The organism is Porphyromonas circumdentaria, assembly GCF_900167105.1.
GTDB classification, from domain to species: Bacteria; Bacteroidota; Bacteroidia; order Bacteroidales; family Porphyromonadaceae; genus Porphyromonas; species Porphyromonas circumdentaria.
The window spans coordinates 1-57,671 of the sequence record NZ_FUXE01000008.1; the positions used below are offsets into that span (position 1 = coordinate 1).

At 42.7% G+C, this 57,671-nt stretch carries 46 protein-coding genes and 1 tRNA gene (1 of these 47 running past the window's edge); 22 read left to right on the top strand and 25 right to left on the bottom strand.

The annotated features are described in order from the left end of the window. A partial coding sequence (locus B5D06_RS04510; RefSeq protein WP_143742612.1) for a transposase family protein occupies positions 1-242 on the bottom strand: 242 nt, incomplete at its 3' end. A gap of 177 nt (positions 243-419) precedes the next feature. Here B5D06_RS04510 and mutS point away from each other — a divergent pair. Beyond that, positions 420-3,068 (top strand): DNA mismatch repair protein MutS, encoded by a 2,649-nt coding sequence (gene mutS / locus B5D06_RS04515; protein ID WP_184227913.1) that lies wholly within the window; start codon positions 420-422, stop codon positions 3,066-3,068. A 216-nt stretch (positions 3,069-3,284) separates the two neighbouring features. On the opposite strand, the gene fsa is transcribed toward mutS, so the two are convergent. From fsa to B5D06_RS04545, 6 genes are read right to left on the bottom strand one after another with little or no spacing between them, the layout of a single operon-like run. Beyond that, positions 3,285-3,953 carry a fructose-6-phosphate aldolase gene (gene fsa / locus B5D06_RS04520; protein WP_078736832.1) on the bottom strand — a complete coding sequence of 223 codons (669 nt, stop codon included), beginning with the start codon at positions 3,951-3,953 and terminating at the stop codon, positions 3,285-3,287. Positions 3,954-3,993: 40 nt separating this feature from the next. Next, complete coding sequence (locus B5D06_RS04525) at positions 3,994-4,551, bottom strand: gamma carbonic anhydrase family protein (protein ID WP_078736833.1); 558 nt, start codon at positions 4,549-4,551, stop codon at positions 3,994-3,996. 3 nt (positions 4,552-4,554) lie between these two features. Next, complete coding sequence (locus B5D06_RS04530; protein WP_078736834.1) at positions 4,555-6,354, bottom strand: aminopeptidase P family protein; 1,800 nt, start codon at positions 6,352-6,354, stop codon at positions 4,555-4,557. A 26-nt stretch (positions 6,355-6,380) separates the two neighbouring features. Beyond that, positions 6,381-7,964, bottom strand: a complete 1,584-nt coding sequence (locus B5D06_RS04535; protein WP_078736835.1) for a DUF4301 family protein — start codon at positions 7,962-7,964, stop codon at positions 6,381-6,383. A gap of 29 nt (positions 7,965-7,993) precedes the next feature. After that, entirely contained in the window at positions 7,994-8,923 is a 930-nt protein-coding gene (locus B5D06_RS04540) for a hypothetical protein (RefSeq protein WP_078736836.1), read from the bottom strand. A 36-nt stretch (positions 8,924-8,959) separates the two neighbouring features. Next, a complete protein-coding gene (locus tag B5D06_RS04545; protein ID WP_078736837.1) occupies positions 8,960-9,616 on the bottom strand; it encodes a DUF3256 family protein in 657 nt (218 codons plus the stop codon). 198 nt (positions 9,617-9,814) lie between these two features. Between B5D06_RS04545 and B5D06_RS04550 the strand changes: the two genes are divergently transcribed. From B5D06_RS04550 to B5D06_RS04565, 4 genes are all read left to right on the top strand, one after another. Then, positions 9,815-10,117 carry a GNAT family N-acetyltransferase gene (locus tag B5D06_RS04550; RefSeq protein WP_078736838.1) on the top strand — a complete coding sequence of 101 codons (303 nt, stop codon included), beginning with the start codon at positions 9,815-9,817 and terminating at the stop codon, positions 10,115-10,117. A 291-nt stretch (positions 10,118-10,408) separates the two neighbouring features. Further along, positions 10,409-11,257 carry a 1-acyl-sn-glycerol-3-phosphate acyltransferase gene (locus B5D06_RS04555; protein WP_078736839.1) on the top strand — a complete coding sequence of 283 codons (849 nt, stop codon included), beginning with the start codon at positions 10,409-10,411 and terminating at the stop codon, positions 11,255-11,257. Between the two features lie 14 nt (positions 11,258-11,271). Further along, entirely contained in the window at positions 11,272-12,207 is a 936-nt protein-coding gene (locus B5D06_RS04560) for a glycine N(alpha)-acyltransferase GlsB (RefSeq protein WP_078736840.1), read from the top strand. An 8-nt stretch (positions 12,208-12,215) separates the two neighbouring features. Beyond that, positions 12,216-12,596, top strand: a complete 381-nt coding sequence (locus B5D06_RS04565; protein ID WP_078736841.1) for a YraN family protein — start codon at positions 12,216-12,218, stop codon at positions 12,594-12,596. Positions 12,597-12,865: 269 nt separating this feature from the next. Here B5D06_RS04565 and porT read toward each other — a convergent pair whose 3' ends face one another. Continuing rightward, positions 12,866-13,624 (bottom strand): type IX secretion/gliding motility protein PorT/SprT, encoded by a 759-nt coding sequence (porT, locus tag B5D06_RS04570; protein WP_234989556.1) that lies wholly within the window; start codon positions 13,622-13,624, stop codon positions 12,866-12,868. A 96-nt stretch (positions 13,625-13,720) separates the two neighbouring features. On the opposite strand from porT, the gene upp reads away from it, so the two are divergent. From upp to B5D06_RS04585, 3 genes are all read left to right on the top strand, one after another. Next, positions 13,721-14,380: a uracil phosphoribosyltransferase gene (upp, locus tag B5D06_RS04575; RefSeq protein WP_078736842.1), complete on the top strand. Its 660-nt coding sequence runs from the start codon at positions 13,721-13,723 to the stop codon at positions 14,378-14,380. A gap of 30 nt (positions 14,381-14,410) precedes the next feature. Next, a complete protein-coding gene (locus tag B5D06_RS04580; RefSeq protein ID WP_078736843.1) occupies positions 14,411-16,261 on the top strand; it encodes a peptidase U32 family protein in 1,851 nt (616 codons plus the stop codon). Positions 16,262-16,395: 134 nt separating this feature from the next. Next, entirely contained in the window at positions 16,396-17,127 is a 732-nt protein-coding gene (locus B5D06_RS04585; RefSeq protein ID WP_078736844.1) for a glycosyltransferase family 2 protein, read from the top strand. Positions 17,128-17,244: 117 nt separating this feature from the next. Here B5D06_RS04585 and B5D06_RS04590 read toward each other — a convergent pair whose 3' ends face one another. From B5D06_RS04590 to B5D06_RS04625, 8 genes are all read right to left on the bottom strand, one after another. Further along, positions 17,245-20,136, bottom strand: coding sequence for a T9SS type A sorting domain-containing protein (locus B5D06_RS04590; protein ID WP_078736845.1), 2,892 nt, complete (start codon positions 20,134-20,136; stop codon positions 17,245-17,247). A gap of 351 nt (positions 20,137-20,487) precedes the next feature. Beyond that, a complete protein-coding gene (locus B5D06_RS04595; protein WP_078736912.1) occupies positions 20,488-21,651 on the bottom strand; it encodes a cytochrome d ubiquinol oxidase subunit II in 1,164 nt (387 codons plus the stop codon). A gap of 49 nt (positions 21,652-21,700) precedes the next feature. Beyond that, positions 21,701-23,293, bottom strand: a complete 1,593-nt coding sequence (locus B5D06_RS04600) for a cytochrome ubiquinol oxidase subunit I (protein WP_078736846.1) — start codon at positions 23,291-23,293, stop codon at positions 21,701-21,703. A 73-nt stretch (positions 23,294-23,366) separates the two neighbouring features. Then, a complete protein-coding gene (locus B5D06_RS04605) occupies positions 23,367-23,615 on the bottom strand; it encodes a DUF4492 domain-containing protein (RefSeq protein WP_078736913.1) in 249 nt (82 codons plus the stop codon). A 196-nt stretch (positions 23,616-23,811) separates the two neighbouring features. After that, positions 23,812-26,286: a replication restart helicase PriA gene (gene priA / locus B5D06_RS04610; RefSeq protein ID WP_078736847.1), complete on the bottom strand. Its 2,475-nt coding sequence runs from the start codon at positions 26,284-26,286 to the stop codon at positions 23,812-23,814. Between the two features lie 10 nt (positions 26,287-26,296). Further along, a complete protein-coding gene (gene gltA, locus B5D06_RS04615; RefSeq protein ID WP_078736848.1) occupies positions 26,297-27,778 on the bottom strand; it encodes an NADPH-dependent glutamate synthase in 1,482 nt (493 codons plus the stop codon). A 35-nt stretch (positions 27,779-27,813) separates the two neighbouring features. Then, the gene (locus tag B5D06_RS04620) at positions 27,814-28,608 is read right to left on the bottom strand and encodes a sulfide/dihydroorotate dehydrogenase-like FAD/NAD-binding protein (RefSeq protein WP_078736849.1); all 795 of its coding nucleotides are present in this window, start codon (positions 28,606-28,608) and stop codon (positions 27,814-27,816) included. A 50-nt stretch (positions 28,609-28,658) separates the two neighbouring features. Next, positions 28,659-29,852: a DNA/RNA non-specific endonuclease gene (locus B5D06_RS04625; RefSeq protein ID WP_078736850.1), complete on the bottom strand. Its 1,194-nt coding sequence runs from the start codon at positions 29,850-29,852 to the stop codon at positions 28,659-28,661. A gap of 399 nt (positions 29,853-30,251) precedes the next feature. On the opposite strand from B5D06_RS04625, the gene B5D06_RS04630 reads away from it, so the two are divergent. From B5D06_RS04630 to B5D06_RS04670, 9 genes are all read left to right on the top strand, one after another. After that, a complete protein-coding gene (locus B5D06_RS04630; RefSeq protein ID WP_078736851.1) occupies positions 30,252-32,060 on the top strand; it encodes a leucine-rich repeat domain-containing protein in 1,809 nt (602 codons plus the stop codon). A 775-nt stretch (positions 32,061-32,835) separates the two neighbouring features. After that, positions 32,836-32,906 (top strand) — tRNA-Cys (locus B5D06_RS04635). Between the two features lie 372 nt (positions 32,907-33,278). Then, a complete protein-coding gene (locus B5D06_RS04640) occupies positions 33,279-34,421 on the top strand; it encodes a DUF2027 domain-containing protein (RefSeq protein WP_078736852.1) in 1,143 nt (380 codons plus the stop codon). A gap of 18 nt (positions 34,422-34,439) precedes the next feature. After that, positions 34,440-34,913, top strand: a complete 474-nt coding sequence (locus tag B5D06_RS04645) for a CYTH domain-containing protein (RefSeq protein ID WP_078736853.1) — start codon at positions 34,440-34,442, stop codon at positions 34,911-34,913. Between the two features lie 41 nt (positions 34,914-34,954). Further along, the gene (locus B5D06_RS04650) at positions 34,955-37,105 is read left to right on the top strand and encodes a S46 family peptidase (RefSeq protein ID WP_078736854.1); all 2,151 of its coding nucleotides are present in this window, start codon (positions 34,955-34,957) and stop codon (positions 37,103-37,105) included. Between the two features lie 7 nt (positions 37,106-37,112). Continuing rightward, on the top strand, positions 37,113-37,430 hold the full coding sequence (locus tag B5D06_RS04655; protein WP_078736855.1) for an iron-sulfur cluster assembly protein: 318 nt from the start codon (positions 37,113-37,115) through the stop codon (positions 37,428-37,430). Between the two features lie 242 nt (positions 37,431-37,672). After that, positions 37,673-38,149, top strand: coding sequence for an arginine repressor (locus tag B5D06_RS04660; RefSeq protein WP_078736856.1), 477 nt, complete (start codon positions 37,673-37,675; stop codon positions 38,147-38,149). A 28-nt stretch (positions 38,150-38,177) separates the two neighbouring features. Next, positions 38,178-39,896 carry an alkaline phosphatase gene (locus B5D06_RS04665; protein ID WP_078736857.1) on the top strand — a complete coding sequence of 573 codons (1,719 nt, stop codon included), beginning with the start codon at positions 38,178-38,180 and terminating at the stop codon, positions 39,894-39,896. Positions 39,897-39,904: 8 nt separating this feature from the next. Beyond that, entirely contained in the window at positions 39,905-40,624 is a 720-nt protein-coding gene (locus tag B5D06_RS04670; protein WP_394364846.1) for a DNA alkylation repair protein, read from the top strand. A 148-nt stretch (positions 40,625-40,772) separates the two neighbouring features. Here the strand turns inward: B5D06_RS04670 and B5D06_RS04675 are convergent, their stop codons facing one another. The 4 genes from B5D06_RS04675 to rocD all read right to left on the bottom strand — a co-directional run bounded on the left by B5D06_RS04675 (position 40,773) and on the right by rocD (position 45,006). Next, positions 40,773-41,057: a DUF3784 domain-containing protein gene (locus tag B5D06_RS04675; RefSeq protein WP_143742613.1), complete on the bottom strand. Its 285-nt coding sequence runs from the start codon at positions 41,055-41,057 to the stop codon at positions 40,773-40,775. A gap of 103 nt (positions 41,058-41,160) precedes the next feature. Next, on the bottom strand, positions 41,161-42,786 hold the full coding sequence (pruA, locus tag B5D06_RS04680) for an L-glutamate gamma-semialdehyde dehydrogenase (protein ID WP_078736860.1): 1,626 nt from the start codon (positions 42,784-42,786) through the stop codon (positions 41,161-41,163). 24 nt (positions 42,787-42,810) lie between these two features. Further along, the gene (gene ctlX / locus B5D06_RS04685; RefSeq protein ID WP_078736861.1) at positions 42,811-43,770 is read right to left on the bottom strand and encodes a citrulline utilization hydrolase CtlX; all 960 of its coding nucleotides are present in this window, start codon (positions 43,768-43,770) and stop codon (positions 42,811-42,813) included. A 3-nt stretch (positions 43,771-43,773) separates the two neighbouring features. Next, a complete protein-coding gene (rocD, locus tag B5D06_RS04690; protein WP_078736862.1) occupies positions 43,774-45,006 on the bottom strand; it encodes an ornithine--oxo-acid transaminase in 1,233 nt (410 codons plus the stop codon). 353 nt (positions 45,007-45,359) lie between these two features. Between rocD and B5D06_RS04695 the strand changes: the two genes are divergently transcribed. Next, entirely contained in the window at positions 45,360-47,042 is a 1,683-nt protein-coding gene (locus B5D06_RS04695; protein WP_078736863.1) for a leucine-rich repeat domain-containing protein, read from the top strand. 120 nt (positions 47,043-47,162) lie between these two features. Here B5D06_RS04695 and B5D06_RS04700 read toward each other — a convergent pair whose 3' ends face one another. Further along, complete coding sequence (locus tag B5D06_RS04700; RefSeq protein WP_078736864.1) at positions 47,163-47,744, bottom strand: hypothetical protein; 582 nt, start codon at positions 47,742-47,744, stop codon at positions 47,163-47,165. Further along, positions 47,741-48,289 (bottom strand): YbaN family protein, encoded by a 549-nt coding sequence (locus tag B5D06_RS04705; protein WP_143742614.1) that lies wholly within the window; start codon positions 48,287-48,289, stop codon positions 47,741-47,743. The genes B5D06_RS04700 and B5D06_RS04705 overlap by 4 nt, the downstream gene beginning before the upstream one ends. Before the next feature lie 562 nt (positions 48,290-48,851). Between B5D06_RS04705 and lepA the strand changes: the two genes are divergently transcribed. Genes lepA through B5D06_RS04725 form a run of 4 tightly spaced genes read left to right on the top strand, consistent with a single transcriptional unit; the run spans position 48,852 to position 54,523 of the window. After that, complete coding sequence (gene lepA / locus B5D06_RS04710) at positions 48,852-50,639, top strand: translation elongation factor 4 (protein WP_078736866.1); 1,788 nt, start codon at positions 48,852-48,854, stop codon at positions 50,637-50,639. A gap of 20 nt (positions 50,640-50,659) precedes the next feature. Then, on the top strand, positions 50,660-52,153 hold the full coding sequence (gene dnaB / locus B5D06_RS04715) for a replicative DNA helicase (RefSeq protein ID WP_078736867.1): 1,494 nt from the start codon (positions 50,660-50,662) through the stop codon (positions 52,151-52,153). A 9-nt stretch (positions 52,154-52,162) separates the two neighbouring features. Further along, positions 52,163-53,494: a tRNA (N(6)-L-threonylcarbamoyladenosine(37)-C(2))-methylthiotransferase MtaB gene (gene mtaB, locus B5D06_RS04720; RefSeq protein WP_078736868.1), complete on the top strand. Its 1,332-nt coding sequence runs from the start codon at positions 52,163-52,165 to the stop codon at positions 53,492-53,494. Positions 53,495-53,509: 15 nt separating this feature from the next. Then, positions 53,510-54,523, top strand: a complete 1,014-nt coding sequence (locus tag B5D06_RS04725; RefSeq protein ID WP_078736869.1) for a glycosyltransferase family 2 protein — start codon at positions 53,510-53,512, stop codon at positions 54,521-54,523. A gap of 160 nt (positions 54,524-54,683) precedes the next feature. Here B5D06_RS04725 and B5D06_RS04730 read toward each other — a convergent pair whose 3' ends face one another. The 3 genes in view from B5D06_RS04730 to B5D06_RS04740 are tightly spaced (at most 57 nt apart) and all read right to left on the bottom strand, a layout consistent with a single transcriptional unit that may run on beyond the window. Continuing rightward, a complete protein-coding gene (locus tag B5D06_RS04730) occupies positions 54,684-55,790 on the bottom strand; it encodes an AMP-binding protein (RefSeq protein ID WP_221416030.1) in 1,107 nt (368 codons plus the stop codon). A gap of 8 nt (positions 55,791-55,798) precedes the next feature. Beyond that, the gene (locus tag B5D06_RS04735) at positions 55,799-56,830 is read right to left on the bottom strand and encodes an o-succinylbenzoate synthase (RefSeq protein ID WP_078736871.1); all 1,032 of its coding nucleotides are present in this window, start codon (positions 56,828-56,830) and stop codon (positions 55,799-55,801) included. Between the two features lie 57 nt (positions 56,831-56,887). Continuing rightward, positions 56,888-57,671, bottom strand: the 3' portion of a protein-coding gene (locus tag B5D06_RS04740) for a sensor histidine kinase (RefSeq protein WP_078736872.1). The gene runs 926 nt beyond the window's last position; the window shows 784 of its 1,710 coding nt (coding positions 927-1,710); the start codon falls outside the window, past its right edge; its stop codon occupies positions 56,888-56,890.

Here is a 57,671-nt window from a genome sequence, read left to right on the forward strand (position 1 = left end):
TGAGGCTCAATACGTTGGAGCACTCTTTCGAAAGTGTCTACACTCGGACAACCATTAGGCAACTCAACTAGTGGGCGAAGCGATTCTCCACGCTCTAAGCAGAGTTCATGCATCGACTCATAATCCTCGCCTCCACACAGATAACTCGCCAATGCAATTACTAGAATATCGCTCAACTTATGCTTGCAACGACCCACTACACGTGGGTCTTCTACATTAGAAAAATAATCTTGTATATCCATAACCCAAAGATAAGCCTATTTTGATGCGGTTGCCCTGTAGAAAAATAATCTTGTATATCCATAACCCAAAGATAAGCCTATTTTGATGCGGTTGCCCTGGGTTTTTAGTACACAAGCTGACTTACAGCAAACTCTTTTGTACTTTTGCTATAAGTATACTCCCAAATTGATATTACCGTGGCAGGAAATGTTGTAGAAACGCCTTTAATGAGGCAGTACTTTCAAATCAAGCAGAAACACCCAGATGCGATACTTCTTTTTCGCGTAGGCGACTTTTACGAAACATTTGTAGAAGATGCCGTAGAGGCTGCTCGAATTTTAGGAATAACTCTCACACGTCGGGCCAATGGTTCGGCACAACATGTAGAGCTCGCAGGATTCCCTCATCACGCCCTGAACACCTATCTCCCTCGCTTGATAGAGGCAGGTAAGAGAGTTGCTATTTGTGATCAGTTGGAAGACCCCAAGCTAACCAAAAAACTCGTAAAAAGAGGAATTACCGAACTCGTAACCCCTGGAGTTGCTATAGGAGACCACATACTGGAGAATAAAGAAAACAACTTTCTCGCTGCTATCACATTTACCAAGGAACGTATCGGAGTATCCTTTCTAGATATATCAACTGGAGAATTTTCCGCTGTAGAGGGAGACGAAACATTGGTAGAAAAACTCCTTGCAGGGTACAAACCTAAGGAGATATTAGTAGAACGCAAACAGCGCACAGAATACAATCAAAGAATGGGAGCAATACGCTCCTTTATTTTCGAAACAGACGATTGGTTTTTCACTCCCTCTAACAATAGAGAACGGCTACTCCAGCACTTTGGCGTCAAATCACTGAAGGGATATGGATTAGAAAACCACCCTTTAGCGGTAAGTGCTGCGGGAGCTATCTTAAACTACCTAGACCTTACACAACACACAGAGATAGGACACATCTCTTCAATCAATCGTATTGATGAGGGCAAATTCGTTCGGTTGGACAATTTCACCATACACAGTTTGGAGTTGCTACAACCAATGAATTCCGATGGACTAAGCCTATGTGGTATATTGGATAAAACAATAACCCCCATGGGGGCAAGACTTTTACGTCGATGGATTGCTTTCCCTCTCAAAGAGATCGCTCTCATCGAGGAGCGACAGTACATCGTAAAACACCTCTATAACACCTCGGAGCTTCGCTTCTCTCTAAGAAATCTCCTGCGAGAAATTGGAGACCTTGAACGAACAGTATCTAAGGCCTCAATGAAAAGAATAACTCCTCGCGAGGTAGTATCTCTGGCTAATGCCCTCACCGCTATAGCAGAAATCAAAAAGGAGACTTCTTCAACAGATACTCCTGCACTACAATCTTTAGGGATGTCATTGGAGCTGTGCGAAACCTTACGGGAGCGTATCAAATACGAGCTTAATCCGGATGCCCCTCAACAGGTAAACCGAGGGAATGTTATAGCCGAAGGATATAATGAAGAACTGGACGAACTGAGGCGTCTTGCCTTTTCTGGCAAAGACTACCTCCTCTCTTTACAACAAAGAGAAAGTGACCAGACAGGTATCCCCTCCCTAAAAGTGGGCTTTAATAACGTATTCGGCTACTATATAGAGGTACGTAACGCTCATAAAGAGAAAGTGCCGCAAGAGTGGATTCGTAAACAAACATTGGTCAATGCAGAACGCTATATAACAGAAGAGCTTAAAGAATACGAGCAAAAGATATTAGGAGCCGAAGAGCGGATACTAACGTTAGAAACCTTGCTCTTTAATCAACTGGTAGAAGACCTTCAAGAATCGGTCGTTGTACTACAACAAAATGCTCGCACAGTAGCTACCCTCGACGTACTACTCTCTTTTGCAGAGGTTGCTTTAACACAAAACTATGTCTGTCCTCAGGTAAACGACTCTCTTATTCTTGATATTAAGGATGGGCGTCACCCAGTAATTGAGGAGCGACTACCCTTTGGAGAGCCCTATATAGCAAATGATATTTTCTTGGACAACAATAGTTGTCAAATCATGATTATAACTGGCCCCAACATGAGTGGTAAATCGGCTTTGTTACGGCAAACTGCCCTCATTACATTAATGGCTCAAATAGGAAGTTTCGTTCCCGCTCGTGAGGCATCTATTGGTATTGTAGACAGCATTTTTACCCGTGTAGGAGCGTCAGACAACATCTCAATGGGCGAGTCAACTTTTATGGTAGAAATGCAAGAGGCAGCAAGTATATTAAACAATCTTAGCCCTCGCAGTTTGGTACTCTTCGATGAGTTAGGAAGAGGCACAAGTACTTTTGATGGAATTTCCATAGCATGGGCAATTGTAGAGCATCTGCACAACAGCCCTCTGGTGCATCCCAAAACGCTATTTGCCACACATTACCACGAATTAAATGAAATGGCAGAGTCTTTGGCTCGAGTACGCAACTATAGCGTATCTGCAAAAGAGGTAGAGGGACAGATGATTTTTCTACGCAAGTTGGTAGAAGGAGGGAACGAACACAGTTTCGGGATCCAAGTAGCCAAACTGGCGGGTATGCCACGCAGTATAGTTGATAGAGCTGGGGAAATACTCAAAAGCCTCGAAGCTGAACGTATCCAAGAAGGTGTTGTAGAGACAGAAATAACTGACATTCCAGGTATAAAAAAGAGCTCACAACACAGCGATAGAAAAGAAGAAGGTATGCAACTCTCCTTTTTTCAAATGGAAGACCCTATACTTTTAGAAATCAGAGACGACCTCTTAGCTATTGACATAAATAACCTGACCCCTATAGAGGCATTAAACAGACTCGACCATATAAAAAGTCTACTCAAAAAGTATTAGACTTGTGCTAAAAGCTCTTGGGATACACAGGACACGACCTTTTCTCAGGAAAATAAAAAAGCATCCAGAGGTCTTATCTCTGGATGCTTTTTAATGGAAGAACACGAATTCGTTTTCAAGCTTTATTTTCTCTTAACCGACATTCGATAGTAAAAACTCCCCTACGAACTCCCAAAAGAAAAACTCCTCCCTTTTGAGTACTCTTGCAAGGGAATCTTACTTTTTGTTCTGTTCTGCTACGCGTCTTTGGTCTTCGATGAAAGCAGCCAATCCATTGTCCGTCAAAGGATGTTTGAGCAATCCTTTGATAGCACTCAACGGACAGGTGGCTACATCTGCTCCAGCCTCTAAACACTCTATTACATGTCGGGTATGACGAATGCTTGCCGCCAAAACCTCAGTTGAGAAGTTATAGTAGCGGAACACCTCTACGATTTGTTGAATTAAACCAACACCATAACCGCTAACATCATCGATACGTCCTACAAAAGGAGATACATAAGTAGCTCCAGCCTTTGCTGCAAGAAGGGCTTGTCCTAAGTTGAAAATCAACGTACAGTTAGTACGAATACCCTCTTTGGAGAATTGGCGCACAGCTTTAATGCCATCTTCTGTAGCAGGCACTTTTACCACAATATTAGGGTGAAGACGAGCTAACTCCCGCCCTTCACGAAGCATCTCTTGCAGCTCAGTACTCATTACTTCGGCACTCACATCTCCATCTACAATTTCGCATATTTCCAGATAGTGAGCCTTACAAGCTTCCTCGCCACTTATACCTTCTTTAGCCATGAGAGAGGGATTGGTTGTAACGCCATCCAATACTCCAAGTTCGTTTGCTTCGCGTATGCTCGCCAGATTGGCAGTGTCAATAAAAAATTTCATTTTACTATCGAGATTATTGTTTTTTTAATCTAAGAGTTTACTACTCTTCTTCATGAATTTCCCTGTCAAGATGTTGATCTGGGTACATGTACCAAGTAGCATAAACAGCATAATGGTTTGCTGTGGTATGATTCATCTTGTGAGACTGTTCTGGGTCTACCTTCTTGATGAACTTTGCAGGATATCCTCCATAGAGTGTATAAGGCTCTATCTTTGTTCCTTTGAGTACGACTGAACCTGCTGCCACAATAGCTCCCTCTCCTACCTCTACATCATCTAAAAGAACCGATCCCATACCAATAAGAGCATAGTCATGTATTATAGTACCATGCAGAATTACATTATGCCCCACAGAAACATAGTCTCCAATCTCAATCTGAGATACCTTATACTGTGTATGGAGTACACAGCCATCCTGGATATTACAACCCCTCCCGATTTTGATGCTATTAACATCTCCTCGGAGTACTGCATTAAACCACACACTACTATTATCCCCTATGGTAACATCTCCTATTACTCGCGCACCCTCAGCAATAAAACAATCTTTGCCGATAGAGGGAGTAAAACCACACACAGATATAATACTTCCAGCCATTGATTAGAGCTTTTGAGTTTTTCCTCTCAACCAAGTAGCCTCTTCTGCCGTTAAGAGAGGAGAGAGTGCTTGATATACACGCTCTTGATAATCATTGTACCACTCAAATTCTTTCGATGTAAGAAGGCTCTTCTCAACAAGACGATTATCAAGGAAGCACAAAGTCATTGTTTCAAAGCCTAAAAATGTGCCAAACTCTGTACGACACTTCTCACGCGTAACGATGAGATTTTCGATACGAATACCATACTTTCCAGAGCGGTAGAGCCCAGGCTCATTACTTGTGAAGGTACCAATAGCCATAGGGGTAGGATTATTGTCGGTACGGATATTTTGCGGTCCCTCATGTACATTAAGAAACACTCCTACTCCATGCCCCGTACCATGTCCATAAGAAAGACCTTGATCCCAAAGAGCCTTACGAGCTAATATATCAAGCTGATTACCACGAGTCCCTTCTGGAAATTGTGCAGTCGCAATAGCAATATGTCCTTTCAGAACCAAAGTGTAGTCCCGTTTCAATTGAGCTTCTGGCTCTTCTTTACCTAATGCTACAGTACGAGTGATGTCAGTCGTACCATCGAGATATTGCCCCCCACTATCCAACAGAAGAACGCCTTCATTCTTTACTTTATGAGCTGTAGACTCTTCTGCTCGGTAGTGTACAATAGCACCATGATCTTGATAGCCACAAATGGTGTCAAAACTATCACATACATACATTGCATCTGCTGCTCTGAAAGAGGTCAATTTCTCTCCTACTTCTACCTCGCTGGGAGTAGCTCCCTCTCCCAATGTTTTTTCTAACCAAATGAAGAAACGGGTCAAAGCAACACCATCTCTCAACATAGAGCGTCTAACCCCCTCCAGCTCCACTTCGTTTTTATAGGACTTCAAAAGTGTTACAACCGAGGTAGCATATACTTTTCCACAAGCCTTAGAGAGGGACTCGTAAATACTGTGCGTCATACGCATCTTATCTATAAGGACGCAAGTATCTTCTGAGAGTTGAGAAAGATAGGAGAATATCTCCTCATAGGGTGCTGTACGTACTCCCTGCTTCCTCAGCTCTTCCTTAAGAGCATCGGAGACTTTTGACTCGATGGCAAAAAGCACAGACTCTTTCTCACCGATAAATCCGTACCCTACTCCTACAGGGTTGCACTCAACATCGTTACCACGGATATTAAAAGCCCAAGCCAACTCATCCAACATTGTTAGTACTATAGCATTAGCCCCAAATGATTTAAGTTCGCTAAGAATGCGTTGCGTACGAGTTTGTGTCGCTTCGCCAGAGTATTTTTCGGGGTGAGAAAAAAACTCTTTCGTGGGTATCGCAGGACGATCTGTCCAAGCCTTTTCCAACAGATCGTATTTTGCATCAAGAGCTATGCCAAAGGGAGCAAGAGCTGTTTCCATACGTTCAATCTCTGCTTGGCTAAAACAGTTACCATCGCATCCTACAACTGCTCCTTTGGGAAGCTCTGTGGCAAGAAATTTTTCTATAGAAGGGACTCCAGTAACACCCTCCTTAAAGAGAGTAAGGGGAGTACCCTCTATCTGCTGTGCTCCTTGAAGGAAGTAACGAGAGTCTGTCCACAAACCAGCCTTGTCAAGGGTGATAACTACTGTCCCTGCAGAACCTGTAAAACCAGATATCCAGGTTCTACCTTTCCAGTGTGCGGGGGTATACTCACTTAGGTGTCCATCACTACTAGGTATAATGTATGCCTGCACATTCAGGGCTTTCATAGAAGAGCGAAGTGCCTCTATTCGTTCCGAAATTGAAGTATTTGTATTCATATTGCAAAAGAATATTGTTTTGTTATTTAATCATTAATGACAACCCCTTGATGAGATGGGCGAAGCAAATCATTCACCGTCTTCACAGGGGTAAAAGTATTACTGGGGACTTCGACGAAGAGAGTGTTCCACTTGTCCATAGCTCCATTCCAAAGCCCAGGGCGTTCCAACGAAATTAGTTTTTCCCCCTCATACGTTTTTTCTGAAAGAAAGGAAGTACGCTCGTTAACGAAGTCCATAAGATTAAAATGCTCTCCCTTATAATCGACCGTGGAGCATACGATATCAACAGGATTGAAAAAAGTTCCTGCCTTCCAAATCTCGACGGAGCGTTCATCTTTCTGGTCTATTTGAGAGCTTTCTAGTATTTGTAATGAAGTCGTACCATCTGCCTCCTTTACTATATAAGGGCCTCCTCCAGGTTCTCCCTCATTGCGAACCATTCCGCAGATACGTAAGGGACGATTCAAACAGTGAAGTATACGATCACTCAACTCCTTATCTCCCAAAATTTCTTTTTGAGGTATATCTATGCAAAGCGTTTGGTGCAAGAAAAGAGCTATCTCCTCTAATTGAGCACGTCCCACCTTGCCCTTTTCGACAAGTCTTATATAATTGAATATTCGCTCTCTAAGAACGACCAATACCCCACCCAAAAGTTTTTTATAAAGAATTGTATTTCCCTTAAGGTGATCGGGAGTAACGTTATCAATGTTCTTGATGAAAATAACATCTGCCTTAAGTTCATTAAGGTTGTGTATAAGAGCTCCATGTCCTCCTGGGCGCAATAAAAGCTTTCCTCCTTTTGTCCTAAAGGGCAAGCCTTCTGGCGTAAGAGCCAAAGTATCGGTGCTGGGAGACTGTATACTGAATGTATAGTTACACAACACACCAAACTGCTCCTCTACACGCTGACGCGTTCTATCCAAATGACCTTTGAACATCTCAATATGTTCAGGAGAAACTGTAAAATGCAGATAAATCTGTCCTTCTCTATTTTTTGTATACAGAGCGGCCTCTACAAGATGTTCCATAGCTGCCGTCCTCACTTTTTTATCGGAGTATTTATGGAAAAGAAGTAATCCCTTGGGGAGAGTTCCGTAATTCATTCCCTCCTTGAGGAGCAAAGACTTCGCGATCGTGGCATACCGACCATTGTTGATGAGTTTACTAATAGGACTCCATTCATTACGTAAACAAGCCTCACTAAGTTCCCCAAAAAAAGCAAAGTCATTAATGTGATCAAAAAAGAGCTGTTGCTCTGGTGTTAGGTCTTCTTCATCAATAGGCTCCTCCTGTGACAGAAGGGGATAAAGATCCTTGAACATACGAGAGGCTGCTCCCGATGCGGGCACAAACTTCATGATGCGATGTTGTGGATTGGAACAATAGTCGCTCCAAACTTCGAGATACTTAGGTTTCTCTTCATCTGAAAGCGAAATAATGCCATACTCAAGGGAAGCACTGCCCTCCAATAATTGGTAGGATGAACCTGCTTGGATTAAGTCTATTTGTCGCAGAGCCTCCTCTTTGGAGATTCCTCGCTCCTCTAAATACTGTATATCTTCTTCCGAAAAGAGGTTTTCCTGCCAAGATTCTATTTCTTCCATCTGTTATGCAATTGCTATTAGCTACTTAATTATAGAGCCAAAGACGTAGAGCCTATCATCTCTCCGTCGGCAAAGAAATGAAGACGATAAACACCGTTAAGTAGAGTTTCATTGATATTCCAATAGATAGTTACAGGTAAGTCTTCTCCTCCATACTCAATGGATTTGTTAAGAGTTGCTTGCAGAGAAACCCCCTCATACGAGAATAGAGCTCCATTGGCTACAACTGGCTGATCATTGGGGTTCAGTATACGTACATAGATAGTACGAGCCCCAGGAGAGGCTGTTATATTTTTAGAAATTGTCAAATCTATTTGAACAGTTTGTACACGGTCTATTCGATTCGTCTTTTTCCCCCTCTTATCAAGAGGAAGACAGCGTATATTGCGCGCTTCCAAGCGAGCCGCCTTTGCCACTTGGTGCGTCAATGTATTTCTTTCGGTACGTAAGCGCTGTGCTTCTGCCTGCACTGAAGCCATATTGCTCTTCACCTGTCTATTTTCTTCAGATAGTTGTGTATTAATTCTCTGAAGTGAATCTACTTGACTGACATAAGACTTTAACACTTTGCGTAAACTCTGAATCTCTTTAGAAAGCTCTCCTATACGTTTGGCATCTGCAGCCCTGACTGCTTTCAGCTCCTCGGTAAGACGCTCTATTTTGGCTCTTTGTGCACCCATCTGCTCCAATAGGGAATCACTGGAGAGATTCATATACTGCTCTCCATAGCCACTTCCTGTACGAATTTTTTCTACCTGAGCTCCATATTCTGCTTGTAATTCTGTCAATTCGTCTTCCATTTTACTCCTTTCAAGGGCTACAAAGGCCTCTTTCTCCTCGATCAGATGTTTTCTCTCTCTTTGAAGTATATACCCCCCGACTAAGAATAGGATAAGAAGGCTCCCTCCAATAATAACAGAGAGCTTTAGGTATTTTTTATTTCCACTATTGGGCTGCATGGTTTTTCCGCAATTAACCAGTCGTATGTTCTACTATTATGATTCGGGAAGAAATCTTTTCTTCTTCCACTTGAGAGTAATGGGTTGGGGTTGCAATAACTGTCTCAAAATAACTTTCTGTTCCTCTGTTGCTATTGAAGAGTAGGACGGATAAAGAGTAATGCTTTTATCACCCCAAGAAAAAGTATAATGAATAGGTAAAAAAGGTAAGATCTTTTCTATCTGTTGAAACATAACACTTGAACGGTCTACAGAGGGGAGGAGAAAATCTACCCCGCTTATTGGAAGAATAAAGTGCTCTTTCGGGAGACTTTTCCCTCGTTCATCATAGAAGGAAATAAAAGATAAGAGTTCTGGAGTACGTAGAGTACGTATATGACAGAGCACATCTCCTCTTCGATAAGGTAAAAGAATTAATTCGTCAACAATCGTACTATCAGAGCTGATACGTACATACTGAGAAGAAGAAAAATCTATCTTGAGAGTTGTCCCCAAGAGGTTTTTTATCTCTTTTCCCTTTTCAGCACTTTTTATAAAGCCTACACAATCCTCTTTCGGTAGCAGGGGAAAAACTTCTTCAGCAATAAGGGCTATTCGCTTTTCCATAGATTGAGCATACATGACTGGCTTAGAAAAAAAGCAACATCCCACTATAAGAAGGGAATAAAAGACCTTGCTAACGGGAAATCTCATTTGATAACATTCTTTCTTGTTTTCTATGAAGGTGCTACTTTTTGACAGTACCCTCCCTGCAAAGATACATATTTTGAAGAGCAAAATCAGGACTCCTTCACTTTGCTTTTGAGATATAGCACTCTTTGATAAGGGTTGCTCTCTTTTAAGAGACGAATACTATTTTTGCTTTCACTATTCCTAAAGCAATTTTTCACTATGAACAAAGAGATAGAAATAGCACATACTATTAAGGATTCTGAAGGCATTTTTGAAGCGAGGGAAAAAGGGATTAAAGTAGGGGAACTCACCTATTGGCTACAAGGAGAGAAATGTATGGTTATAAATCATACCGAAGTGAACGAAAAACGTAAAGGCCGAGGTATAGCACGTCTATTAGTAGAGGCTGCCGTCCTGCATGCTAAGAAAAAAAGTTACCAAATTCTACCTAAGTGTTCGTATGTAAAAGTCGTTTTTGATCGCGTAGCAGAGTATCAGGAGCTCCTGTATAAAGGCGAATAGACTGCTTAAAAGAAGAAAGGAACTGTCATTCGTTGCTACGTTGCAGATGTATAAAACGCAGTTAGCAAATCTGAGAAGCGAAAAAGGCGCATTAGAGAATATGAAATAGTACTATCCCCCCTTAAAAGCATTGTTTTTTTGCACGAAAAGCATACAATGTGCAACTTTTTGAAACACTTTCTTTTTTGCTTAATTGTTTTGTACTTTTGTGTCTATCAAGTAAGTTTTGTGGTATATATCCCCTCTTATTTGGGGATATTTTTAATACATAACGAACAGAGAAAAGGATAAATGGTGGGTGAAAAAGGAAATAAAGAGCCTCAACAGATAAACATTGGAGCTATTATCTCTGCAAAGTGGGGTAAAAAGTTGCCTCGTTGGACTGTGCGTATTCTGGAGCGTTTAATTCACCAAGATGAAATTAACTTTATTCTCAGACGCTATAAAAACTTGCAGGGGGTGGATTTTATGACTGCTTTGGTAGAGTACTTCAATATCCAAATTGATATTGTGGGTCGAGAGAATTTACCCCAAAACCCGAGAGCCCTATTTATCTCTAACCATCCTCTCGGTGGTATGGATGGTATTTGTTTAACTCATGTTTTAGGAACTCATTACCAATCGGATATCCGCTACATTGTTAATGATCTTCTATTCAATCTACAACCATTGAAGAAGATATTTGTGCCCGTCAACACACTTGGCAAGCAGTCTCGTGTAGGGTTAGAACGTCTGCAAGAAGAGTTATCATCTTCTCTCCCCGTCATAACCTTTCCCGCAGGAGTATGTTCGCGTCGCATATATGGGAAGATACAGGATCTGGAGTGGAAAAAGAGCTTTATACGAATGAGTGTAGACTACCAAAGAGATATCATACCTATATTTTTCGAAGGTTATAACACATGCCATTTCTACAAAATAGAGCAAGCTCGAAGGAAAATGGGCATGAAATTCAATATAGGGACAGTACTCCTGCCCGATGAAATGTTTCGCTCCAAAGGAAAGCGATACAAAATCTATTTTGGAGAACCTATTCCCTATACAGCACTACAAACTTCCACAAAGAATACGAAAGAGCTTGCCTTAGAACTGCGAAATATTGTATACAAGCTCCCCGACGCACAGAATTCCTCCCTTTAGTCTCACATAAATCTATGCAAACTATAATTCCTCCCATCCCCAAAGACATTATCCGTCAAGAATTATCTTCTATTCGTTTATTGCGTACCAGCAATAAAGCAGAAAATGAGATTTATATTTTCTCCGCTTCTGAAGCTCCTAATACGATGCAAGAGATTGGGCGTTTGAGGGAGCATGCCTTTAGGGCTGGTGGTGGTGGAACGGGATTAGCCACTGATATTGATGAGTTCGATACCCATCCAGAGGGGTACAAGCAACTTATAGTATGGAATCCCAAAGAGGGCGTTATTATAGGAGGATATAGATACATACAAGGAAAGGATATTCTAAAAAGTCCATTAGGGGCAAATCTGCTCGCTACCTCACACATGTTTGACTACAGTGAGGAGTTTATAGAGAAATATCTACCCTATACAATCGAACTCGGTCGCTCGTTTGTCACACAAGAATTTCAGGCTACACACCTAAACAACCTTTCCATATTTGCGTTGGACAACCTTTGGGACGGTTTAGGAGCTCTCACTGTTATACATCCAGAAAACAAATACTTCTTTGGAAAAATAACGATGTACCCCTCGTATGACCGCTATTGTCGCAATTTGATTCTTTACTTCATGAATAAATATTTTCATGACGATAAGAAGTTAATTTTCCCCAAGGAACCTCTATCCATTGATATAGACAAGGAGGAGGTCGAAAAGCTATTCAGTGCCAATAATCTGAATGTAGACTATAGAGTATTGAAGCAGGAAATACGAAAGTTCGGCATCAATATTCCTCCATTAATAAATGCCTATATCTCCCTTTCTCCCAAACTATTGATGCTGGGAACAGCTATTAACTACGAGTTTGGTGATGTGGAAGAGACAGGTATCTTAGTACCCATCGGTGAGATACTGGAAGAGAAGAAAAAAAGACACATAGATACTTTTCAGCCTCCTACAAACTAACAGGACCAATGAGTCTACACAATCTTTTGGGTAGAGAGGGAGAAAGAGTTGCTTTTGCTTATCTGGAGCAAAAAGGCTACCGTGTACTTGAGAAAAACTGGCGATATAAACACTTAGAAGTAGACTTAATAGCCTCGAATAGAAGAGAGATAGTTTTTGTTGAAGTAAAAACTCGCTCTTCCAACTTTATAGTCTCTCCGTTGGATAGTGTAGACCTCACCAAAAGAAACAATCTTCTTAAAGCTGCCAACATTTATGTGCGAATGAATAGAATACACCTCCCTATTCGATTTGACATTATCACAGCTATATATGTTCCCGCACAGGGGATTTTTGAAACAGAGCACTACCCTAATGCTTTTGGCGTACAAGCAAAAACCTACCGATAGATACTTAACAACTTGCTCCTGCTGTAAACAAAACAGGAGTTAATTGTTCAATTTCATAGGTTCTATTATAACTCTACTTATCTCCTATCATAACTCGAGTTTCTATAGGTCTAAACTCTCGTTATGACATATGCAAACTCCCGACACATTTCTGCCCTCTTAAAAGGCCTGTATACTCCTCTCAAAGCAACACAAGTATGGAACTTTTTCCACCAACCGTAAAAGCCCTAAAAAGAGTACACAATTCCAAGAAAGAAAGAGTAAAAAGATTACTCAAAATTGAAAGTTAGCTGTATAAGTCGGGCAGAAGCTCTCCGTATCGCCTGCGTATAATCGTAGCGATTATCCTCCCAAATATCAGGCCTATTATGTTCTATCACATCTGGTAACCCAAACGAGAACGAAAGCTCTGGACACAACTTGAAGAAGGGAAGATAAAAATCGCACCCTACTCCTATTCTAAAACCATAATCCAAGGGTCTGAAGCGCACCGCATCAAGTTTTCTTTGTCCTATTTGCAAACCTCCATACACACCCCCTATTACATAGGGTCGTATGTTATTCAATCGACGAGACGAATACTTGAGCATTAAAGGAAGCTCTATAATATTGGAGCGAAAGCCTAAGCGTTCTAACTCTTGCGTTCCATCTGAATAGGTTATTTGACGCTCACTCAAATGAAGAGTGGGTTGTAAACGTAATTCTAAATCCTGTATAATAGTGTAGTCTACAATCAACCCTACAGAAAATCCAGGGGTATAGTTTGACACTGTGGCAAAAAGAGGGTGAGGAGTAGCAGAAGAGGGGTTTCTCAAAAAACCACTATTAGCGATAACCAAATCCTGTACATGTGTGCCTACATGAAAGCCGAGATGAAAGGTTCGATAATCTGCATAAGGACGTCTCTTAAGCACCTCCTTTTGGGCAAAAAGAGGAGAAGCAATAGAAAACAAGAATACCCCCAACAGCATTTTCCCTATCCGAGAAGCATAGTTGTATTTCTTGGTCAACGAAGTAATCGAACTCATTCTTATAATCTTTACTTGCATTATACGGATTACCAACGCGGGATAGTAAAAAGTTATTGTACTTTTGCTTGGAAAAACAATTCGAAAAACATTTTTATGGTAGAGGTTATTAATTTCTCAGAACAACCATCTTTGTTAAGCGACTACATGGCAGAGATGCGCCACATAGACATTCAAAAAGACAGTATGCGTTTTCGTCGCAATATTGAACGAACTGGAGAGATATTGGCATACGAAATCAGTCGTCGTCTTAAATATGATTTATCTGAGGTACCAACACCTTTGGCAACAGCTCACAACTACCGTCTTAGCGATAATGTAGTAATCGGAACTATACTTCGTGCGGGGTTACCTTTCCATTCGGGTTTTCTAAATTACTTCGATCATGCAGAGAATGCCTTTGTTTCTGCCTATCGAAAGTACAAAGATAAACTTAAGTTCGACATTTTTGTAGAATACATTGCTTGTCCAGACCTTACCAATAAGGTACTTATACTGACAGATCCTATGCTTGCCACGGGAGGCTCTATGGAGTTAGCCTATCGGGCCCTTCTATCACGAGGCACCCCCCAAAGCATTCATTTTGCCTCTGTTATCGCAAGTCGTCAAGCCGTAGAGTATCTATGTGGTGTAATAGACCCATCTGTGAAGGCTACCTTGTGGGTGGCAGCCATAGATGAAGAGCTTAATGAACACTCTTATATTGTACCTGGGTTGGGAGATGCTGGAGATTTGGCTTTCGGGGCAAAGCTCTAATAATGCTCTCCCCTTCTCTGACCATAGACGGTGAAACAAGAACTTAGGAGCCTTGAACTTCTCTCTCCTGCAGGGAACTTAGAGTGCGGACTTAGTGCCCTCTCTGCAGGGGCAGATGCTATTTACGTGGGGGCTCCAAAATTTGGAGCAAGAGCTTCTGCAGGGGTCTCCGTTGAGGATATCGAAAAGCTGGTACATCAGGCACACTTCTTCGGGGCCAAAGTGTATGTTGCTCTTAACACGATATTGTACGATGACGAGCTTTCCGAAGCAGAACGCCTCATCAAAACGTTATATCTCATCGGGGTAGATGCTCTTATCATACAAGACATGGGCATCTTAGGTTTAGACATTCCCCCCATTGCACTTCACGCAAGTACCCAATGCCACAACAACTCTATACAACAGCTAAAATTGCTCCAGTCCGTGGGCTTCGAGCAAGCTGTACTGGCAAGAGAATTGTCGGTAGAAGAGACTGCTATGCTCTCAAAAGAGGTGCCCAAATTACGCTTAGAAACCTTTGTTCATGGAGCTCTTTGCGTTAGTTACAGCGGGCACTGTTACATATCTCAAGCTTTAGCCCAGCGTAGTGCTAATAGAGGTAATTGCGCCCAATACTGCCGTTTACCCTATACTCTCATTGATAGCAAAGGAAAAATACTTGCTCGAGACAGCCACCTTCTCTCCCTGAAAGATCTTAACAGATCTTCAATATTAAAGGGATTAGTAGAGGCTGGAGCCGTTAGTTTTAAGATAGAGGGGCGGCTAAAAACCAGCTCCTACGTGCGCAACACAACAGCTTATTATAGCGAGCGGCTGAATCAAATCATAGCCGAAAACCCGACACAATACCGAAGGGCGTCACACGGCAATACGACCCTACGTTTTACCCCTGATCCACAGAAGAGCTTCTCTCGAGGCAGTACTACCTACCAATTGGGCAAAGGTGCTTCCAAAGAAGAACTTATTCGTACCCAAAGCCCCAAATCGGAAGGCGAACCCATCGGGTATGTATCTGCTGTCAAAGGGGACAAAATCTACCTCAAAAGCGCATATAACCTCTCCAATGGGGACGGTCTGGCCTTTTACACAAAGGAGGGGAAAATGGGAGGTAGCCGCGTAAATACAGTACTTTCCCCCACCTCTTTCATTATTGATAATCCACAACAAATCTATCCGGGGATGAAGTTATACCGCAACTACTCCATTGCTTTCGAGAAACTCCTTCAGCAATCTAATAGTTCTCTTCGGCTACGGCCTGTATTCCTTCTGTTTGAAACACTCTCTTGGGGGATTACACTTCACCTACAGGATAAAGCCACCCCCTCTATCTATGCCAAAGTTTCTCTACCTCTCTCTTTAAATGAAGCACAGAAACCATGTGATGATAGGGTAAAGGAGGCTCTCTCTAAACTGGGAGGAACGGGATTGGAAGCATCGTTTATCGAAGTAAAGTGTCGAGGCAAATTCGTGCCTCTTTCGTCTGTAGCAGAGCTCAAAAGGGATGGCATAGAAGCTTTCTCGCAAGTTCTATTCATCCGACACAAAGCCCAACCTTTATACAGACCTCCTATCGAGGCAGGTAAACCTTTTGCCGAGAAGGAGACCTCCTATCTTAATAATATAGCCAATCATCAGGCAGAAAAGATTTATCAAATTTGGGGTGTTACGAAAGTTGCTCCTGCTTTTGAACTGTTTCCTGTCAATAAAGCTCCTCTAATGATTTGTCGCCATTGCATTCGACGACATATCGGCTACTGCACCCAAACAAAGAAAAAAACTCCTTTTCAAGAACCTCTTTTCTTAATCCACGGAGAGGAACGCATCCGCCTCTCATTCGACTGCAAAAAATGTCAAATGCTACTCTTCGCCACCACTTAAGGATAAGAACGTTGTGATCGGATATCTGGGAAAGTTTCACTCCTAATACAAAGAAAATGCAAGAAGTTAAAAGAAGTCTTTTCCCGAAAAACATACAATACTATAAACTACTATCTCGTTAACCATGTACTGTTATGACGAAAATATCTATAATAACTATCTGCTACAACGCGGCCTCGACTATTGTGCCCACACTACAGAGTATAGCAGAGCAGACTTACGGAGAGATTGAGTATATAGTGATTGATGGAGCTTCCAAAGATCAAACACTACAACTCGTTGAGCAGTATACCCCATACGCCCATATCTCCAGCGAGCCCGACAGGGGGCTTTACGATGCTATGAATAAAGGAATAAGACAAGCCTCTGGAGATTACCTCTGGTTTCTCAACGCAGGGGATACATTGCTCTCATCAACGACTGTTGAAGAAGTGGTCCGCACCATTGAAAAGCACTCATCTCCCTGTCCCCCCGATATCGTCTATGGGGACACAATGATTGTTAATAGCCAAAGAGAGGCTATCTCTCTGCGTCGCTTAAGACCTCCTAAAACTCTTCAAAAGAAAGATTTCTTGAAAGGGATGCTCGTGTGCCATCAGGCCTTTATTGTATCCAGACGCATTGTTCTGCCTTACAACTTAAAATATCGTCTCTCATCAGATTTTGATTGGTGTATAAAAATGGTAGAACGCTCAGAGAATAACCTCCCCCTAAACAAAGTAATAGTAAACTACCTTGAGGGGGGACTATCTCGCAAACACCACCTACGCTCCCTCATGGAACGATTTCGCATAATGCAAAAAGAGTTTGGTCTACTGAAAACTCTATTAGCACACCTCAGTTTTATTTTTGTGCGCAAACGATAATGGGTAATCCCTCCAGTAGTATAATCCCTCACATATAGCACAAAAAAGTAGCCCTCACTTCTTGATTTTGAGAAGTGAGGGGTACTTTTAGTAAAATATCTATGTGATAGCCCTACATTAACGAATCACTCTTTGAGATACTCTACCTCTAGTCGTATCAAGAACTACGACATAAGTTCCTGATGGGAGCTCTCCGAGAGAGACTTGTTGAGATGGTGAAGTCTCGCTATAAACAACGGTTCCATCCATAGCATAAACCACGACCTTAGCTACATCACTGCTGTCAGAGATATTTAGCATTGCATCTGCTCCCAAACGAGATGGGAATACATAAGGAAGAGTTGCAGTAGATTCTACTTCTTGATTGCCTACGATGAAAGAATCTGTATTGTAGATAACCTCGATTTCGTAGTTGCTATCGTCCGTACCCTCTTCGTCTGTATATTCACGCAATTGCAAATTATCTGCAATAACAACGCCATTTCTCTTTACTCTATATCCCTTGATCTCTGGGAAAGGAACTGGTTGTTTTCCTTTTGAGAAGACTTCTATATTGTCATTATCCGAAGAAGAACCTGTGTTAGATACAAGTACACGCATTGCTAAATAGCCATCTTTTGGATGCAACCAAGCACCTCTATTGTAGAAATTAACTCCTTCTGTAAATGATGCCAATCCATCAACAGAAACTAAGTTAGAGTCACCACTTCCGTCTACTTGAACCACCCCTGGAGTCTTACGTCCCTGTTTATTCTTAGCTCCAAAACCGATATAAAGGGACTTATTAGGATTAGAAATCTTAAATGGTTTCTTCAATTTCACGGTTACCCATTCACCTGGCTTCCAGTTGTCAGGGACACTAAAAGGTTGTTGATACACATTCTTTGAATCAAACTCTCCGTTACGAATGAATACTTTATAGTCGTCGCTAGATTTATCCGTAGGTATATAACTAACAGCATAAATGTAATGACTTCCTGTTGTTCCAAAATTCTGAAAATAGTAGGAAGGGAACTTAGATGCTACCACTGCATAGACAGGAGGAATAGAAGGAGCACCAGGTCCAAAGAGATCCTTACTTATATAGGTAGGATGAAAGGGTACGAAAGAAAGGTTGCTTGGATAACCAAAAAGAGATATTTCCTGAAGGTTATTAGCCGCTGACCAAGAAATATACTTACCCTTGTTAGAACCAGAATTATTGTTCGCGACTGTTGGAGTTATCGTATTCACTGTGCGCCCTGCGTATATACCTAACTCAACAATATCTGCATCTCCATATTTTTCCTGTGTGATAACTGCGCCATTATAAAGATAACGAGCTTGAACTCCGTATATAACATTCCCAGAATATCCAGCCAAAGCATCATTCAAAGGCTCGACAAAAGTAGTACCCTCTGTAATATCCTTACCCTCTAAGTAATATCCATTACGATAAATACGATACTTAACTTTCCACTCAGATGGGATATTTTCGGTAGAAACAGGGGACCAAGTCAATTTTATATTGTCGCCTTCACGCACTATTCTCAGATTTTTAACAGGGTCCAATGGACGCATGTTCTGGCGCCATGTACCCTCAAGAGTGGTTGCTCCCGTATTATTAGGATCTAAGAATGAAGCCATTTGTGTATGAGGCTTGCCATTTTCCTTAAAGCGATCCCAGTGATCGTGAAGTTTTCCGTAGAACTCGGTTGCTCCAGCACACTTGCCAGCACCTCCAGTAAGAGTACCTACTACCAATTTATTTTCATTAAAGAGGGAAGAACCAGAGGAGCCTCCTTCTGTAGTACCAAATTTATATTTGAAAAAGAAGTGTGCATCCGTAGCCCCATGCTCTGTACCTCTCCACGTTGCACTCTGCACTTGCTCGTCAAGAAGAGCAATTTTTTTAGCATCGCCTGCTGGATGGTGAATACCCGCTCCCTTAGAGATAAGTTTACCCGATCTATCCCAACCATTATAGTAAACTCTGTAAGAAAGAGGTATTTCGTTCTTTAACTCAAGCAATAACCCGTCAGACTGTCCTGAAATAGGAAGATAACTTTTCATTGTACAACCTACCATAGTCTTTCTCCTGGGGAGTGCTCTCTGTCCATTACTACAACCGGGCTTTTCGTAGTGGAAAGAGAAAATCCATCTGTTAAGGTCACTCTGAGGCACTGTGAAGTTAGTTTTCAAACCAGCGCAGTGCGCTGCCGAAATAATCAAAGGTTTGAAATCACCAGCTGTATTGTTTACCAAGTTTCCAGAACAAACACCAATATTTCCTCCAGAAATCATATACATCTGAACAACTCCTGCCTTTTGAGTTTGCCAATCTGCACCCTCGGGGCAGTTAATATTTATCTGGCACTCTTCTTCAGACTTGTCTTCACCTGGATCTGGACTTGGGTCTGGATCTGCACGAAGCACATTCTCTGCAAATATATAGCCTACTCCAGAGATAAGGATACTGGGCATCTCTCCACCAGCTGCAGGTACGTATTCCATAATTACAGAAGAACCAGATAGTGGTTCTGTAGCAAAAGAGCCGTGAGTTGATTTAGTTTCATGAGTATAACGCCCCAACACTTCCTTATGGTCGGGAGTATACAAATAGAGCTCTCCGCCGTTTTTAGGGATGAAAAAATCATCATATATCAAAGCTACTCCTTTGGCAGTACGAGTGTCAATCGCTAAACGATAAATCACTCTGCCATCTGGGAGGCGCATACTCTGAGCATCACGCGCGAAGTTTATATCTGTCTCTATAACCTTTCCGATCGTAAGAGGACGTACTCCCACTCCTTGAGAACTCCACTCAGAAGCAGCACGCACATCATCGGGGTTGAAGTTAGGCAACACATGGATCGTATGTGGAGCTAAATCTGATCTCAGAGAGCTCTGAGACATCTCAAAACTTGCAGGCTGCCCCCCAAAGGATATCTGTGCAAAGGCAGATATCGACAAAGAAGAAGCAAGAAAAGCCCCCATCATTTTGGCGAGCAGTAATCTATTTTTTTTCATCGTATCTATAATATTACTTCAATTTTTCTTCTATTCTTCCAACTTCACAAAATGAATTTATTGAATGGTAGATTTTCAAAAGACTTTTCTCTCACTCCTACTCTATCCTTCAGCTAAATTTTGGTTTGCAGTTACTCAACCAACACTTTGCTACATTGCAGCAGAGAAAACTACGAAGAGCAAAGATAACATAATATTCGAATTACACAAACAGACTAAACCATCAATTTCATCAACAAAAGCAACTCTTTTCCTAAAACATAAACCCAACTAATCCCTCCTAAACAAAAAGCCCTTCTGGAGCTGCAAACTCCAAAAGAGCTTTTGACATAAGAACCTAAAAGTTCCTTTTTAGTACGTATGATCATCAGTCGTTATTTCCTTACGAGTAATCTTGCGTATATCAATAGCTCGCCACGCATAGAATATATAAGCCAAAACAAAAGGTATTATGAGCGACACATAAGCCATAGCACGCAATGTATAAAAACTCGAAGAGCTATTAGCTATGGTAAGAGAGCTCTGCATATCTGCCAAAGAGGGGTAATAGGCAGTGTTATTCCATCCTGCAACTAAAAGCAAAGCAAGTACTGTTATAACCACTCCAACACCTTCTATCCATATTCCCTTACGGAAGTTACGGTTCAGCAGCGTCCAGATAATACCCGCCAAGACCAAAAGCACCCCCAACAAAAAGAGAATTAGTACCACTGGCATCTCTAAGAAATTATGCAAATACTTATAAGGCACCACAGAAATAACTCCCGTGTTAGGGTCTATCGCCCATCCATCCTTAAAGAGTAAGAAGCCCACATAAGCAACAAAAAGCACAACAAAAATCAGGGCATTAGGGAGTAGCGACTTATGAGCTCTTCTATCCGCCTCCTTATCATCAATGTTATTGATAAAGTAAAGCAAGGCTGTAGTTCTTGCTAAGAAGAGAACTGCCAAACCCAGGACAATATTCCACGGGTTGAGGACTGCCTCCAAGCCATGAAGCTGTATACCATTAAAAGGCTGCCATGTAGAGATTGCTCCAGGAGTACTTACAAAGTCGAAAATAGCCTTTTTAGAGACGACAAAATTCGCTCCTGTAAAAAATGTAGATACCGCTGCCCCTAAAAGGATAGGTGCCAAAAGACCATTTATAAATAGAAATGTTTGGAAGGTCTTTTTTCCCCACACATTACCACGCTTCGATTGATACTCATACGATATCGCTTGTATCACAAAGCAAAAGAGGATAAGCATCCAAACCCAATAAGCCCCGCCAAAGCTAGTCGAATAAAAAAGGGGAAAGGAAGCAAAGAAAGCTCCTCCGAAAGTTACAAGAGTAGTTAAAGTAAACTCCCATTTACGACCCACTGAGTTTATAATCATCTTTTGAAGAGTAATATCTTTCTGCCAAGGGAATATAAAAGTTTGTCCTCCCTGCACAAAAAGCAAGAAAACCAGTAATGCACCCAAGAGAGAGATTAATAACCACCAATAGTGTTGTAGCATCGAATAATCCATCATTAAAAACAATTTAGATGTTCCTATTTCTTATAACTCACAAAAGTTCTTACTTACCCTGCTCTGGACCAGCCTTTATAGCCTTAATCATAATATTCAGCTCTGCTATAAGCAAAACGGTAAAGAGAACGGCAAAAAGTACAAAGGTTATAATCACATTAGATGCCTCTAAAGAAGAGACAGCGGCATTTACCGGGAGAATATCCTGTATGGCCCAAGGTTGACGACCCACCTCTGCTAAAATCCAACCTGATTGACTCGCTAAGTAAACCAAGGGCAAGCAAAGAATAGAAAATACATGTAACCACTTCATTTTGGCATACTTATCTGGCTTACGAGAGAAAATAAATACCAATACAAAGAGTAATATAAAAAGCATACCGCTACCAACCATAATACGGAAAGTGTAGTAGTTGACATGCACGTTAGGTACCAACTCGCTACGGTCTTGTATGTGTCCATAGCCAAAATAAGGGAAGTGTTCCTGTATTGTCTTGTTATGCATCTCCATGGCAGCTTGATCATTTTCTTCCATGGCTTTATGATAGGCTGTAAGTGCTCCGAGAGCAATACGTCCTCTTTCCATTTTTTCTTCTGCCGAGAGAGCAACAGTTCCGTCAGGGAGATAATATCCTCCATTCAGAAGGTTGTTGATACCAGGCACGTAACCATCCATCTTGCGTGTAGCAAGGTATGAGAGAGCTACGGGAGCTTTTATATTGAAGAAGAAAGGCTCCTCTACAACATCACCCTTTTTACTCATCTTATCACGGTTCAATACTCCAAAGAGGGAGAGAGGTGCTCCTGTACCATCGACCCTTCTTCCATCGGGAGTAGACTCGCCTCCCTCATAAAGACCTTCCATGGCAGCCAACTTCATAGGTTGTTTTTGTGCCACATTGTAGGCAGAAGTATCTCCTGTTGCTGCAGTCAAGATTACAGCGATCAAACCAAAAGGAGCGATAAGACGAGCATTTGCCAAAGCGAACTCCTTATGTTTGGTGTCTTTTCTAATCAAGTAAATAGCGCAGACAGCCAGAGCAAAAATAGCTCCCAAAACCCAAGTAGAAGAGATCGTATGCCAGAATTTATTTATAGCGGTAGCAGAAAAAGCTACAGCCCAAAAATCGGTCATCTCACTACGCACTGTGGCTGGATTGAATGTAATACCCTGAGGATCCTGCATCCAAGCATTCGCTACCAATATCCATACAGCAGATATGGTTGCACCGATTATAGTCAACCATGTAGATGCTAAATGGAAACGACGACTAACCTTATCCCATCCAAAAAACATCACTGCGATAAAGGTAGCCTCCATAAAGAATGCCAAGATACCTTCTATAGCCAAAGGAGCCCCAAAAATATCGCCAACAAGCCAGCTATAGTTAGACCAGTTGGTACCAAACTCAAACTCTAGTATGATACCTGTGGCTACTCCGATGGCAAAGTTGATACCGAATAACTTTTGCCAGAATTGAGCCCAACGTTTCCAATTAGGGTCGTTTGTACGATAGTAGCGTGTCTCAGCAAGAGCCATAATAACGCCTAAACCCAGCGTAAGAGGCACAAACAACCAGTGATAGCATGCGGTCAGAGCAAACTGTGCTCGTGACCAAGTGAGTAACGATTCAATATTCATACTTCTATTATTTAGGGTATATTCTACATTAAGAAACTCCTCCCATAACCTATCTTAGGAGGAGTTGATATTATTATTTATCTTCTTTCGGTTGAGTTATCTGCTCCATCACAAAAGTAGCCTGCTGCTCCTTATTACCCTGTTGCTTCACTATATTAGGGAAGAAAAAGGTTTTAAGAATGGCAAACATGATGAACAACTTAACAAGTATAATGAGCCAAAGAGTCTTTGAGGTGGGGGTAAGCGTTCGAAACCCATCAAGGTAAAGGTATAAAGCTCTGCGCCAGAATCCCTCTCTCTTTTCTTTACGAATAGAATTCATAATTATCTCCTTTTTATACTGCATGCACTACCTCGAAGACTGACAAACCTTCTACCTACTTTATAGAGGTTTCTCGTAGGGGTAATACCTATTTTGCGTTACAAATATATGGAAATAAGTAAAACTATCGGAAGTTATGGTCGAAAAATACAGTTATTTAACCTCAAATGACATAAGAATTACATCTTAAGCACTCTTAGTTTTGGGGGTCGACATCAAACAGAATACGTACCCGACGTGCTTCCAATGAATTTTCCCTTAGAGCATTTATACGCTCCCTTAGTATAGAACGAATGGCATAAGAAGAGACCTTTGCTTGTAATCGTAAAGTTATCTGACGGATATACTGTAAACGAACCCGAGAAACATAGGGCTTCATAGGCATACTCACGGCACTAAAATAAGATGAATAACTCTGTAAAGAAGAAGATAATTGCCGCACAACCAATGCAGCATCTTGCTCCTCTGTCGCCTTTACTATAATAGTAATGAGGCGAACAAAGGGAGGAAAATTGGTCAAGCACCTCTCTTCTAAAAGTTGTTCCATAAAGAGTGCATGGCTTGAGGTATATCCATTATCTTGTATCTTTTCTTGCTGCAAAAGGGTCAAAAGAGGTCTTTCGGGGTCGGATGTTTGAAGCAAAACACGAGCATCGGGATACTTTACAGAAAGTTGGTAGAGGAGATTAAAGACATTTTCGTCTGTTCTAAAATTAGAAATAGACAGCATCCTGTCCAACTGCGTTACACCTATTAAAGTTACACCCTTTATAGGTGGGAAGTGCATCAACATTTGAGTTCCTACATAAATAGAAGAGGCCGCCTCCTCTAAATTCTCACGTAAAGACTGTTTTTGCTCCTTACTACGGAACGTATCTACATCTATCCTTGTTATGGGAACATCGGGGTAAAGAGTTGCAAGTTCGTCCTCTATTCGTTCAGAACCAAATCCCTTTAGTTCCAATATTTCGGACGAAGCAAAATCACCCACACTACTGCATTTGGGACACTCCGATGGAAAAGAGATTGTATATCCGCAATAATGGCATACCAACACATTCCTTCTTTTGTGATAAGTAAGGCTCACACTGCAATGGATACACTTCAGACTTTCATGGCATCTATTGCAGAAAACATAGGGAGCAAATCCTCTAAGCGCAGAGAGTATAATCGTCCTTTCTCCTCTCTGTAACCTTTGCTCTATGGCCTCTCGGAGGGGGAGAGTAAAAAGCTTACCATACGCAAGACGTTTGGTAGAGCGTTCATACTGCAAATCTATCGCTTCTATGGAGGCTCGTCGCACGGGATGCGTGGCGTTTATACAATGATATTTTCCCTGGGCAACATTGTAGCAACTCTCTGCCGAGGGAGTAACCGAAGAAAGTAAGATAGGGATACCCAGCTTTTGGGCACGGGCAATCAATAAATCGCGCGCATGATAACGAGGAGCGGGTTCTTGCTGTTTGTAAAAAGTATCTTGCTCTTCTGCCACTATTACCAAGCCTAAAAGATGTGCAGGCAGAAGGGAAGCTGTACGGCTACCAACGATAAGCAGGGGGTCATCCGTCCCCATCATACGATAGCGCAAAGCTGCGCGCTCTCTCATTGAGAGTGTGCTTGTGTAGAGGCATATGGGTATATTGTAAAGAGACAACTCCCTCTGAATAGAGCCCGAAGCTTTATCTAAAATTGTACTCTGGGGGAGCAAGAGAAGTACACGTTTACCGCTCGCTATTATCCAACGAATATGCTGTCCTAAATAGTGCATCTCCTCCTTATAATCGGAAGCTATATAAAGAGTAGGTTTATCAACAGGAAGATTTACCTCTAGGGAAGTCGATGTTTCTCGATGTTTCTCGGAAGAGGGTTCTGTTTGGTAAACTATCTCTAAGATGCCATCTGCGAGTAAACAACGTAGAAGTTGTTGGGTAGAAGGTTTATCCAGAGTTAGCTTTTTCTCGGGTACTAAGCCCCCGAAAGAGAGGTTTTCCTCCTCCTGTAGTGTAATTAACCGCTGTATCAGACGCAAACGAGCTGGTTTTCGATGAAGATTATCAATTAAAGTTACAATAGCATCCTCCGTTCGGTAAGCAGGGGTAAAACCGACACAGCGTGTTCCAATCCTGTTAGAAGCTTTGTGAATATCTTCTTCTACCGAGAGTATCCCCCTCTCCAGAAGTGCCTCGAAAAGCTTCATTTTGCGAGTACCTATTATATTGGAGAGTAATAGGTCGAAACGTATTTTATTCTTATAAAGCCGTCGAAGAGTCTCTACAACAAGGGCTTCATCGGGCGGCAGTTGCACCTCGGCCTTATCTAAATGTATGTAGACGATGGTTTCGCTTTCTGGTATCAAAGTTGTAGGTAATGAAGCTCTCAGAAAATCTCCAGGGGTAGCCATATAATAGTGAGCTGCCCACAACCAAAAATCAATCTCCTCTTGAGTAACAATAGGTGTCTTATCGGGCAAAGAAATCAAGGGTTTTATCTTTTTCCCTTTCGCCTCACTATTATCTTCCGTAAGAGAGGCAATAATACCAACGTAAAACCTTTTAGCTCCAAACTGCACTACACACCGCATCCCTACAGCCACTTCATTAGCTATTTCTACAGGTACGCTGTAAAGGTAGCTGTCTTCTAAATTAAGTGGCAGCAGGACGTGTGCAAACATATACTACTCTTTAATGAGATTGAGGCAGATGAGAGAGATATTCATGCATCGAAGCAGCAGCCTTACGACCATCTCCCATAGCTAAGATAACGGTAGCTCCCCCTCGTACGATATCTCCTCCAGCGTAGACATCTGGCAAATCTGTAGCATTACTTTCGTTGACAACAATGGTACCCTTGGAGGTAACATTCAGTCCCTTAAAGGCATTCGGAACGAGAGGATTGGGCGAGACACCTATACTCACAATAACCACATCTACGGGAACCTCTTCGATAGCCCCTTCAATGGGAACAGGCTTTCTTCTGCCCGAAGCATCTGGTTCTCTCAATTCCATTTTTTGCAATAGCATAGCACTTACTCGACCCCGTTCATCGGGCAAATATTCTATCGGATTGTGTAGAGTGAGAAACTCTATACCTTCTTCTCGCGCATGGGCTATCTCTTCTACACGAGCAGGCATTTCCTCTTCGCTACGGCGATAAACTATCATGGCGCGCTCTGCTCCTAAACGTTTAGCCGTACGCACAGAGTCCATAGCAGTATTTCCCCCTCCAATAACAGCTACCGAGCGACCTCTGAAAACAGGGGTTTCGCTATCTTCTGCACCTGCATTCATCAAATTGACACGAGTCAAATACTCATTGGAAGACATCACGCCCACCAAGTTCTCGCCTTTGATTCCCATAAAGTTGGGCAAACCAGCACCCGAACCAACAAAAAGACCCGAGAAACCCATCTCATGAATATCGTCATACGAAAGGGTAGCCCCTACTATTGTATTCGTTTCAAAGGTTACTCCCATACGGCGCAAGAGATCGATTTCGGCGTCAACTACCTCATTGGGCAAACGATACTCGGGAATTCCATATTTAAGAACTCCCCCAATTTCATGCAAAGCCTCAAATACTACTACGTCATAACCCAGTTTCGCCATATCTCCTGCAAAAGAAAGACCTGCAGGGCCACTACCGACCACGGCTACTTTTTTGCCATTACGAAGATGCATCTCTGGAATCTTCATAGTACCATTAACTCGCTCCCAGTCTGCGGCGAAACGCTCTAAATACCCGATAGCGACAGGCTCTTTTTTCATAGTATGATATACGCACTGACTTTCACACTGACGCTCTTGCGGACAAACACGACCACAAACAGCGGGAAGAGAACTTGTCTCTCGCAGAATGGAAGCAGCCTCTGCGAAATTACCCCTCTCTATCTCCTTTATAAAGCTGGGTACATGGATACCCACAGGACAACCATCCATACAGGTAGGTTTTGCGCAATCCAAGCAACGCGCAGCCTCTAAAAGAGCTTGCTCTTCGGTGAGCCCCTTATTAACTTCGTCTACCAAGGAGGTTATACGATATGTAGGGTCCAACTCGGGCATTTTAACGCGTTCTATACTGCTACGCTCACGAGCAGAACGACTCTTACGAAGTGTCTCACGCCACTCTTGTTTACGGCGCTCGGTAATTAGTTCACTGGTATTCATACACTGTATCTCTTTCAATCTGTCCAAAATCTTCTTTATTTCCCTTGATCTTTGTATGAGTTTAAACGCATCAAAAGCTCGTCAAAATCTACTTCATGCGCATCGAACTCTGGACCATCTACACAAACGAAGCGGCGCTGTCCACCAACTGTAACACGGCAGGCTCCACACATTCCCGTGCCATCTACCATAATTGTATTAAGGGAAGCGACTGTAGGGATATTGTACTTCTTAGTCAAAGCCGAAACGAACTTCATCATAATAGCTGGGCCGATAGCCACACACTTGTCAACCTTTTCACGCTTAATAACCTTCTCAATACCATCTGTTACCAAGCCTTTTTCGCCCAAAGAGCCATCATCAGTCATGATAATAACTTCATCACTGGCGCGACGCATCTGCTCTTCGAGGATTACGAGATCTTTGGTACGAGCCGCCAAGACCACGATAACTCTATTACCTGCAGCATGAAAAGCCTCAACAATGGGGAGCAAGGGAGCTACACCAACTCCACCACCAGCGCAAACTACCGTACCTACTTTTTCAATCTCTGTAGCTTTGCCCAAGGGACCCACTACATCGTGTACGTAATCTCCTTCTTCTAAAGCGATTAATTTTTTAGAGGAACTCCCCACACCCTGCACAACCAAAGTTATAGTGCCCTCTTCCAAATTGGAAGCAGCTATCGTCAGGGGAATACGTTCGCTGTGGTCATCAGCTCGCACAATAACAAAGTGCCCCGCCTTTCGTGCTTTGGCAATACGGGGAGCCTGAATGCGCAACATCGCCACATTAGGCGAGAAGTAACGCTTCTCTACGATTAAATTCATTGTTTTCCTTATTTGTCTCGAAAGATTATATAAATAGAGGCCGTGAGAAGTTATAAACCAGGCCAATAATTTTTATATTCAGATGGGATTTGAGCCTCGACCTCTTGCTCTACTTCGTCAGGTAGATTGAAAAAGAAGTCCAATCCCGTTTTCTGCTCCAACTCGTCTATAGAGCAAGTGAGAGGAGCCAAGCCTCCCTCCTGTTCTTTATTTCTTTCATGGCTAATCCAAAAAGCCAAACCTCTCCATACCGTACCATTCTGCACCAAAATGGCCATCCAATAATGTTTGGGCACCGCTATTTTCCTACCCTGAGAGGTAAGCTCATACTCTCCCTCACGTAGCGTACCCCCCTTGGCAACATACATTTTATCGACCAACTCAGGAGAGCGCACCCAATCCTGTACAGTACGCTCTAACTGTTGCCAAGCCACTTGATTGAACTTTGCTCGTTGCGGGCTCATATTGGTATAGTAAAAAGTCTGAGCATTAGCCTCCTTAGAGAAAACTCTATCAAAAGAAGCTACCAAGTGTCCTCGATCAAAACCTTTATAGTCAAGTCTTCCCACTTCAAATTCAGTGGGAACAAAAGGATCCCACCCCCATGCATCGGTTCGCTTTGTATGAACAGCTCGGGTTACTTCATCGAAACTAAAGCAAACCCAACGAGCATGGTGCAACGGCGTATGATACTCCAAAGAGAAGTTTACCCTCTGTCCTTTTTCAACACGGTGGGTAACAAAATAGTCCTCTTTAGAGCCACTAAAGCGAGGTAACTCTATCAAGTCTATATCTCCCAATATATGCTCGTCTCCTAAACTACCTAAGCCATCTTTTCCTTGCTGAACAATGCGTACAGAGTCTCTCAATTGATTATCATTGCTCGCAAGATATACATACACTTCTCGCTCTGCTGTTTCGTTGGCTACAACTTCGATAAAAACTTGGTGTGCTCCTAAATCTCCATTCGTTTTTCCCAAACGCAACCAATCTGCCGATGATGGTTTAACAGAGAGTACCCACCGACAGGGAGACTTTAGAAACAATGTTTGACTTCCTCCATTCGGAGAGAAAACAATCGAATGGCCATTGGTTGCATTCGTTACTTTTAATTCTGGATCGTTATAGGGTGGCCGCTTTTCGCACGAAGCTCCCTGCAAGAGAAAAGAAACAACGAAAGCAAGCAACGATATTTGGAAGCGACTCTTGTTTTCTTTGAGCATAGCTCTATTAAAAAATCTCATTGACCAACTATTTTATAGCGTTACCCTTTACAGGGCACAAAGATACCATTATATCGGTAACGGATATAACAAATCTTCTTCTCCCTTAATGATTAAAAGAACTCAATCACCCGATTTTGGCAGAGAAGTTTGGAAAGAGTATTTCAAATAGATATTTATTGGATTAGTTTTTATTATAACTTTGCTCACAAGGGAATGCTTAAAAGAGAAGAAAGGAGCTATTACAAAGCATCTCTGTACGCGAGACTAAGGTCAATAGCGTACTCCATAAGAAAACCATTATACTATGTGGTACTCCTCTTTCTCTTAAGAGCAGCTTTACAAACAGTTTTCACAAAGAGTTATACTTTAGAAAGATAGCTTACAACATTATTAACTTTAAAATAGAATCTTATTGTTATGAAGTTTTTTGTAAAAAGACGTATTACTCACACCACTCTTATAGTGGTATTTTTGACCCTCCTACCCTGCTCTTCTCTCTTTGCTCAGCACAGGGTAACTATGACTACAGAACATAAAATAGGGGATAAGCTCAATCGAGACGACTTTTGGGTGAATGAAGATAGCGGCGTGGGGGTAACCATCGTAGGACTTGAAAAAATAAACAACAGTACCCACAAAGTTACGTCTCAAAACATCGAAATCACAGGTAATATAACAGAACTCAACTGCGGAGACATCAAGCTCACAGCATTGGACGTAACGGAAGCCCCCGAACTTACCAACTTAGACTGTAGAGGCAACAAACTGCCCTCTCTGGATGTAAGCAAGAATACCAAGCTTACCTACCTTGCTTGCGGAGGTAATCTCATAACCTCTATTTCGCTTCCCAACCACAAGGCTCTTAAGTTCTTAAACTGTAGTAGAAGCCCATCACTTAGCAATGTAGATCTCTCTGGAGTAGAGGCTTTGAAATCTCTGTATATACATAATTGCCCTTTGTTAGAGAGTGTAGATCTTTCAAAAAGCTCCAAATTGGAGATAATACATGGGTTTGAAAGCAACCTAAACGCTCTCGATGTTTCCAAAAGCCCTTTATTAGAGACACTCAATATATATGGGAACAAAATAAAAAAGTTAGACCTTACAGAAAATCATAAACTAATCACTCTCTCTTGTTACCAAAATGAGTTGGAATCTCTATTGATCTCTTCTCAGGCTCCTCTAAACGGGATCCACATTTACCATAATAAGCTTGACCGCGGGGCTATGTTTGAGTTTATACAGTCACTTCCTAAAAACACAGAAGCACCCATAAACATCTACGTTATAGATAAAAACACCGTAGTTCCTTCAGAGAATGTTTGCTCCAATACACTTGTCTCTTTGGCAAAAAAGAAAGGATTTGTAATGTATGACTTTAATGGTTCTGAAGAAAAAGAGTATTTAGGAGAGGGCGAGTATCCTACACTAACTTTCACTACAGAGATTCCAATTAATGAAACTCTAACGATGCTAATTGAGGGAGAAGATGCTCTCGTCTATGATGGTCTGGTAGAGGTAAGTAAAGGGGTTTTCAAAGTACTTGAGCCCAATGTACTTATAGAAGGTAGTGTGACGAAGCTCTCCATTCCAAAAGCTAAGTTGACCGCCTTAGAGACCTCCTTATGCCCTACGCTATCTCTCCTTGATTGTAGTTCTAATGCTCTTTCCTCTTTAGACTTAAGTAATAATGAACAACTCAAAGAGGTGCGATGCGAGAAAAATTTACTCGCAGAACTTCGAGTAACTCCTAAGGCTCCGCTTCTCCTTGTACACTGCCACAAAAATGCCATAAAAGGCAAAAAAAGTTCTCTCCTTATTGGAAGCCTTCCCAGCTATAAGGACACTCACATGGCAGAAGAAGCCCAACTCTGTATTATAACAACAGAAAAAGGAGAGAACAACGCTTTCTTAGAGGAAGATATTGCCATGGCAAGAGAAAAAGGTTGGAAAGTATACCGTTTCAACGGAACGGAGTATGAACTCTACACCTCTATCGAGGAAATTATAAACTCTGGTATCAACATCGCTTTTGACAAAGAAAGAAAAGAGTTCAGCATCGAAAATCTATTGGGACCTACGGAAATCGTTGTTTGGAGCCTAACGGGCGAAGTTGTATATCGAAACTTAGCAAGGGGAAATGCGACAAAACTAAACTTAGATTTCCTCCCCAGCGGAGTTTATCTACTCTCTATCGGCAAAAAAGCAGTAAAGATCGTTTTGTAAAAATCCCTTCCTCTTTGTAGGAATTCGTTTCAAAGCCCTTCCTCTCCCCAAAAGAGAGGGAGGGTTTTCTATATACATGCTACTGCTACCGCGTCGAAGATAGGGGTAACACTAAGACTTTGAACAGCCCTCTTGGTGAGATTTCACAACAGGGCTGATAAGGACAAAGCTGATAAGCAAGACTTGAAACAAAAATATTAGAAATCACATCGGTACTTGTTTCCTCCCCAAGATCAATAGTAACCCCTCCAATACTCTTTTATCTAACCGCCTTAAAATAGTTTTCTACACCTGACAAAATCAATAGCTTTCGAACAAATCTTTATTTTCAATCTACGTATATATATATTCAACTTAAATATATGTATATTCAATCTAAATATATATGTATTCAATCTAAAAATAGAGAACACTTCAGGAGAAAACATTTTTTACCTCAATTCCTTTCAAGGTTTTCAACAGAAAGAAAGGAGGATTTTTTGAGGAAAGAAAAAATTTTTCAGAAGAGTGAGACCCTCAAAGTAGCAATATAAAAAGGCTTGCAAGGTCTAAAAAAGAGCTACTTGACCTATCTCCCCAAAGACAAGCTATATAACTGATATTCACAGTCATTAACGAAGTATTCCCTTCCTTTCGGCACTCTCACACCAACAATCAAGGGATTGATTTAGTGTCCTTCAAGAGAATTTTTCGACACAGCAAAAGGGATTTATGTTTTGGTTGTATCAGATTTATTACTACCTTTGCAAACGATTTGAGCTACGGCTCTGCATTTGGTTCGTTGGCCGAGAGGTTAGGCACCGGTCTGCAAAACCGTCTACGGCGGTTCGAATCCGCCACGAACCTCAAAAACCAAAACCTCGGAATGATTTTACCAATCGTTTCGAGGTTTTTCTTTTTAGGCACAAAAAGTTTTTTCGTCCTCTCCCTGCACTTTCTATACCTTATTATAATGTCGTCGCAGAAACTGCAGCAAGCCTATTTCATCAAACTTTTCGCAAGACTTTGCAAAAGGCAAGCATTACAACCGCCTCTATATCTGTAAAAGCTCTGAGTAAAGTCAAAAGAAACCACTATTTTTGAGGGTAAATATGGGTCTGAGTGGGCTTGCGAATATATACTTTTAAGGGGGTATAATACCCTTTCAGAATTGTGCATAGCACCAAACTTCAACCCACATTACTCAATCGTAAAAAAATAGAGACAGTAAACGCAACGATGGCGAAATTAAAAGTTGGAGATACCGTACGTTACCTGAATAGTAAAGGGGGAGGTATCGTACGTCGTATAGTAGGAAAAGTGGCTTGGGTAGAGGGCGAAGATGGATTTGAACTCCCCACCCCCATTCATGAATGTGTGGTTGTAAATGAAAAGGATACTTTCATACCAGCCTACCGCACCCCTCAAGAGATAAAAGAGGAGGAGCAACGACGCAAAGAGGCTCGACTCGGTGCCCAGTCTACCCTATCGAAAGCTCCGCAAACTTCAGTAACAACAGCTACCCCTCCCCCTGCCCACCTCTTTTTGCCCGAGCGTCCCGAGGGAGAACTAATATCGCTATACTTAGCTTGGCTCCCAGAAGATTACGCAACTTTCAGTAACGGAGATATGGAGTGCTATCTCATCAATGACAGTAACTACAATCTCTTTTTCACTTATTCCTTAGCTCAAAACAATGGCTCTTATCGGTTAGTAGCATCGGGAGAGATAGAGCGAGATACCAAGCTCCTTATCGACACCTTTTCTCTGTCGGAACTCAATGAAAGAGAGCGTATTCACATTGCCATTATCCCCTATAAAAAGGGACGTAAATATATCCTCAAAGAGCCCTACTCGATAGACCTAAAGCCCGACGGGGTAAAGTTTTTCAAAAGACACTGCTTTACCGACAATGATTTCTTTGATGAAGATGCGCTGCTTGTATCCTTGGTAGAGAAGGATAAACAGAAAGGTGGGCGAGAAGAGGTTTCTCCTTCGCTTTTGAAAGAAGCTCTGGAAAGTAAAAAATTTCAGGCAGAAAAGGAGCATAAAAACGGCAATGCAGAACACAAAATGCCTGCTCGCAAGAAACCCAGCAACACACCTATTGAGATAGATTTGCATGCCTCTCAACTACTTACTACCACGCAAGGGATGTCTCCTACAGATTTGCTCAAACATCAATTAGATGAGTTTCACAAGGTGATGAAGGAGCATATCAACCATAAGGGGCAGAAAATAGTCTTCATCCACGGTAAGGGAGAGGGCGTATTGCGTAAAGCGATTCTTGACGAACTAAAACGTAAGTACCCTAAAGCTTCGGCGCAAGATGCCTCTTTTCAAGAGTACGGGTTCGGTGCAACTTTAGTAACTATCCATTAATACGAGGTAACTGTACCCATGGCTGTAGAGATTGAACGCAAATTTTTAGTCCGAAGCGAGAGCTTCAAACAAGAAGCAACTCATTCGATTCTAATCAAGCAGTTCTATCTGCCACCCTCAACCGAGGGAGAAACGTTGCGAATACGCTTTGTAAACAACACTGCCTTTCTTACCCGCAAAGGCTTATCCACTCCCGATGGGTTAGCTCGCACCGAAGAGGAGCATCCTATCTCGCTTAAGGAGGCAGAACAAATGCTTCAATCTCCATTGATAGGCTCCATCGAAAAAATGCGATACTACGTTCCCTTCGAGGGTTTTACTTGGGAGGTCGATTGCTTTTTGGGCAAACTAAAAGGGCTCATTATAGCAGAAGTAGAACTTAAGAGCACAACAGATACTCCCCCTCTACCCGAGTGGATAGGAAAAGAGGTAACAGGCGATATACGTTACTACAATGCTCAACTATCGATAGCGCAATCCGTTCCCGAATAAACTCCAATCAACATGTATTTTATTACCACTTTATTATATTTATGAACAAGAGATTCTTTTTAACCCCAATTCTTGCATTTCTAATCTCCTCGGCTCTCTATGCCGATGGTGGTATGTGGTTAATGCAACAAATCAATGGTCAGATGGAGCGAATGAAAAGCCTTGGTATGCAACTCGAGGCTCTTGACCTTTACAATCCTGAAGGTAACTCCATAAAAGATGCTGTTGTACTCTTTGACGGAGGGTGCTCTGGTGTATTGGTTTCTGACAAGGGATTACTTCTTACTAATCATCATTGCGGTTATGACCAGATACAGCAGCACAGCACAGTGCAGAATAACTATTTACAGGATGGTTTCTGGAGCTATACCCAGCAGGAAGAACTCCCCAACCCTGGTCTTGAAGCCGAGATTGTAGACAGGGTCGATGACGTTACCGAGGCCGTGAAAAAAGAACTCAGAAAAATAAAAGATCCCAATAGCATGGACTATCTTTCGCCTAAGTTCTTGTCCTCTTTAGCCCCTATCATTGTTGGGAAAAAGATGGCCTCTCGACCTGGTTATCGTTACGAGATAAAAGCTTTCTACGGAGGAAATCGCTACTATATGTTTACGAAAAAAGTTTTTTCCGATGTGCGTTTAGTGGCAGCCCCCCCAAGCTCAATCGGCAAATTCGGGTCCGATACGGACAACTGGGCTTGGCCTCGACACACGGGAGACTTCTCCATTTTCCGCCTTTATGTAGATCGTAATGGCAATCCAGCTCCTTACTCAAAAGATAATGTACCCTATACCCCAAAGAAGTTCATTCGCATCAGTGCAAAGGGTGTACAAGAGGGACAATTCGCTTTCATCATGGGTTTCCCTGGTACTACTTACCGTTTCTTTACCGCCGATGAGGTAACCGAGTGGAGTGAAATAGACAATAACATCCGTATCGAGATGCGTGGCATACGCCAAGACGTTATGCTCCATGAGATGCTATCGGACGAAGCGATTAACATCATGTATGCTTCTAAATATGCCTATTCACAGAATGGCTATAAGCGTGCACAGGGTGCAAACTGGGCTATACGCCAGCGTGGGCTTTACAACACTAAGCTCCAACAGCAACAAGAAGTAACGAGATGGTCGCAGCAGCAAGGTAATATGCTTACGCAAAATGCCGTACAAGCAATATCAAAGTCTATCGAACAGCGTAAAGACCTCCGTAGGCGTCATCGTTATCTCTTAGAGGGTATTCTCACAGGAATAGAGTGTAGCAAAGCTCCCGTTCCCACATCCGAACTAATCGACTCTTGGGATAAACCCGCCCTCCGCAAAAAAGGATTGGATAACTTGAGAAAGCAGTTCGATGCTTTCTATAATGCAGACTATAGTCCTCGCGTAGACAAGGCTATTGCCATAGCACTGCTCAAACGCTATACCCAACGTATTGCACCCGAGAAACAGCCCGAGGTTATCCGCCTTGGCATTACTCAAACAGGTTCGGTAGAAGCCTTTGTAGAGTATATGTTTGAGCACTCTATTTACGTCTCAAAGGAAAAGTTCGAAGCATTCATGCAACACCCCGACAAACAGCAACTTCTCTTTGACCCTATGGGTATGTTTGCAGCATCGGTACGTGCAGAATACACCGATCTTATAGCGCAAATGGCAGCTTTCGACGCCCCTTTGGCAAAGGCGCAAAGAGACTATATCGGTTCTTGGCTGGCAATGATAGGAGAAGAAAAGCTCCCTGCCGATGCAAACTTAACTCTCCGTATCACCTATGGACAAATTAAAGGATATTTACCCCGTAACGCCGTAGCCTATGGCGCAAAAACCACCTTAGATGGTGTTATGGAAAAGGAAGACCCTAATAACTGGGAATATGTGGTTGCCCCTCGCCTTAAAGAACTATACGCTAAGAAAGAGTTTGGGAAATATGCCAACTCAGACGGTTCAATGCCCGTGAACTTCTGTGCAACAACGCACACGACGGGAGGGAACTCAGGCAGCCCTGTATTCAATGCCCAAGGCGAGTTAATAGGTCTTAACTTCGACCGCAACTGGGAAGGTGTAGGAGGTGATATAGAGTACCTGCCCAACTACCAGCGGAGCATTATCCTCGACATTCGTTATCTTCTTTTTGTCGTGGACAAATTTGCTGGATGCCAACGATTGATTGATGAAATGAACCCTCAATTTTAATCTTCTTATGGACAACGAGTTTTTAGCTCTCGAAGAGAATATAGTACGCATGCTACGCACCGTGTACGACCCCGAGATACCCGTCAATGTCTATGACCTCGGACTGATTTACAAGGTCGATGTGGGAGAGCACGGCATTGTAACGATAACGATGACCTTGACTGCTCCCAACTGTCCCGCGGCGGACTTTATTTTGGAGGATGTACGCTTGAAAACAGAGAGTGTAAAAGGCGTGGAGCGATGCAATATCGAACTCACATTCGAACCAGCATGGCATAGAGATATGATGAGCGACGAAGCAAAACTGGAGCTCGGATTTCTCTAACAACCGCTTTCTCTCCTCTATCCTCCTGCTAAATAACAGTTGGAGGGATAAAGGGAAAAACTAACTACAAAAAAGGGTATGACCCCATCCAAGGTAAGTCATACCCTTTTCTCTATACAATCCTACTAAAAAAAAGATCTATATTCCATACCAGAATCTGCCGTTTTGTAAAAGCCTTTACTCTTCATTGATTCAAAGAGTTTATTTTGTATTTTTGCGAGAGGATACTGAGGGAATATAATATGGCTTCCAATAAAGATTTCAGACAAGCCCTTATATGCAGGCTTATCAAAAACAACAATATCTCAGATCAAAAAACACTTAAAAAACTACTGAAAGCCAATGGAATAAATATTTCACAGGGGACAATATCCCGAGATATTTTGGAGCTCCGTATTACCAAAGGCCGATATACCTCGTTCAGCAAAATCGGATACTACAGTCTCCCAGAAGAAAGTCTACAGGTAACGGAAGATGTGGTTCGATATCTCGGCACCAAAGGCTTTCGCTCACTACAAACCTCTGGCAATCTCTCTGTCATAAAAACAGAGGCAGGATATGCCTCCTCTATCGCCTCTGAGATTGATGCGATGCACTCCCCATTAGTATTGGGTACCGTGGCAGGTTATGATACTATCCTTATAGTCCATCCCGAGCACTCACCCCAGTCTCACATAAAAAAGGCGTTGGGCGAAGTTATACCCGAGCTCCTCGAATAATAGAAACAAACTTAAATTCAATAAAGCTATGAAGCTAAGATCTATCCTTCTCTCATTAGCTCTCCTCTTGAGCTATGGGCATCAACTCTATGCAGGATTGCCCGAAAAGATTGCTCCTGTTAAAAATATCATTGTGATGATTCCCGATGGGACTTCACTCTCCACCATCTCTCTGGCCCGATGGTATCAACGCTACTTGGATAAAGATAAGATACACCTGAATTTAGATCCTTTAATTAGTGGTACCGTGCTAACTTTCTCGTCCGATGCTCCCATCGGCGACTCTGCTCCCACAACCAGTTGTTACATGACAGGTATGCCGTCTCAATCGGGGTTTGTTGCGACCTATCCCGAAGCGACCGATCATGACCTTGTACCCGTTAATCCTGAGCGTGCCCTACAACCTTTAGTAACTATTTTAGAGGCTGGAAAGTGGCTTTTGAACAAGAAATCTGGACTCGTTGTAACGTGCGATTTTACCCACGCTACACCTGCAGACTGCTCTGCCCATTCGTATAGAAGAAGCAGACGTGACTGGATTGCCCCCCAAATGGTACACCTCCCCGTCGATGTCATGATGGGTGGAGGAACGGCTTTCATGACTCCAGAACTCAAAAATGCTCTAAAGGAGCAAAACATCACTTATATCGAAAAAGACCTTAAAGCGATGCATGCTTTCAATGGGGATAGAGTTTGGGCTCTTTTTGACGACTATGCTCTACCCTACGATCTCGACAGAGACCCTGCACTCATTCCATCGCTTGCCGAGATGACGCAGAAAGCTCTTACCATATTGAACAAGAATAACAAAGAGGGCTTCTTCCTCATGGTCGAGGGGAGTAAGGTGGACTGGGCTGCTCATGCTAATGATCCCGTAGGTTTGGCTACAGAGATGTTAGCTTTCGATAGAGCCGTTAAAGAGGCTATCGACTTTGCTCAAAAAGATAAGAATACGGCTATAATCATTCTCTCAGACCACGGGAATAGCGGTATGAGTATAGGATTGCAACGCTTGAAGCAGTACGACAAAGTCTCTGACAAAGAGCTTTTCGGGCACATCACCTCTATCCAAAAAACCGCTGATGGCATCTCCCTCCTTCTCAACCAGACAGAGAGCGACAAAGCACAAGAGATATTCCAAAAATATGCGCATATTACTCTCGACAAAGAAGATTTAAACGCTCTCTACCAATGCAAATCTTACAAACATAGCCCTATACCCGTTGACCAACGTGAGGGGATTTCTGCCGAGAGAGGATTGTACAGTCAAGACTTATCGGCGGTGGTTTGCACTATTTACAGGAAGTATCTCCCCTTTGGTTTTACAACCCACGGACACACAGGAGAGGAAGTTCTGCTGGCATCTTATCACCCCGAGGGAGACAATCTCACAGGTATGATACTCAATACAGAGATCAATGAATACCTGTGTCGTCTATGGCAATTAGAGGGCAAACTGCCCCTATTGACCGATGAGGCTTATGCTCCGCATCAAAAGATCTTTGCCTCTTACCCCACGACGATACAAAAAGGGAAAAGTGATATCCCAGAGTACCTCGAAGTAAAACTTTCCAAAAAGAAAAAACTACGTATCTACCCCTTTACTCCCAAAATGGAAGTGGGTACAGATAAAGAGTTCCAAAAAGGCACTGCTCAAAAGATTAAGGCTCCCAATAATGCTGTTTGGGTAGATAAAAAGGAGACATTCTACCTCAATAGAAACGTATTAAAACTCATTGCTAAATGATGCCAATGCTGGAAGCCCAAGAAATTTATACCCACCTCTCTCGTAAAGCCAATCCGCAAAAACGAGACATCTTGATGCGTTTCTTCAAGACGGAGAGAGGTAGCTACGGAGAGGGAGATCAATTTCTTGGGGTCTCCGTGCCCGACACACGAGAGGTCGCTAAGAAATATCTTGATGCCTCAAGAGAGACCGTACAGGCACTTCTCGATAGCCCATGGCACGAGATGCGCCTTTGCGCCCTGCTAATTTTGGTAGAGCGTTTCAAGCGTAGCAAAGAAGAAGCTGAGCGCGAGGAGTTATACCACTATTACCTTTCACAAACAAGTAGGATAAATAACTGGGATTTAGTAGATCTTTCCTGTTACAAAATCGTGGGAGAATTTCTGCTCCATAGAGACCACGGCGAACTACAACGCTTAGCCAAGAGCGATAATCTGTGGGAGCAACGTATTGCTGTCGTATCGACTATGACATTTATTCGTAAAGGGTACTTTGCCACAACTATAAGCCTTGCCGAACAGTTGCTCTACCACCCTCACGACCTCATGCAGAAAGCAACTGGATGGATGCTTCGCGAAGTTGGGAAAAGAGACTTACGCCCCCTCGTTGCCTTCTTAGATAAATATGCAGAGAGTATGCCCCGCACCACTCTTCGCTATGCTATCGAAAAACTGCCCGAGGAGCAACGAAAGCATTATTTGGGACTAAAGAAGAGCAAAGATCTATAATCCCTCTAATGCTCGTCAACACTGGCTAATTACCAGACATAGCACTGTGTTAGCTTTTGCTTTCCCTTATGGGTTTGTCGTTAAACCCAACAATACCAGTTTCTGTTATACTTTGCCTTCCAAGAAACAACTCTTGTTAAAGGGAGGATTACTTCTTTCTGTTTCCCCAAAAGATTATCAGCCCTATAACAAATAGAGAGAATACAACCCAAACAATGTGGGTTAAGGGGCTATCAGGGAGAAAAGAAAAACCAATAGCACAAGTAGCCAATAGAGACATTCCTATCAAAAGAACTCTCTTAAATCTCACAATATCTATTTGCTCACGTTGCTTAGCCGAGAGCATGTTGTACCCTGCAATAAGATTTGGGAAAAAGTATCCTACAAGTCCTATGACAAAGAATAGTATCCCCATAAATATAAAAAACTTCATAGCCTCAAAAGTAACATCTTTACAAAAGAAAATACTTGTAAAACAAACAAAGGTCAAAAGCTTTTTAGGGCTCTTGACCTTTTATCGTTAATGTGGGTATACGTTAATTCAAGAACGGATAGGTGTAGTCCACAGGACTAACAAATGTTTCCTTGATGCAGCGCGCATTAGTCCAGCGAATTAAGTTGAGCATTCCGCCCGCTTTATCGTTCGTACCCGAAGCACGTGACCCTCCGAAAGGTTGCTGACCAACCACTGCACCAGTAGGCTTATCATTTATATAGAAGTTCCCTGCAGAAAAGCGCAACGCATCCATTGCTTTCTGAATAGCATAGCGATCTCTTGCAAAGATAGATCCCGTCAAGCCATAACGCCCCGTAGTGTCGACAAGAGCAAGCATTTCCTCAAACTCTTTGTCTTCGTAGACAAAGAGGGTTAGTACAGGACCGAAAATCTCTTCTTCCATCGTTTTGAAGTGTGGGTTTGTAGTAAGAATAACCGTAGGCTGTACAAAGTACCCTTCACTCTTGTCGCAACCGCCACCGATAATAACCTCTGCATCGTTAGCACTCTTTGTATAATCAATATAGCCCTTAATCGTATCGAAAGAAGCCTCATCAATTACAGCGTTCATGAAGTTTGAGAAGTCTATTACATCGCCCATCTTAATGGTAGCAATCATAGCTTCCAAACGCTCTCGCAAGTCATTCCAGAGAGAGCGAGGTATATAAGCTCGTGAAGCAGCCGAGCACTTCTGCCCTTGATACTCAAAAGCTCCGCGTACCAAAGCGACTGCAACCTCTTGTGCATCTGCCGAGGGGTGCACAAGAACAAAGTTCTTTCCTCCCGTTTCTCCTACAATCTTTGGATACGACTTATAGGTATCTACGTGGTTTGCTATCTGTTTCCAAAGCGTATTGAACGTGGCGGAGGAGCCTGTGAAGTGAAACCCAGCAAAGTTGGGATCGGGGATTAAGGCTTTCCCTATGATACTTCCCTTCCCAGGGATAAAGTTTACCACACCATCGGGTATGCCCGCTTCCTTAAATACCTTCATCAAAAGATAGTTCGAAAGAATAGCCGTGGAGGATGGTTTCCAGACAGAAACATTACCCATCATAGCAGGAGCCATTGTTAGATTAAGAGCTATGGAAGTGAAATTAAAAGGCGTTAGAGCAAAAACAAATCCCTCCAAAGGTCTATACTCTACCCTATTGAGTATGGTAGGCTCGCTAAGAGGCTGATCTGTGTAAATCTTAGATGCGTAATAGGTAGAGAAACGCAAAAAATCTATCAATTCACAGGGCGCATCAATCTCTGCCTGCATAGGGTTTTTACTCTGCCCCAACATAACAGAGGCTGCCAGTTCATAACGATATTTAGTACTAAAAAGCTCGCCCACTTTCAACATCAAAGAAGCTCTCTCTAACCATGGCAAACGGCTCCACTCCTTATGAGCCTTCATAGAAGCATCAATAGCCATCTTTACCTCTTTCTCTCCCGCCATATGGTACGTTGCCAACGTGTGAGAGTGCTTGTGTGGCATAACGACCTTGCCCGTTTGCCCAGTTCTCACCTCCTCTCCTCCAATGATTAGAGGTATATCAAGCGTTTCACTCTCTACCTTCTTTAAGGCTCTTTTCAAGAATTCTCTTTCTGGACTATTGGGAGCGTAACTATTTACGGGTTCGTTCTTTGGACGTTCGAAGTGATACAGAATATTATCCATCGTGTAAGTTGATTTATATTTTTATTATTCAAAAAGAAAAGACAAGCCCTCCTCAACGACCTCTTCATCTACTTTGAGGAAAAGCTCTGCTACCATACAACGGGCAGAGCCTCCTCCGTTCTGTTCAATAGTCGTTAGTTCAGGAGCTAATATCTTACTGTAGGTTTCCAATTTTTCTACTTGATCGGGACGTAGTGAGTTATAAGCCGCCCGTGACATCAAGAGGATAGACTCTCCATTAGCATTGTGTACAGAAAGCATATTGCCAGCAAACTGCTCCACCTGTTGTAGAGAAATCTCAATAATATCGCGCCCACTACTTCTAAAACAGGCACGTAAAACACGACGCGCCTCTAAGTCGGGAATAGACTCCATACAGATTACTACATAGCGAGAGGCAATGCACATCATCACATTGGTGTGATAGATAGGCCGATTATTTACATCTACCGAGTCGAAAAGAATGTATTCATAGTCCAATTCGTGGCAAAACTCGGCAAGCACTTCTTCATTGGTACGTGGAGAGCGACAGGCAAAAAGCACTCGGTGTACTCGATCTAAAATCATGCTGCCCGTACCCTCCAAGAACTTTCCTTTCTTCTCCCAATCGGTCAGATTGATAGTTTTGCGCACACCAGGCATTAAGGAGAGCATATTTACCGCCTGATGTTTACGCTCAAGCTGTCTGTTCTCTGCAAGCATGGGATAGAAGACCAACTCTCCCGTGCAGTGCGTACTAAACCAGTTATTGGGGAATATGGAGTCGGGTGTATAAGGCTCGGGCGTATCTTGAATAATGATTACACGCACACCATTGGAGCGCAGTAATTGCACATAAGCATCGAACTCCTGCAAAGCCTTCTCTGCTACCTCGGCATCCTCTCCTCTTTTTTGGAAATAGTTATTGCCTGCCGTCTCTTCATTAAAAGCAAACTTGGCAGGACGGACCATTAAAACCGTGTCAGTGGTCTGTAAACGTTTCATAATCTATTCACTAAAAGAGAAGATGGAACGCTTAATAATATCAATTGCTTCGCGCAACTCGGCCTCTGTAATTACAAGAGGGGGTGCAAAACGAATAATATGACCATGAGTAGGCTTAGCCAAAAGGCCATTTTCTGCCATTTTCTCACATACATTCCAAGCAACCTTCCCCTTGTAAGGTTTTATTACCACGGCATTCAAAAGACCTCTTCCTCTCACGGACTCTATCATGGGACTATCAATTTTCGAAATTTCTTCTCGGAATATATTCCCTAAATACTCCGCTTTCTCTGTAAGATGTTCCTCTTTTACCACCGTTAAAGCAGCCATGGCAACGCGTGCGGCCAAAGGAAATCCCCCGTACGTCGAGCCATGCTCTCCTGGCTGAATAGTAAGCATGATATCATCGTCTGCGAGTACTGCCGAGACGGGAATAACTCCCCCAGAGATTGCTTTTCCCAAAAGTACAATATCGGGGCGTACCTCTTCATAGTCACAGCAGAGCATCCTACCCGTACGTGCTATTCCTGTCTGTATCTCATCGGCAATGAAAAGTACATTGTACTCGCGACACAGTTCAAAGGTTTTTCTCAAATAACCATCGTCGGGCACAAAAACACCAGCCTCTCCTTGAATCGGTTCCATCATAACCGCAGCCACATTTTCCCCCTCACGCTCCAATACTTCACGGAGGGCTTCTACATTATTATAAGGCACCTTCAAAAATCCTGGTGTATAGGGGCCATAATCTGAATAGGAATCTGGGTCTGTACTCATCGAAACGATACTGACCGTACGCCCGTGAAAATTACCCTCACATACTATTATGAGGGCTTTTCCAGACTTTATTCCTTTTTTGCGATATCCCCAGCGACGCGCCAGTTTGATACCTGTTTCTACCGCTTCTGCTCCACTGTTCATAGGGAGTACCTTATCGTATCCAAAATAATGATGCATAAACTCCTCAAAAGGACCTAAACAATCATTATAAAAAGCTCGAGAAGTAAGGCATAGTTGCTCCGCTTGTTCCTTAAGGGCAGCTATAATTTTAGGATGACAATGCCCCTGATTCACGGCAGAGTAGGCCGATAAGAAATCGAAATATCTCTTACCATCAACATCCCAAAGGAAAGCCCCTTTACCTCGTGACAACACCACAGGAAGGGGGTGATAATTATGAGCACCAAAACGATGCTCCTGCTCGATAAACTGATTTGCTTTTTCAGAAATATACATAACCCAATAGAGTTTTAAATGTGTAGAATCGTATATCAGGCCAGAAAAAAGAGAAAACTCTTTTAATCTATGCAAACGAAAGTAGCTATTTTTAGATACAAAACAAAATTTTCGAGTCAAAAGAAATCAACTTTTAAAAGCAAAAAAGATTTTTATCCTGCAAAGAGAACATCTATCCCCTCATTTAGGTAAAATTCTAAATAAAAGTCGATGCAAGCAGAAAGTATCATAACAACTTCTAATTAGTCTCATAAAAAAGTAGATGAGAATTAAAAAAATCGAAGTAGATTTGTGTCGTAAAAATGAGAAGTAAAACACTCATACAAAAACAAATGACACAAATAAAATAACTTATGAAAAGAATTTTACTTTTTCTCTCGATTTTAATTATTGCTCTAACAAATGTTTGGGCTAAGAAATCTCTTTCTACTCCCCCTGTAGATGCACCTAAAATCACCTTAACAGTACAACCAGGCTCTGAGTTTTACATCGACTTTACAGGTTTGCCAGATAAGGATATTACAATTTGGGTCGAATCTGATGGAGTACAAACACCAATAGAAGTTCCTAAAGGTGTCGAAGAAGGACAACTATTACAACTCCGCACCGTAAAGGACAATACTATTATCCTACACGGAGACATAACAAAAATGGCTATAGAGGCTCAGGACTCTCAAATATCGGAGCTAAACGCAGATAACAACAACTCTATTCAAAGGGTGAGTTTATACCTAACGCCCATCTCAAAAGTTTCTTTTAGAGAGTGTAAAAATCTTGATCTTTTGTATGTAAGAGAATGTGCAACTTCTGAAATAGATATAACAGGTTGTTCAAGCTTAGCAGAACTTAAGTGTAATGGAAACGAAGACCTCTCTGTCTTAGACATAACACAGTGCCCCGCATTAGAAGATTTAGAGTGTGAGGAGAATCAAATCGAAGTTTTAGATTTTTCCAATTGCCCTAAGATTAAAACTGTAAATGCAGCTTTTAATGCAATAAAAAGTTTGGATTTTAGCAACAACCCTCTTTTGGAACTATTAGATGTAGATTCTAATCAAATTGAAGACCTCAAAATAGATAAATGTACCTCTCTTAAAGAATTAATCATAGAGGACAATCAATTGACTTCTATCGATGTATCAAAAAACACTAAGTTGACTAAGTTACAAATAGGCGAAAATAGAATTCAAGAAGTAGATCTCACTGGCTTAACAGAGCTTATCCGCTTCCACTGTCCCAAACAAGAGGGAGGAATGGAAAAAGTAGACTTGACTCCTTGTACAAAACTACAGTACGTAGTTACCTACGAAAATAGGATGAAGGAGTTAAAACTCCCTGCCTCTGAAGATCTCCTAAGAATAGAATGTTATGATGAGGAGCTTAAAAGCTTGGATATTAGCAAGAACAAGAATCTCACTGAACTTTTCTGTGAGAACAATAAAATAGAGAGTATCAATACAAAAGACCACCTCAAACTCCTCACATTCAGGGCAAGAAATAATCCTCTTAAATCTCTTGATTTATCTAACTCTCCTGATCTCGTACGCTTAGAAATGAAAGGTACCCCAAGTCTTTCCGAAATAAAAGTTGCCCCTGAGCTCAAAAAAGCTAACTGGATTGAGTTGAACGGATGCAAGTTGGATGCGTGTGCTATTGACTTCGTAGTTAAAGCTCTTAACGACACTTTTGTAGAAGAACAACCTAACTTGAAAAAGCTCTTCATAGCCAACAACCCTGGTACTGCTACATGCAATACAAAAGCGGCTACCGATAAGCACTGGGTGGTAGATGCACAAGGCGATGGTACAGGGTGCCCACAATCTACCCTCCAACCTATCCTTGACAACATCGTAATAGGAGCTACCAGCAAAGGTGCTTATATCTACTCTGATATTGCTGTAGAGACTACTGTATACACTGTTGCTGGCGAAGTTGCGACTCGTGCAATTGTAGAGGGTGCGACTCTCCTTCCACTTGCTCAAGGCTCTTACATCGTACAGGCTGGAAACAAAGCTAAGAAAATAATCGTTCAATAATCAATAATCGCACATGGTACGTTAGATAAACACCACTCCGATTATAGAGAAAGGCAGGTAGCAAACATCGTTACCTGCCTTTTTTGTTTCACGGCAAAAGGTAGAAATAAGAAAAGGTATTCAAAGCAAACTCTTATACCTGTTCTTAAAAAGATTGGGAGTTAAGACAAAGAGTTTGCCATAGAGCAGATCTACCTCTATTCCGTGCGACATATTCGCATAAAAACGCTTAGAACACTGCTTCGCCCAATTATCCCTCGCCATTGACACATAGAGTATCGTCGGCTCTTCGGAAAGGACTCTCTCGGAAAAGAGGTCTGTAACTTTATCGACGATGACCAAATGGAACAACTCTTGCTCTGAATAGGGACCATAGGCATGTTCCCTCAGAGTGTTTTCCGTTACAGGCTCCAATAAACCCAATAACCTTTGAAACAGAGGCTCCTCTCCCTTATAAAGAATATCCACAATAGGATAGTGTGCCATGATGCGGTAGAGCAAGAGTGCCTCTCGCTCTTTGATTGTTTTCTTGCGAGAGGCAACCCATGAGGGGGTATCCAGAATATTCTCATAAGCAGTATAGCACGCTCTCTCCTCTACAACACGAGTTAAGAGGGTAAATGCAAAGGGAGAATGCACACCATGTCCACCACGACAAAAGCATCTTCTAAACGTTTGTTGCAATAGCCTTATTCCTCTCATTTATGCTCTTCGCTTTGTTTCAATCTCTTTTTATAAGCATCATATTGCTCTTTATAGCCCTCCAACTCCTCTCGTTGTATACTTCTTAGGCAGGCAATATGTATTGTAACTCCCGAACCTATAGCAAAAAGGAGCATACGTACCCACCAAGAGGCAATAAAAAGGGAGGAAATAAAGAGAGAAACCCAAAGAAATAGAAAAATCTTCCACTTAATACCCTTAGGAATTGCGTGACTTACCCAGTAGGAATAGATCTTAAACCCAAATAAAGGGTGCGAGAGAAGCCATCGGTATGCCGTGCGAGAAGAGCGAGCGAAACAATACGCAGCAAGCAACATAAAGGGAGTAGTCGGCAAAACTGGAAGAAATGCCCCCAATATACCCAATAGGAGAGCCAGGCAACCAGCCACGAGAAAAAAGATTCTGCGAAGGGAGTACTTTGAGCCTGTTACCACGTCGTTTTGATTGACAATATCCGATGCAAATGTACAATAAAAAGGGCGTATAACATCGTAAGTAAGCACAACTCTACGAGAGTGTCTCATAACATTGCATTTCGCAAAAGCTTCCAACGAAAAAACATAGCCCTTCAAACACAAGAGAATTGCTGTAAAAACTTCATAGACCGAAGATAAAAGTAGTTTTCTCCTTTCTATAAATCCTTTTGCACTCAAACAAATCTCTATTTGCAGATTGCGTATATATATATTTAGATTACGTTTATATATACGCAATCTACGTTTTTATATATGCAATCTACAAATAGAGATTTACACAAAAAGAATGTTGTTTTTATTCGTTAGCTATCGTTTTTTCCCTCCGCAGAGAATAAAAGATTGTCCCCCAAAATGCTTACGAGCTCTTAGAAGAAAGTTAGAAAACAGAACCCCAATAAGCAGGCATTAAATAACAATAATAAGACAAGAGTGTTTCCACACACATCCTCTTGAGAGAGCTCTTATCTGGCTCTAAGAGGTTTCTCTTTTTTACACCCATAGTCCAGAGAGATTTCTTTTTTAGATACAACCTATCAAGGGAGATTATATTCAAGCCATTTTTTGAGTAACTTTGTAGAGTATTATTTATTTAAGTTATAGCTCATTCTCAATGAAAAATATCCGTAACTTCTGTATTATAGCTCACATTGACCACGGAAAAAGTACCCTTGCCGATCGCCTTTTGGAGATTACCGACACAGTCTCGGGCAAAGATTTACAGGCACAAGTACTTGACAATATGGACTTGGAGCGTGAGAGAGGTATAACAATCAAAAGCCATGCTATACAGATGGAGTATAAACAGGGCGGAGAAACCTATATCCTCAACCTGATAGACACTCCAGGACACGTGGACTTCAGCTACGAAGTCTCTCGTTCTATTGCTGCCTGCGAGGGAGCTCTTCTCGTAGTAGATGCCTCACAAGGAATCCAAGCACAGACCATATCTAACCTTTACATGGCTATTGAGAATGACCTTACGATAATCCCCGTTATCAATAAGATTGACCTGCCAAGTGCCAATCCCGAAGAGGTGGAAGACCAAATCGTAGACCTTTTGGGAGAAGATGCCGAGCATATCATCCGAGCAAGCGGAAAGACTGGCGAGGGGGTAGCCAACATACTCAAAGCTATCGTAGAGCGTGTGCCTGCTCCGAAAGGGGACCCCGATGCTCCATTACAGTGTCTTGTTTTTGACTCCGTCTTCAACCAATTCCGCGGTATTATAGCCTATTATAAGGTTGTAAACGGAAGTATCAAGACGGGAGATAAGGTTAAATTTATCGCCACCAATATGGAGTACGAAGCCGATGAGGTAGGGGTACTCAAGCTGGATATGGCTCCTCGCTCGGAAGTAAAGACGGGAGACGTAGGATACATTATATCGGGTATCAAAACAAGTAGTGAGGTAAGAGTCGGTGATACTATAACGCACATCGAACGACCTGCAAAAGAGGCCATTGAGGGATTTGAAGAGGTTAAACCAATGGTCTTTGCGGGTGTTTATCCTATCGAGACCGAAGACTTTGAAAATCTTCGCTCTTCGCTCGAAAAACTGCAATTAAATGACGCCTCTCTCACTTTCACCCCCGAGAGTTCTGCGGCTTTGGGCTTCGGCTTCCGATGTGGCTTTCTGGGGCTTTTGCATATGGAAATCATACAAGACCGTCTGGATAGAGAGTTTGGAATGAACGTTATTACCACTGTTCCCAACGTTTCTTACAACGTGTATGACAAAAAGGGGAAAATGTTAGAAGTACACAACCCATCGGGACTTCCTGACATTGCCTCTATCGACCATATCGAAGAGCCCTACATACGAGCTACTATAATAACACAAGCCGCCTATATAGGGCCGATTATATCGCTCTGTATGGACAAGAGAGGTATCCTCATCAAACAAGAATTCATTACAGGGAACCGCGTAGAAGTTATTTTCGATATGCCCTTGGGAGAAATCGTTATCGACTTTTACGACAAGTTGAAGAGTATCTCTCGTGGATATGCCTCTTTTGACTATCATATCAGCGACTTTAGACCCTCTAAACTCATCAAGCTCGATATTCTTCTCAACGGTGAGCCAGTAGATGCGCTCTCTACCCTTACCCACGTAGACAATAGTGTTACTTTCGGACGCCGCATGTGCGAGAAACTCAAAGAATTGATTCCCCGCCAGCAGTTCGACATCGCTATACAAGCCGCCATCGGTGCCAAAATCATAGCCCGCGAAACTATAAAAGCGGTGCGCAAAGATGTTACAGCCAAGTGTTACGGAGGGGATATATCTCGTAAAAGAAAGCTTTTGGAAAAGCAGAAAGAGGGTAAAAAACGCATGAAACAAATCGGAACTGTAGAGGTACCGCAAAAGGCTTTCTTGGCAGTGCTTAAGTTGGACTAACCCCTTGCCTATCTAATTCCATGACAGAGAAAAAATTATCTCCCAAGGATAAGAAGAAAAAAGGGGCATCTGCCTCTATACAATCTTCTTTAGAAGGGCGCATCCCTCCACAGGCTATCGAGATGGAGCGTGCGGTCTTGGGGGCGGTTATGAGCGAGAAAGATGCTTACAGTTCTATTGCCTCTACACTCTCTCCCGAGTCTTTCTACGTTCATGCACACGAGCTTATCTATGAAGCTATCCGCTCTCTCGAGCAGCAACAAAAGCCGATAGATATGCTTACGGTAACCGAGGAGCTACGAAGAACAGAAAATCTGGAATCAGTAGGTGGTGCTGCCTACATCGCAGAACTTACCATGAACATCGGGGGAGCTGCCAACCTCGACTACCATGCCCATATCGTAGCCAATAAAGCATTAAGCCGCAATCTTATATCCTATGCTTCTGAGGTAGTAACCCAAGCCTACGAAGACTCTCTCGAGGTAGACGTACAGATGCAGGAAGCCGAGGCTAAACTCTTCGAACTCTCTCGTCGCAATATGCAAAAAGACTTTAGTCGTGCCGATAGTCTTACAGCTCTTGCCATCGATGAGATAATGGAAGCGGCAAACAAAGCAGACGGTATCAGTGGTATCGCCACAGGATTTCCGGGTATTGACAAAATCACCTCGGGTTGGCAAAACTCCGATCTCATTATTATCGCCGCACGTCCTGCAATGGGGAAGACCGCCTTTGTCCTCTCTATGGCCAAACATATCGCCATAGACCAAGGTATCCCCACAGCTGTTTTCAACTTGGAAATGAGTAATCTCCAAATCATAAAGAGAATTATGAGTAATGTTTGCGAGATAGAGGGCAATAAGTTGAAAAGCGGACGTCTGGAAGAGCATGAGTGGGCACAACTCAATGCCAAGATTTCTCAAATAGAGGAGAAGCCTTTGTTCATCGACGATACCTCGGGGCTATCTATCTTTGAGTTCCGCAGCAAAGCTCGTCGTCTGGTCAAAGAGCATGGTGTACGTATAATAATAGTAGACTACTTGCAGCTTATGAGTGCCAGCGGTATGGGTTTGGGCAATCGAGAGCAGGAGGTAAGTACCATCTCTCGTTCGCTTAAGATCTTGGCCAAAGAACTTAACATCCCGATTATAGCCCTTTCACAGCTGAACCGAGCTGTAGAAACACGTCAGGGAGATGCCAATAGTAAACGCCCACAGCTCTCTGACCTCCGTGAGTCTGGAGCGATAGAACAAGATGCCGATATGGTTTGTTTTATTCACAGACCAGAAGTGTATCACATATATACAGACCCCGAAGACAATAGTTCCACCAAAGGAGTTGCCTACTTTATCATAGCCAAACATCGTAACGGTGCTACGGGCGATGTGAAACTTGCTTTCCGTGGAGAGTATGCCAAGTTTGCCCCCCTTGAGAGTTTGGGTATTATCAACTATGAAAGCTCTCTCAACAGTAGCAACTTCCCCTCTTTCTCTATAGACAATACTCCGTTCTAACAACATAAAATGGACTTAAGAGCTATCCTCAAAGGTAAGACTGCCCTTTTCTTTACATTAGGGTGTAAGTTGAATTTTGCCGAAACCTCTACCATAGCCCAAGAACTCAATAGCGTGGGGGTAGAAAAAGCTCCAGAGGGAGCCCCTGCCGATATATGCATTATCAACACCTGCTCGGTTACAAGTGTAGCCGACCGTAAAGGGCGTACGCTTATTCACAGAGTGGTGCGAGAGCATCCCGATGCCGTAGTGGTAGTAATAGGTTGCTATGCACAGTTAAAAGGGAAAGAGATTGTAAAGATACCTGGCGTAGATATGGTGCTGGGGGCTGGACGGAAAAGCGAGGTAGTGTCTAAGATTGCCGAATACTTTAGTGAAGAGAATGACCTTTCCCGTCAGCACCTTTTCTCTGCAACCCGCGAGCATTTACACCGCTTCGAAGAGGGTTGCTCAAGCGACGACCGCACCCGTCACTTCCTGAAGGTACAAGATGGATGCAATTATGCCTGCTCCTATTGTACCATTCCCAAGGCAAGGGGGGTAAGTCGTAACGGGAGCATTGCATCGCTTGTGGCCTCGGCAGAGCGTGTGGCTCTTGATGGAGGCAAGGAAATCGTACTCACAGGAGTGAATATTGGAGACTTTGGGCGCAGCACAGGCGAACGCTTCGTAGACCTTGTACGTGCGTTAGACCAAGTAGAAGGTATAGAGCGTTATAGAATTAGTTCTCTGGAACCCGATCTACTCTCCGATGAGTTGATAGATTTCGTGGCCTCTTCCCACAGTTTTATGCCTCACTGGCACCTGCCTTTACAGAGCGGTTCAGACACGATACTACGTTTGATGCGCCGCCGCTACCCAACTGCTCTCTTTGCCGACCGATTACAGCGCATAAAGGAGCGTATGCCCAACGCCTTTATCGGGGTAGATGTTATCGTCGGGATGCGAGGCGAGACCGATGAATTATTCCAAGAAACACTCGATTTTCTGTCGCAACAACCTTTCTCGCAACTACACGTCTTTAGTTATAGTGAGCGGAGCGGAACGGATGCCCTGAAGATCAATCACGTCGTTGCACCACAGGTCAAGAAAGAAAGAAATCAACTGTTACAAGACCTTTCACAGCAACATCTCACCAACTTCTACAAAGCTTTTCAGGGGGAGGTCAGACCCGTACTCTGGGAACGCTCTGAAGTAGAGGGTATGATGTTGGGCTTTACCGACAACTATATTCGGGTAGCACACCCCTACGATGCGTCTCTTGCGGGGCAAATCACACCGACACGTGTAGGAGCTATACAGGAAGAGGAGTTGGGATACGCTCTTGCCGAAATTTTATAATTATCCTTTGTGAAGATGAACAAACCCTCTCTGGCGATTGCGATACTAAACTGGAACGGACGGCATCTATTGGAGCAATTTCTACCCTCCGTAGTACGCTATTCAGAAGGAGAGGATACAGAGGTGGTGGTTATAGACAATGGCTCAGAAGACGATTCATGTCTCTTCTTAGAGCGTAATTATCCACAAGTTCGATTGGTACGCCTCGACAAAAACTATGGTTTTGCCGAGGGGTATAATAGGGGGATTCAAGAGATAAATACCCCCTATCTCTGCCTTTTGAATAATGACGTTGCTGTAACAGAAGGATGGACAGAAGAGCCCCTCTCTCTACTCAAGATGGACAACGTTGCTGCTGTACAACCCAAGATTAAGAGCTACGACAACCCCACTCTCTTTGAATATGCAGGTGCTGCAGGAGGATTTCTCGATTTCTTGGGGTATCCATTCTGCCGAGGACGTATATTCGACACGGTAGAGCCCGACACACTGCAATACGAGACAGTCACTCCTATATTTTGGGCCAGTGGAGCAGCCCTCTTTGTTCGACGCTCCGATTATATCGAAGCAGGTGGTTTAGACCCCTACTTCTTTGCACATATGGAAGAGATAGACCTTGCTTGGCGACTACGACGCATGGGAAAAGAAATTTTATACACCCCCATGAGTACAATCTACCATCAAGGAGGAAGCAGTCTACAGCAAGGCTCACCCCAGAAAGTTTATCTAAACTTCCGCAACAATCTTCTCATGCTCTATAAAAATTTACCCCGACGCTCTTTTCGCAAGATACTATTCTTTAGAATCCTTTTAGACTTCGTAGCCAGCCTACAATACCTCCTTCAAGGAAAGAGCAATCAAAGCAAGGCTATCTTTAGAGCCTATCGAGATTTTCGGAAGATGAGAAAACGCTACATTCCAGCCACGCTCTCGCCCTTATTCCCCTCTACCCCCTCTCTCGCTTCTTTCTCTATTGTCTGGCAGTATTTCGCTCTTGGGAAGAAACGCTATACTCAACTTTACTCTTAAAGTTTTTCAAGCTGTTTTCTATTTCTTTCCGTCTAATAAGAAGACGTAGCTCGTTTTAGACAAGCTCCCAAGAAAGTCTTTTGGCCGTTCCTAAGAAAAAGATTAAGATAAGTGGTGTGTGGGTAAATTCTGTCCCATTATTGTACGACTTTCCGCCGCCTTATTCAAAAGAGGTATCAGGCGAAAAGCAAAGTCTAAGAGCTTCTTGTCTTAAAGCTTTGCGGTCGATTTTTCCATTGGCAGTCAAAGGCAATCGGGTGCGCAGTATCCTCTTCGGACGTTTATAAGGCGGCAAATGTTCAGAAACAAGTGTTGCAATCTCCGCTTCGGGAAGATCTGTTTCGACCAATAACACAAGGGCTTCCCCCAATGCTTTATCGGGAATAGAAGCAACCGCCAAAGGGGTAGCGATATATAGAGAGAGCATTCCCTCTACCTCTTCGGCAAAAATCTTTATTCCTCCGCTGTTGATTACATTATCAACACGCCCTAAAAGCGCAAAAGTTCCGTCGTGATTGAGGCGAACAATATCGTTCGTTTTTACAGGTTCTTGACAAAGAAAAGGAGCCTCTATACAAACGGTATCATTCTCTGAAAGTGTAAGGGAAACGCCCTCCAACGGAGTGTAAAAAGGCGATGCCTCACGTCCGTTGATGCGTCGTAGAGCGATATGCGAGAGCGTCTCTGTCATCCCATAAGTCGCATATATCTCTCCTGGAAAAGAGGCGAGTGCTCTCTCAACAGAGCTATCAAGAGATCCTCCCCCTATAAGTAGTTTGTCTATTGCTCTCAAACGATTGCATTCCCTATTATTTGAGAGAGAATTATGCACTTGCAGAGGCACCATCGCAGCAAACGTTATAGCCTCTTCAACACCAACAAGAGGATGTCCCGAAGCAGTTCGTACTACGAGCGTCATTCCCAAGAGTAAAGCTCGAACAACCATCATCTTAGCTCCAATATACTGCATATTCATACAAAGAAGGGCTTTATCTTTTGGGCTTAAACGCAGATGTATACAGGTCATGCGAGCACTCTGCATCATTCGTTCCTTGGCTACCTGCATTCTTTTCGGAGTGCCAGTAGAGCCCGAGGTCTGTACCTCAACAGTGTGGGAGCAAGAGAACCACTCTCGTAGAAATAAAGCGACATCTTGCAAAGCAACGTTATCTGTTTCTCGCAACTCTTGACAGTGCCGCTCGATAGTCGAGGGCGAATAAACCTTATCCTCTATGACAACGAATTGCTTCTCTATGGCAAACTGCATAATTCGTTCTATTCCATTCGATGATTATACCAAAGGGTATCACCCTTCACTCGCAGGGGCAGAGAGATATTATTCGTAAAGAGTTGTCCCGTACCCAAGCCTTGAGGGATAGTGGTATCCAATGTAGCACACCATTGGGCAATGGCATTGAGCCCAATGTTCGACTCCAAAGCCGAGGTTATCCACCAGCCGATATTGCGTTTTCTGGCTTCTTCAATCCATTCGGCACATCCTCTTATTCCTCCGTGTAGTGTGGGTTTTAGGACAATATATTGGGGGGCTATTGCTTCCAACAGTTCGACTTTTTCATTCCGTCGGTGTATACCTATCAACTCTTCATCCAAAGCTATGGATAAAGGCGATTGCTGAGCAAGCTGACGCATAAGATGGAATTGCTTCGGGGCTATAGGTTGCTCAATGGAATGCAGATCATACCTCGACAAAGCTATAAGTCTTTCCTGCACGTTATCGGGGGTAAAAGCTCCGTTGGCATCGACTCTTAGAGAGAGTTCTTCGGCAGAGAAACGTTCTCGAATGTAGTGCAAGAGAGAGAGTTCCTCCTCGAAATCGATAGCTCCAATCTTTAGCTTGATGCAATTCACACCCTGGTTTAATTTGCTTTCTATCTGCTCTAACATATCGGCACGACTACCCATCCAAATAAGTCCATTGATGGTAATTCCTTTTTCAGAGCGAGCAAAGGGTGTGTCCCAGAAGTCATAGTCGCCTTTTTGCAAGTGTAGTAAGGCTGTTTCCATGGCAAAGAGCAGAGAAGAATTGCTCTGAAGTTGCTCCCAATCTATCTCTCCCCTCCCCTGAAAAGAGCGGACAAAAGTATCTATTTCCTGCTCAAAAGAGGAAGAATACTCATGGCTCAAATCGGGTAGAGGCGCACACTCTCCAATTCCTACTCTGCCTGGATAGGAAGAAGAGGTAAGATGCAAATACCACACCTTACGAGTACGATAAACACCTCGTGAAGTACCAGCAGGCTTTTTGAATATCAGCGTATAGGGGTGTAGCGATAGTGAATATGCCATTGTTCTATAATCAAACTCTTAGTTTGTAGCCATCTTTATACCTCTAAAAACAGAGGTTTACTGTTTAATGCGGAAAAGAAACTCCAAGCCTCCGTTCGTTCTATTCTTAACAGTAATATCTCCTTTGTGGAAAAGGACAGCATTCTTAACGATAGAAAGTCCCAATCCAGTGCCTCCTGTTTCACGAGTGCGCCCTTCGTTGATGCGATAAAAACGCTCAAAAATGCGAGTAAGATGCCTAGCATGTGGAATCCCAACGCCCGTATCATAAAAAGAGAAATAGACAAACTCTTTGTCTTGTTTATAAAGTTCTACGACAATATGAATGCCCTCCCCCGCATACTTTAAAGCATTCTCCATCAGATTGCGGAAAATAGTATAGAAGAGTGTTGTATTAGCCTTTATAACAAAGTCGTCCGCCACCTTCCACAACAGCTCTGCCCGACGTGCTTGAAGCGTCGAAGAGAAGTCTTGCTCCAGCATTTTCTTTATATCCGACATCTCGACTTTGGTTATAGGAAAAGCCTGCGAAGCCTCTTCCATTTTGGCAAGAAGTCCCATGTCTCGGATCAAATCTGATAAGGAAAGTGTCTTGTTGTAGGCTTGACGAATGAAGTGCAGACGTTCTTTCTCCTCCAATGGGTACTCCAAGATGGTTTCCAAATATCCCCGTATACTGGTTACAGGAGTGCGCAGTTCGTGAGCTATGTTTGCTGTCATCTCCTGCTTCAACAAGCGTGTTTTTTCGTTGGAAGTAATATCATTAAGAACGACCTCTAAACCTTCGTCCTCAAAACGATTAATCCTCAAAGCAAATAATCGCTCTTGATAGCAGATTTGT

Excerpts from the sequence above, each read along its gene's own strand:
- fsa (WP_078736832.1), bottom strand. The coding sequence starts at position 3,953 with ATGAAATTTTTTATTGACACTGCCAATCTGGCGAGCATACGCGAAGCA.
- B5D06_RS04525 (WP_078736833.1), bottom strand. The coding sequence starts at position 4,551 with ATGGCTGGAAGTATTATATCTGTGTGTGGTTTTACTCCCTCTATCGGC.
- B5D06_RS04530 (WP_078736834.1), bottom strand. The coding sequence starts at position 6,354 with ATGAATACAAATACTTCAATTTCGGAACGAATAGAGGCACTTCGCTCT.
- B5D06_RS04535 (WP_078736835.1), bottom strand. The coding sequence starts at position 7,964 with ATGGAAGAAATAGAATCTTGGCAGGAAAACCTCTTTTCGGAAGAAGAT.
- B5D06_RS04540 (WP_078736836.1), bottom strand. The coding sequence starts at position 8,923 with ATGCAGCCCAATAGTGGAAATAAAAAATACCTAAAGCTCTCTGTTATT.
- B5D06_RS04545 (WP_078736837.1), bottom strand. The coding sequence starts at position 9,616 with ATGAGATTTCCCGTTAGCAAGGTCTTTTATTCCCTTCTTATAGTGGGA.
- B5D06_RS04550 (WP_078736838.1), top strand. The coding sequence starts at position 9,815 with ATGAACAAAGAGATAGAAATAGCACATACTATTAAGGATTCTGAAGGC.
- B5D06_RS04555 (WP_078736839.1), top strand. The coding sequence starts at position 10,409 with ATGGTGGGTGAAAAAGGAAATAAAGAGCCTCAACAGATAAACATTGGA.
- B5D06_RS04560 (WP_078736840.1), top strand. The coding sequence starts at position 11,272 with ATGCAAACTATAATTCCTCCCATCCCCAAAGACATTATCCGTCAAGAA.
- B5D06_RS04565 (WP_078736841.1), top strand. The coding sequence starts at position 12,216 with ATGAGTCTACACAATCTTTTGGGTAGAGAGGGAGAAAGAGTTGCTTTT.
- porT (WP_234989556.1), bottom strand. The coding sequence starts at position 13,624 with ATGAGTTCGATTACTTCGTTGACCAAGAAATACAACTATGCTTCTCGG.
- upp (WP_078736842.1), top strand. The coding sequence starts at position 13,721 with ATGGTAGAGGTTATTAATTTCTCAGAACAACCATCTTTGTTAAGCGAC.
- B5D06_RS04585 (WP_078736844.1), top strand. The coding sequence starts at position 16,396 with ATGACGAAAATATCTATAATAACTATCTGCTACAACGCGGCCTCGACT.
- B5D06_RS04590 (WP_078736845.1), bottom strand. The coding sequence starts at position 20,136 with ATGAAAAAAAATAGATTACTGCTCGCCAAAATGATGGGGGCTTTTCTT.
- B5D06_RS04595 (WP_078736912.1), bottom strand. The coding sequence starts at position 21,651 with ATGGATTATTCGATGCTACAACACTATTGGTGGTTATTAATCTCTCTC.
- B5D06_RS04600 (WP_078736846.1), bottom strand. The coding sequence starts at position 23,293 with ATGAATATTGAATCGTTACTCACTTGGTCACGAGCACAGTTTGCTCTG.
- B5D06_RS04605 (WP_078736913.1), bottom strand. The coding sequence starts at position 23,615 with ATGAATTCTATTCGTAAAGAAAAGAGAGAGGGATTCTGGCGCAGAGCT.
- priA (WP_078736847.1), bottom strand. The coding sequence starts at position 26,286 with ATGTTTGCACACGTCCTGCTGCCACTTAATTTAGAAGACAGCTACCTT.
- gltA (WP_078736848.1), bottom strand. The coding sequence starts at position 27,778 with ATGAATACCAGTGAACTAATTACCGAGCGCCGTAAACAAGAGTGGCGT.
- B5D06_RS04620 (WP_078736849.1), bottom strand. The coding sequence starts at position 28,608 with ATGAATTTAATCGTAGAGAAGCGTTACTTCTCGCCTAATGTGGCGATG.
- B5D06_RS04625 (WP_078736850.1), bottom strand. The coding sequence starts at position 29,852 with ATGAGATTTTTTAATAGAGCTATGCTCAAAGAAAACAAGAGTCGCTTC.
- B5D06_RS04630 (WP_078736851.1), top strand. The coding sequence starts at position 30,252 with ATGAAGTTTTTTGTAAAAAGACGTATTACTCACACCACTCTTATAGTG.
- B5D06_RS04640 (WP_078736852.1), top strand. The coding sequence starts at position 33,279 with ATGGCGAAATTAAAAGTTGGAGATACCGTACGTTACCTGAATAGTAAA.
- B5D06_RS04645 (WP_078736853.1), top strand. The coding sequence starts at position 34,440 with ATGGCTGTAGAGATTGAACGCAAATTTTTAGTCCGAAGCGAGAGCTTC.
- B5D06_RS04650 (WP_078736854.1), top strand. The coding sequence starts at position 34,955 with ATGAACAAGAGATTCTTTTTAACCCCAATTCTTGCATTTCTAATCTCC.
- B5D06_RS04655 (WP_078736855.1), top strand. The coding sequence starts at position 37,113 with ATGGACAACGAGTTTTTAGCTCTCGAAGAGAATATAGTACGCATGCTA.
- B5D06_RS04660 (WP_078736856.1), top strand. The coding sequence starts at position 37,673 with ATGGCTTCCAATAAAGATTTCAGACAAGCCCTTATATGCAGGCTTATC.
- B5D06_RS04665 (WP_078736857.1), top strand. The coding sequence starts at position 38,178 with ATGAAGCTAAGATCTATCCTTCTCTCATTAGCTCTCCTCTTGAGCTAT.
- B5D06_RS04675 (WP_143742613.1), bottom strand. The coding sequence starts at position 41,057 with ATGAAGTTTTTTATATTTATGGGGATACTATTCTTTGTCATAGGACTT.
- pruA (WP_078736860.1), bottom strand. The coding sequence starts at position 42,786 with ATGGATAATATTCTGTATCACTTCGAACGTCCAAAGAACGAACCCGTA.
- ctlX (WP_078736861.1), bottom strand. The coding sequence starts at position 43,770 with ATGAAACGTTTACAGACCACTGACACGGTTTTAATGGTCCGTCCTGCC.
- rocD (WP_078736862.1), bottom strand. The coding sequence starts at position 45,006 with ATGTATATTTCTGAAAAAGCAAATCAGTTTATCGAGCAGGAGCATCGT.
- B5D06_RS04695 (WP_078736863.1), top strand. The coding sequence starts at position 45,360 with ATGAAAAGAATTTTACTTTTTCTCTCGATTTTAATTATTGCTCTAACA.
- B5D06_RS04700 (WP_078736864.1), bottom strand. The coding sequence starts at position 47,744 with ATGAGAGGAATAAGGCTATTGCAACAAACGTTTAGAAGATGCTTTTGT.
- B5D06_RS04705 (WP_143742614.1), bottom strand. The coding sequence starts at position 48,289 with ATGAGACACTCTCGTAGAGTTGTGCTTACTTACGATGTTATACGCCCT.
- lepA (WP_078736866.1), top strand. The coding sequence starts at position 48,852 with ATGAAAAATATCCGTAACTTCTGTATTATAGCTCACATTGACCACGGA.
- dnaB (WP_078736867.1), top strand. The coding sequence starts at position 50,660 with ATGACAGAGAAAAAATTATCTCCCAAGGATAAGAAGAAAAAAGGGGCA.
- mtaB (WP_078736868.1), top strand. The coding sequence starts at position 52,163 with ATGGACTTAAGAGCTATCCTCAAAGGTAAGACTGCCCTTTTCTTTACA.
- B5D06_RS04725 (WP_078736869.1), top strand. The coding sequence starts at position 53,510 with ATGAACAAACCCTCTCTGGCGATTGCGATACTAAACTGGAACGGACGG.
- B5D06_RS04730 (WP_221416030.1), bottom strand. The coding sequence starts at position 55,790 with ATGCAGTTTGCCATAGAGAAGCAATTCGTTGTCATAGAGGATAAGGTT.
- B5D06_RS04735 (WP_078736871.1), bottom strand. The coding sequence starts at position 56,830 with ATGGCATATTCACTATCGCTACACCCCTATACGCTGATATTCAAAAAG.